The organism is Pantoea hericii (assembly GCF_014155795.1).
Lineage (GTDB): Bacteria > Pseudomonadota > Gammaproteobacteria > Enterobacterales > Enterobacteriaceae > Pantoea > Pantoea eucalypti.
The window spans coordinates 57,261-114,008 of record NZ_SCKV01000009.1 but is presented as its reverse complement, the minus strand read 5'-3'; the positions used below and the strand labels follow the sequence as shown (position 1 = coordinate 114,008).

At 53.7% G+C, this 56,748-nt stretch carries 55 protein-coding genes; 20 read left to right on the top strand and 35 right to left on the bottom strand.

The window, feature by feature from the left end; genetic code table 11:
* Positions 1–99: 99 nt before the first annotated feature.
* Together mobB and mobA are read right to left on the bottom strand one after the other, a co-directional pair.
* Positions 100–606, bottom strand: coding sequence for a molybdopterin-guanine dinucleotide biosynthesis protein MobB (gene mobB / locus H7K52_RS18150; protein ID WP_008926976.1), 507 nt, complete (start codon positions 604–606; stop codon positions 100–102).
* 1 nt (position 607) lies between these two features.
* Entirely contained in the window at positions 608–1,174 is a 567-nt protein-coding gene (mobA, locus tag H7K52_RS18145) for a molybdenum cofactor guanylyltransferase MobA (protein ID WP_003850725.1), read from the bottom strand.
* Between the two features lie 47 nt (positions 1,175–1,221).
* Here mobA and H7K52_RS18140 point away from each other — a divergent pair, with 47 nt between their 5' ends.
* The 5 genes from H7K52_RS18140 (at position 1,222) to spfP (ending at position 6,681) form a co-directional block, all read left to right on the top strand.
* On the top strand, positions 1,222–1,497 hold the full coding sequence (locus H7K52_RS18140; protein ID WP_003850728.1) for a YihD family protein: 276 nt from the start codon (positions 1,222–1,224) through the stop codon (positions 1,495–1,497).
* Positions 1,498–1,542: 45 nt separating this feature from the next.
* Positions 1,543–2,529 (top strand): serine/threonine protein kinase, encoded by a 987-nt coding sequence (locus H7K52_RS18135; protein ID WP_140034302.1) that lies wholly within the window; start codon positions 1,543–1,545, stop codon positions 2,527–2,529.
* Positions 2,530–2,555: 26 nt separating this feature from the next.
* Positions 2,556–3,185 carry a thiol:disulfide interchange protein DsbA gene (gene dsbA, locus H7K52_RS18130; protein ID WP_182630295.1) on the top strand — a complete coding sequence of 210 codons (630 nt, stop codon included), beginning with the start codon at positions 2,556–2,558 and terminating at the stop codon, positions 3,183–3,185.
* Positions 3,186–3,562: 377 nt separating this feature from the next.
* Positions 3,563–6,349: a DNA polymerase I gene (polA, locus tag H7K52_RS18125; RefSeq protein ID WP_182630294.1), complete on the top strand. Its 2,787-nt coding sequence runs from the start codon at positions 3,563–3,565 to the stop codon at positions 6,347–6,349.
* Between the two features lie 284 nt (positions 6,350–6,633).
* On the top strand, positions 6,634–6,681 hold the full coding sequence (gene spfP / locus H7K52_RS19090) for a small protein SpfP (protein WP_071892919.1): 48 nt from the start codon (positions 6,634–6,636) through the stop codon (positions 6,679–6,681).
* Positions 6,682–6,766: 85 nt separating this feature from the next.
* Here the strand turns inward: spfP and yihA are convergent, their stop codons facing one another.
* The gene (gene yihA, locus H7K52_RS18120; RefSeq protein ID WP_003850735.1) at positions 6,767–7,402 is read right to left on the bottom strand and encodes a ribosome biogenesis GTP-binding protein YihA/YsxC; all 636 of its coding nucleotides are present in this window, start codon (positions 7,400–7,402) and stop codon (positions 6,767–6,769) included.
* Positions 7,403–7,952: 550 nt separating this feature from the next.
* Between yihA and yihI the strand changes: the two genes are divergently transcribed.
* Positions 7,953–8,477, top strand: coding sequence for a Der GTPase-activating protein YihI (yihI, locus tag H7K52_RS18115; protein ID WP_039660549.1), 525 nt, complete (start codon positions 7,953–7,955; stop codon positions 8,475–8,477).
* A 233-nt stretch (positions 8,478–8,710) separates the two neighbouring features.
* Positions 8,711–10,084: an oxygen-independent coproporphyrinogen III oxidase gene (gene hemN, locus H7K52_RS18110; protein ID WP_182630293.1), complete on the top strand. Its 1,374-nt coding sequence runs from the start codon at positions 8,711–8,713 to the stop codon at positions 10,082–10,084.
* Positions 10,085–10,125: 41 nt separating this feature from the next.
* On the opposite strand, the gene glnG is transcribed toward hemN, so the two are convergent.
* The 3 genes from glnG to glnA all read right to left on the bottom strand — a co-directional run bounded on the left by glnG (position 10,126) and on the right by glnA (position 14,140).
* Positions 10,126–11,535, bottom strand: a complete 1,410-nt coding sequence (glnG, locus tag H7K52_RS18105; RefSeq protein ID WP_008926972.1) for a nitrogen regulation protein NR(I) — start codon at positions 11,533–11,535, stop codon at positions 10,126–10,128.
* Between the two features lie 7 nt (positions 11,536–11,542).
* The gene (gene glnL, locus H7K52_RS18100; protein WP_008926971.1) at positions 11,543–12,592 is read right to left on the bottom strand and encodes a nitrogen regulation protein NR(II); all 1,050 of its coding nucleotides are present in this window, start codon (positions 12,590–12,592) and stop codon (positions 11,543–11,545) included.
* Positions 12,593–12,730: 138 nt separating this feature from the next.
* Complete coding sequence (gene glnA / locus H7K52_RS18095; protein WP_003850740.1) at positions 12,731–14,140, bottom strand: glutamate--ammonia ligase; 1,410 nt, start codon at positions 14,138–14,140, stop codon at positions 12,731–12,733.
* 438 nt (positions 14,141–14,578) lie between these two features.
* Here glnA and typA point away from each other — a divergent pair, with 438 nt between their 5' ends.
* The 5 genes from typA (at position 14,579) to fabY (ending at position 19,522) form a co-directional block, all read left to right on the top strand.
* A complete protein-coding gene (typA, locus tag H7K52_RS18090) occupies positions 14,579–16,402 on the top strand; it encodes a ribosome-dependent GTPase TypA (RefSeq protein ID WP_182630292.1) in 1,824 nt (607 codons plus the stop codon).
* A gap of 209 nt (positions 16,403–16,611) precedes the next feature.
* Entirely contained in the window at positions 16,612–17,208 is a 597-nt protein-coding gene (yihX, locus tag H7K52_RS18085; RefSeq protein WP_003851357.1) for a glucose-1-phosphatase, read from the top strand.
* 3 nt (positions 17,209–17,211) lie between these two features.
* Positions 17,212–18,084, top strand: a complete 873-nt coding sequence (locus H7K52_RS18080; protein WP_003851355.1) for a virulence factor BrkB family protein — start codon at positions 17,212–17,214, stop codon at positions 18,082–18,084.
* Positions 18,081–18,518, top strand: coding sequence for a D-aminoacyl-tRNA deacylase (gene dtd, locus H7K52_RS18075; protein ID WP_003851353.1), 438 nt, complete (start codon positions 18,081–18,083; stop codon positions 18,516–18,518). Before H7K52_RS18080 ends, dtd begins: the two co-directional genes overlap by 4 nt.
* Positions 18,519–18,574: 56 nt before the next feature.
* Positions 18,575–19,522, top strand: coding sequence for a fatty acid biosynthesis protein FabY (gene fabY, locus H7K52_RS18070; RefSeq protein WP_003851352.1), 948 nt, complete (start codon positions 18,575–18,577; stop codon positions 19,520–19,522).
* 36 nt (positions 19,523–19,558) lie between these two features.
* On the opposite strand, the gene H7K52_RS18065 is transcribed toward fabY, so the two are convergent.
* The 7 genes from H7K52_RS18065 to gmk form a co-directional block, all read right to left on the bottom strand.
* Positions 19,559–21,238, bottom strand: coding sequence for an AsmA family protein (locus tag H7K52_RS18065; protein WP_003851351.1), 1,680 nt, complete (start codon positions 21,236–21,238; stop codon positions 19,559–19,561).
* A gap of 118 nt (positions 21,239–21,356) precedes the next feature.
* Complete coding sequence (locus H7K52_RS18060) at positions 21,357–22,730, bottom strand: nucleobase:cation symporter-2 family protein (protein WP_008926968.1); 1,374 nt, start codon at positions 22,728–22,730, stop codon at positions 21,357–21,359.
* Between the two features lie 104 nt (positions 22,731–22,834).
* On the bottom strand, positions 22,835–24,913 hold the full coding sequence (recG, locus tag H7K52_RS18055; protein WP_003851349.1) for an ATP-dependent DNA helicase RecG: 2,079 nt from the start codon (positions 24,911–24,913) through the stop codon (positions 22,835–22,837).
* Positions 24,910–25,608 (bottom strand): tRNA (guanosine(18)-2'-O)-methyltransferase TrmH, encoded by a 699-nt coding sequence (trmH, locus tag H7K52_RS18050; protein ID WP_003851348.1) that lies wholly within the window; start codon positions 25,606–25,608, stop codon positions 24,910–24,912. Before trmH ends, recG begins: the two co-directional genes overlap by 4 nt.
* Positions 25,609–25,610: 2 nt before the next feature.
* Positions 25,611–27,719 (bottom strand): bifunctional GTP diphosphokinase/guanosine-3',5'-bis pyrophosphate 3'-pyrophosphohydrolase, encoded by a 2,109-nt coding sequence (gene spoT / locus H7K52_RS18045; protein WP_003851347.1) that lies wholly within the window; start codon positions 27,717–27,719, stop codon positions 25,611–25,613.
* Between the two features lie 20 nt (positions 27,720–27,739).
* Positions 27,740–28,015 (bottom strand): DNA-directed RNA polymerase subunit omega, encoded by a 276-nt coding sequence (rpoZ, locus tag H7K52_RS18040; protein ID WP_003851346.1) that lies wholly within the window; start codon positions 28,013–28,015, stop codon positions 27,740–27,742.
* Positions 28,016–28,069: 54 nt separating this feature from the next.
* Positions 28,070–28,693 carry a guanylate kinase gene (gene gmk / locus H7K52_RS18035; protein ID WP_033743562.1) on the bottom strand — a complete coding sequence of 208 codons (624 nt, stop codon included), beginning with the start codon at positions 28,691–28,693 and terminating at the stop codon, positions 28,070–28,072.
* A gap of 240 nt (positions 28,694–28,933) precedes the next feature.
* Between gmk and ligB the strand changes: the two genes are divergently transcribed.
* Positions 28,934–30,685 (top strand): NAD-dependent DNA ligase LigB, encoded by a 1,752-nt coding sequence (gene ligB, locus H7K52_RS18030; protein ID WP_182630291.1) that lies wholly within the window; start codon positions 28,934–28,936, stop codon positions 30,683–30,685.
* Here ligB and H7K52_RS18025 read toward each other — a convergent pair.
* From H7K52_RS18025 to H7K52_RS17995, 7 genes are all read right to left on the bottom strand, one after another.
* The gene (locus tag H7K52_RS18025; protein ID WP_008926964.1) at positions 30,623–31,240 is read right to left on the bottom strand and encodes a trimeric intracellular cation channel family protein; all 618 of its coding nucleotides are present in this window, start codon (positions 31,238–31,240) and stop codon (positions 30,623–30,625) included. The two genes, ligB and H7K52_RS18025, sit on opposite strands and share 63 nt — an antisense overlap.
* Positions 31,241–31,672: 432 nt before the next feature.
* Entirely contained in the window at positions 31,673–32,317 is a 645-nt protein-coding gene (locus H7K52_RS18020) for an oligosaccharide flippase family protein (RefSeq protein ID WP_003851343.1), read from the bottom strand.
* Positions 32,318–32,399: 82 nt separating this feature from the next.
* On the bottom strand, positions 32,400–32,666 hold the full coding sequence (locus H7K52_RS18015) for a hypothetical protein (RefSeq protein ID WP_039660605.1): 267 nt from the start codon (positions 32,664–32,666) through the stop codon (positions 32,400–32,402).
* Between the two features lie 433 nt (positions 32,667–33,099).
* Entirely contained in the window at positions 33,100–33,495 is a 396-nt protein-coding gene (locus H7K52_RS18010; protein ID WP_039660561.1) for a hypothetical protein, read from the bottom strand.
* Positions 33,496–33,631: 136 nt separating this feature from the next.
* Positions 33,632–34,774, bottom strand: a complete 1,143-nt coding sequence (locus H7K52_RS18005) for an alanine racemase (RefSeq protein ID WP_039660562.1) — start codon at positions 34,772–34,774, stop codon at positions 33,632–33,634.
* 234 nt (positions 34,775–35,008) lie between these two features.
* On the bottom strand, positions 35,009–35,932 hold the full coding sequence (gene lpxP / locus H7K52_RS18000) for a kdo(2)-lipid IV(A) palmitoleoyltransferase (protein ID WP_003851339.1): 924 nt from the start codon (positions 35,930–35,932) through the stop codon (positions 35,009–35,011).
* 426 nt (positions 35,933–36,358) lie between these two features.
* Positions 36,359–37,222 (bottom strand): YicC/YloC family endoribonuclease, encoded by an 864-nt coding sequence (locus H7K52_RS17995; RefSeq protein ID WP_003851337.1) that lies wholly within the window; start codon positions 37,220–37,222, stop codon positions 36,359–36,361.
* A gap of 156 nt (positions 37,223–37,378) precedes the next feature.
* Here H7K52_RS17995 and H7K52_RS17990 point away from each other — a divergent pair, with 156 nt between their 5' ends.
* On the top strand, positions 37,379–37,804 hold the full coding sequence (locus H7K52_RS17990) for a DUF3574 domain-containing protein (RefSeq protein WP_078805324.1): 426 nt from the start codon (positions 37,379–37,381) through the stop codon (positions 37,802–37,804).
* A gap of 38 nt (positions 37,805–37,842) precedes the next feature.
* Here H7K52_RS17990 and H7K52_RS17985 read toward each other — a convergent pair whose 3' ends face one another.
* Positions 37,843–39,027, bottom strand: a complete 1,185-nt coding sequence (locus H7K52_RS17985; RefSeq protein ID WP_003851335.1) for a NupC/NupG family nucleoside CNT transporter — start codon at positions 39,025–39,027, stop codon at positions 37,843–37,845.
* A 150-nt stretch (positions 39,028–39,177) separates the two neighbouring features.
* Between H7K52_RS17985 and rph the strand changes: the two genes are divergently transcribed.
* Together rph and pyrE are read left to right on the top strand one after the other, a co-directional pair.
* On the top strand, positions 39,178–39,894 hold the full coding sequence (gene rph, locus H7K52_RS17980; RefSeq protein WP_003851334.1) for a ribonuclease PH: 717 nt from the start codon (positions 39,178–39,180) through the stop codon (positions 39,892–39,894).
* A gap of 49 nt (positions 39,895–39,943) precedes the next feature.
* Positions 39,944–40,585, top strand: coding sequence for an orotate phosphoribosyltransferase (pyrE, locus tag H7K52_RS17975; protein WP_031591887.1), 642 nt, complete (start codon positions 39,944–39,946; stop codon positions 40,583–40,585).
* Positions 40,586–40,620: 35 nt separating this feature from the next.
* On the opposite strand, the gene slmA is transcribed toward pyrE, so the two are convergent.
* From slmA to coaBC, 3 genes are all read right to left on the bottom strand, one after another.
* Positions 40,621–41,217 (bottom strand): nucleoid occlusion factor SlmA, encoded by a 597-nt coding sequence (slmA, locus tag H7K52_RS17970; RefSeq protein ID WP_039660564.1) that lies wholly within the window; start codon positions 41,215–41,217, stop codon positions 40,621–40,623.
* Positions 41,218–41,336: 119 nt separating this feature from the next.
* Positions 41,337–41,795 (bottom strand): dUTP diphosphatase, encoded by a 459-nt coding sequence (gene dut, locus H7K52_RS17965; protein WP_003851329.1) that lies wholly within the window; start codon positions 41,793–41,795, stop codon positions 41,337–41,339.
* Positions 41,773–42,993 carry a bifunctional phosphopantothenoylcysteine decarboxylase/phosphopantothenate--cysteine ligase CoaBC gene (gene coaBC, locus H7K52_RS17960; RefSeq protein ID WP_003851326.1) on the bottom strand — a complete coding sequence of 407 codons (1,221 nt, stop codon included), beginning with the start codon at positions 42,991–42,993 and terminating at the stop codon, positions 41,773–41,775. Before coaBC ends, dut begins: the two co-directional genes overlap by 23 nt.
* Before the next feature lie 180 nt (positions 42,994–43,173).
* On the opposite strand from coaBC, the gene radC reads away from it, so the two are divergent.
* The 4 genes from radC (at position 43,174) to mutM (ending at position 45,374) form a co-directional block, all read left to right on the top strand.
* Complete coding sequence (gene radC, locus H7K52_RS17955; RefSeq protein WP_003851323.1) at positions 43,174–43,830, top strand: RadC family protein; 657 nt, start codon at positions 43,174–43,176, stop codon at positions 43,828–43,830.
* A 241-nt stretch (positions 43,831–44,071) separates the two neighbouring features.
* Entirely contained in the window at positions 44,072–44,308 is a 237-nt protein-coding gene (gene rpmB / locus H7K52_RS17950) for a 50S ribosomal protein L28 (protein ID WP_006121249.1), read from the top strand.
* A 19-nt stretch (positions 44,309–44,327) separates the two neighbouring features.
* Positions 44,328–44,495, top strand: a complete 168-nt coding sequence (gene rpmG, locus H7K52_RS17945) for a 50S ribosomal protein L33 (RefSeq protein WP_003024094.1) — start codon at positions 44,328–44,330, stop codon at positions 44,493–44,495.
* Between the two features lie 69 nt (positions 44,496–44,564).
* Positions 44,565–45,374: a bifunctional DNA-formamidopyrimidine glycosylase/DNA-(apurinic or apyrimidinic site) lyase gene (mutM, locus tag H7K52_RS17940; RefSeq protein WP_003851319.1), complete on the top strand. Its 810-nt coding sequence runs from the start codon at positions 44,565–44,567 to the stop codon at positions 45,372–45,374.
* Here the strand turns inward: mutM and coaD are convergent.
* The 11 genes from coaD to rfaD all read right to left on the bottom strand — a co-directional run bounded on the left by coaD (position 45,371) and on the right by rfaD (position 56,634).
* Complete coding sequence (gene coaD / locus H7K52_RS17935; protein WP_003851317.1) at positions 45,371–45,850, bottom strand: pantetheine-phosphate adenylyltransferase; 480 nt, start codon at positions 45,848–45,850, stop codon at positions 45,371–45,373. The two genes, mutM and coaD, sit on opposite strands and share 4 nt — an antisense overlap.
* On the bottom strand, positions 45,847–46,623 hold the full coding sequence (locus H7K52_RS17930; RefSeq protein ID WP_003851315.1) for a glycosyltransferase family 2 protein: 777 nt from the start codon (positions 46,621–46,623) through the stop codon (positions 45,847–45,849). Before H7K52_RS17930 ends, coaD begins: the two co-directional genes overlap by 4 nt.
* Entirely contained in the window at positions 46,623–47,897 is a 1,275-nt protein-coding gene (gene waaA, locus H7K52_RS17925; RefSeq protein ID WP_003851314.1) for a lipid IV(A) 3-deoxy-D-manno-octulosonic acid transferase, read from the bottom strand. The genes H7K52_RS17930 and waaA overlap by 1 nt, the downstream gene beginning before the upstream one ends.
* Positions 47,898–47,989: 92 nt before the next feature.
* Positions 47,990–49,123: a glycosyltransferase family 4 protein gene (locus H7K52_RS17920; protein ID WP_182630290.1), complete on the bottom strand. Its 1,134-nt coding sequence runs from the start codon at positions 49,121–49,123 to the stop codon at positions 47,990–47,992.
* Positions 49,116–50,192, bottom strand: coding sequence for a putative lipopolysaccharide heptosyltransferase III (gene rfaQ, locus H7K52_RS17915; protein WP_182630289.1), 1,077 nt, complete (start codon positions 50,190–50,192; stop codon positions 49,116–49,118). Before rfaQ ends, H7K52_RS17920 begins: the two co-directional genes overlap by 8 nt.
* 73 nt (positions 50,193–50,265) lie before the next feature.
* Entirely contained in the window at positions 50,266–51,252 is a 987-nt protein-coding gene (locus H7K52_RS17910; RefSeq protein ID WP_225613919.1) for a glycosyltransferase, read from the bottom strand.
* 324 nt (positions 51,253–51,576) lie between these two features.
* A complete protein-coding gene (locus H7K52_RS17905; protein ID WP_140034290.1) occupies positions 51,577–52,581 on the bottom strand; it encodes a glycosyltransferase family 8 protein in 1,005 nt (334 codons plus the stop codon).
* 9 nt (positions 52,582–52,590) lie between these two features.
* A complete protein-coding gene (locus tag H7K52_RS17900) occupies positions 52,591–53,667 on the bottom strand; it encodes a glycosyltransferase family 9 protein (RefSeq protein ID WP_008926949.1) in 1,077 nt (358 codons plus the stop codon).
* Positions 53,664–54,641 (bottom strand): lipopolysaccharide heptosyltransferase RfaC, encoded by a 978-nt coding sequence (gene rfaC / locus H7K52_RS17895; protein WP_003851302.1) that lies wholly within the window; start codon positions 54,639–54,641, stop codon positions 53,664–53,666. The genes H7K52_RS17900 and rfaC overlap by 4 nt, the downstream gene beginning before the upstream one ends.
* Entirely contained in the window at positions 54,629–55,684 is a 1,056-nt protein-coding gene (gene rfaF, locus H7K52_RS17890; RefSeq protein WP_003851300.1) for an ADP-heptose--LPS heptosyltransferase RfaF, read from the bottom strand. Before rfaF ends, rfaC begins: the two co-directional genes overlap by 13 nt.
* A 17-nt stretch (positions 55,685–55,701) precedes the next feature.
* A complete protein-coding gene (gene rfaD, locus H7K52_RS17885; RefSeq protein WP_010258257.1) occupies positions 55,702–56,634 on the bottom strand; it encodes an ADP-glyceromanno-heptose 6-epimerase in 933 nt (310 codons plus the stop codon).
* Positions 56,635–56,748: the final 114 nt, after the last annotated feature.

The window sequence follows — 56,748 nt, the reverse complement described above, 5'->3', positions numbered from 1 at the left end:
GGGAACTGCCAGGCATTATATAAGTGAAGAAGCCCCGCACGAGAGTGCGGGGCTTTTTTACGTATGCAGATCGTGAAAAACACGCTGAATTTACCGGCTTCAGCACTTTCCCATCCAATCCACAATGAAATCTGCAACACTATTTGGGCAATTTATATCCAGAACCGGCACGTGCAGGGCCAGTTTCTGGTCGCTGGCGACAGCGATCACATGCTCATCAAGCAGTTCATCAATTCCGCCCTTGATCCCTGCACGCCATAAAATAATTTTAGGTACGGATTCCTCTTTAAAGCCCTCAACCAGCACGATCTCCAGCGCAGAGTGATCCATACGGCTGAGCAGATAAGGCAGATCAATCGACGGCTTTTCCGGTGTTTCACACATCAATGCCCATCGCTCCGAACTGGCCACCATCACCTGATGGGCACCCGCTTTTCTGAGCAGATAGCTATCTTTACCTGGCGTGTCCACATCCATCTGATGATGTGTGTGCTTAATCAGCCCGGCACGAATCCCTTTACTGCTGAGAATGGGTATCACCTGCTGTAACAGCGTCGTTTTACCGGTTCCACTCCAGCCCGCAATCGCAAGTAAGGGTAAGGACATATCAACCTCTCTCATTGAGATCATCGGGCGTATTAATATTGCGAAAGGCAGACTCATCGTCAGTCAGAAGTACTGCATGACCACCGTGATCGCGCAGGAAGTGCATAAGACGTCGTTCACCAGCCTGCAGATAGGCATAAAGAGGTGCAGCCATATCACGATGAATCAGAGCCAGTGTGGGGTGATCGCGCGACTGTGAGCGAACCCAGACGGCTGGCGCGTCTCCACGTTGCTCAACCAGTTTTTCCACGACGTTAAGCGGCACTGCAGGTGTATCACAGGAGCAAAAAGCGGCCCATTCACCGTCAATGGCGATCAACGCACTGTAGATACCGGCCAGTGGACCCGGATAATCATCAAAAACATCCTGAACAACCCGACACCCGCTTAACTGATAGCGATCAATATTGCGATTGGCATTAATCATGACAATGTCCACTTGTGGCCTGAGCCGTTCAAGCACATGCTGATAAAGTGGCCTGCCATTCAGGTGCACTAATCCTTTGTCCTGACCACCCATGCGGCGGCCCTGACCACCGGCCAGAATGACGCCGGTTAATATTGTCATGAGAGTGTCCTCGCTAATGACGCACTGTGAATACGGGAGAATCCTGAATGAAATGCCATCGTTTAAACGAGCTGATCGCGTTGCTGCAACCCGCCTGGCAAAAAGAACCTGACCTTAATCTGGTCACATTTTTGCAGAAACTGGCTCAGGAATCTGGATTCCGTGGCCCGTTAAGTGAATTAACCGACGATGTATTAATTTACCATCTTAAAATGCGTGACTCTGCCAGCGATGATGAAATTCCCGGCCTTAAAAAAGACTATGAAGTTGATTTCAAAACAGCACTGCTCCGCGCACGGGGTGTCATTAAACAGGACGAGTAGTGTTATCCTTGGCAGTTAAATGTAAGGGTGACTACAGGTAACATGATGAGCGACGCTGCTTTTAACTTCCAGACATTGAATCCCGATGTGCTGCTTGATGCGCTTTGGGAGACAGGAATTCGCGTCGAGTCGGGTCTGACAGCCCTGAACAGCTATGAGAACCGGGTTTATCAGTTCAGCGATGATGAAAAACGACGCTATGTAGCGAAGTTTTATCGTCCACAGCGCTGGCGTGCCGAACAGATTGCTGAAGAGCATCAGTATGCACTCGATCTGCTGGCTGACGAGGTGCCCATCGCAGCACCACTGCGGTTAAAGGGTGAAACACTGCACAGCCACGCTGGCTTCTTCTTTGCCGTCTTTCCCAGCCTGGGCGGACGACAATATGAGACAGACAATGAAGACCAGATGGAATGGGTAGGCCGCTTCCTGGGGCGCATTCATCAGACCGGGCGCAAAACGTTATTCGGCAATCGACCGACCATAGGCCTGGATGAATATCTGCATGAACCCCGTCAGGTTCTGGAACAATCACTCTTAGTGCCTGCATCACTTAAGGCCGCACTGCTGCAGGCGCTTGATAAGCTGGACAATACGCTGCAGCAACGGTGGCACACTACGTGGCAGCCGCTACGATTACATGGCGACTGCCATCCGGGTAATATTCTGTGGCGTGACGGACCGCTGTTTGTCGATCTGGATGATGCCCGTAATGGCCCGGCAGTACAGGATCTGTGGATGCTGATTAGCGGCGATCGACAGGAACAGCGTATTCAGTGGGATATTCTGCTGGAGGCTTACAGTGAATTCAGTGATTTTGATATTAATGAATTGTCACTGATTGAGCCTTTACGCGCTATGCGCATGGTTTATTATCTGGCCTGGGTTGTCCGACGCTGGCAGGATCCCGCTTTTCCTCGCGCTTTCCCCTGGATGACAGATGAAGATTTCTGGCGCAGGCAAATTTCACTCTTTACCGAGCAGGAGAAGCTGTTGCAGGAACCTCCTCTGCAGCTGACACCGCAATATTAATGACGTAGTCAGGAGAATTTTTCACGATGAAAAAAATTTGGTTTGCTCTGATGGGTTTAGTGCTGGCATTCAGCGCGTCCGCTGCCCAGTTCACTGAAGGTAAACAATATGTCAGTCTGCCGAAACCCGTGGCCGGCGAACCTCAGGTGATGGAGTTCTTCTCCTTCTTCTGCCCGCACTGCTATCAGTTTGAACGTATTTATCACGTCAATGACGCGGTGAAAAAGAATCTGCCTGCTGACATTAAACTGGTGAAATACCACGTCGATTTCCTTGGTGGCGATCTGGGACCGGTTGTGACCCAGGCCTGGGCTGTGGCGATGGCGCTGGGCGTTGAAGATAAGGTGACAGTACCGATCTTTGATGGCATCCAGAAAACACAGACCATCACCGATCCTGCCAGTCTGAAAGAGACGTTTGTCAAAGCGGCCGGTATCTCCGCTGCTGACTATGATGCTGCATGGAACAGCTTCGCCGTAAAAGCGCTGGTTGCACAACAGCAGAAAGCGGCTGCGGATGTTGATCTGCGCGGTGTACCAGCGATGTTCGTTCATGGCAAATATATGGTGAACAACGGCGGCCTTGATACCAGCTCTATGGACAATTTCGTTGCTGACTACGCGAACGTGGTTAAATTCCTTGTAAGCCAGAAGTAACAGGCTTTGTCATCTCATTCAACGCCAGCTCAGCTGGCGTTTTTTTATGCTATTGAACAGAGACATAAATTTTGTCCATCTCCAGGGCATAAATTTAATATCCACACAAGGGATCACGTAATTAAAATTGCCGATCGGGTCACGGAAATTAAATAAGTCTATGAAATAGATGGTTTTTATTTGAGGTTTAATCATTTAAGATCCTGAAAAACAGCGTGTTATAATTTTTACGCACAAAGTTATCCACAGAATGATCGTTGCGATCTTATCTCCAGAACCGTCAAAAACGCGACATATCCTACGCCTTAGTTCACCCTTTCTGCCAGGTTGTGGCATCCTTATAGACCAACCCATAGCAACGAAGACAACACAGACTTATGGCGCAAATAGCAGAAAATCCCCTCATTCTGGTTGATGGCTCATCCTATCTTTATCGCGCGTATCACGCGTTTCCGCCGCTGACCAATAGTGCAGGTGAACCCACTGGTGCCATGTACGGTGTGCTCAACATGCTGAAAAGCCTGCTGGCGCAATACAATCCGAGTCATGTTGCTGTGGTGTTTGATGCCAAAGGCAAAACGTTCCGGGACGAGCTGTTTGAACACTACAAGTCTCATCGTCCACCGATGCCTGATGACTTACGTGCGCAAATCGAGCCGTTGCATGAGATGGTACGGGCGATGGGGCTGCCGTTACTGGCGGTGAGCGGCGTTGAAGCTGATGATGTCATCGGTACGCTGGCGCTGGAAGCAGAGAAAAAAGGCCTCTCAGTGCTGATTAGCACCGGCGACAAAGATATGGCGCAACTGGTCACCCCAGCTATCACGCTGATAAATACCATGAGCAACACCATTCTGGGCCCGGAAGAGGTTGAGCAAAAATATGGTGTGCCGCCCGCCTTAATCATCGATTTTCTGGCCATGATGGGCGACAGCTCAGATAACATCCCAGGCGTGCCGGGTGTGGGTGAAAAAACCGCGCAGGCTCTGCTGCAGGGACTGGGCAGCATGCAGACGATCTATGACAATCTGGACAAGGTGGCCGATCTCGGCTTTCGGGGTGCCAAAACCATGGCGACCAAACTTGAGCAGAATCGTGATGTAGCGTTTCTTTCCTATCAGCTGGCGACCATCAAGACGGACGTTGAGCTGGCGCTGCCCTGTGAAGAGCTCAACGTTACTGAACCTGATGTCGAGGCACTGCAGACCCTGTTCAGTCGCTATGAGTTCAAACGCTGGCTGAGTGACCTGCAGGACGGTAAATGGCTGCAGGGCAAGAAGAACAATACTCAGGCGCAAAAAGCGTTGTCTGATGAGCCAGCTGTGGTCGTTGAAACCAGCAGCGTATTGCCGAGCGAAGGTTATGTCACAATCCTGGATCAGGAACACTTTGATAGCTGGCTGGAGAAGCTGAAAAACAGCGAAGTGTTTGCCTTTGATCTGGAGACCGACGCGCTGGATACCCTGAGCGCTAACATCGTGGGTATCAGCTTCGCAGTAGCGCCCGGTGAAGCCGCCTATCTGCCGGTTGCTCATGACTATCTTGATGCGCCTGATCAACTGGATCGTGCAGCCGTTCTGGCACAGCTCAAGCCTCTGCTTGAGGATGAAAACGCCTGGAAAGTGGGCCAGAACCTGAAATACGATCGTGGCGTACTGAAGAACTACGATATTGAACTGGCCGGTATCAAATTCGACACCATGCTTGAGTCCTATATTCTCAACAGCGTGGTGGGTAAACATGACATGGATAGCCTGGCCGCTCGCTGGCTTAACCATAAAACGGTCACCTTCCAGGAGATCGCCGGTAAAGGCAAAAATCAGCTGACGTTCAATCAAATCGCGTTAGAGCAGGCCGCTCATTATGCTGCCGAAGATGCCGATGTGACTCTGCAGTTGCATCTGAAGATGTGGCCAGAGCTGGAGAAAGAAGCGGGCCCGAAAAAAGTGTTCGAACAGATTGAGATGCCGTTACTGACCGTCATCTCCCGGATAGAACGCAATGGCGTGCTAATCGATCAATCGATCCTGGCGCAACACTCCAAAGAGCTGACTGCCCGACTGGCTGAGCTTGAGTTGAAAGCGCATGAGCTGGCGGGAGAGCCTTTTAACCTCTCATCCACTAAGCAGCTTCAGGTGATCCTGTTTGAAAAACAGGGCATTAAACCTACAAAGAAAACACCAGGCGGTGCGCCGTCAACCAGCGAAGAGGTGTTAGCTGAGCTGGCACTCGACTATCCACTTCCAAAAGTGATCCTGGAGCATCGCGGTTTATCCAAACTTAAGTCGACTTATACGGATAAATTACCGCTGATGATTAATCCGATAAGCGGGCGCGTGCATACCTCTTATCATCAGGCTGTTACCGCTACCGGACGCTTATCTTCTGCCGATCCGAATCTGCAAAACATCCCGGTGCGTAATGACGAAGGACGCCGGATCCGCCAGGCATTTGTCGCGGCCAAAGGCCATCGCATTGTGGCGGCAGACTATTCACAAATTGAACTGCGTATCATGGCGCATCTCTCTCAGGATAAAGGATTGCTGGACGCGTTTGCCCAGGGCGAAGATATTCACCGTGCCACGGCATCCGAAGTGTTTGGTGTGGCGCTGGATAAGGTCAGCGGCGAACAGCGTCGCAGTGCTAAAGCGATCAACTTTGGTCTGATTTATGGTATGAGCGCCTTTGGCCTGTCGCGTCAGCTGAATATCGGTGCGGGCGAAGCGAAAAAGTATATGGATCTCTACTTTGAACGTTATCCGGGCGTACTGCGCTATATGGAGAACACCCGTCAGCTGGCGGCGAGTAACGGCTATGTTGAAACGCTGGAAGGTCGTCGGCTGTGGCTGCCAGATATTAAATCCAGCAACGCCATTCGCCGGAAAGCCGCAGAACGCGCCGCGATCAATGCGCCAATGCAGGGAACCGCAGCGGATATTATCAAGCGGGCAATGATTGCGGTGGATGAATGGCTTGAACAGCAAAACGACAATGCCGTCAGAATGATCATGCAGGTTCACGATGAACTGGTATTCGAAGTGAAAACGGAGGCCGTTGAAGAGGCCAGCCAGAAAATCCGTGCGCTAATGGAAGGTAGCGTGCAGCTCGACGTGCCTTTACTGGTTGAAGTCGGAGTGGGTAATAACTGGGATGAAGCCCACTGATTCAGCGTCTGAGGCCGGTTCCGTAAAATGGAATTGGCCTGTCATCAGGCATAAGTAAATCGTTTAGTTAACGGGCTCAGCGCGGTCAATGCTGGTACTGAGATAAAGCGTTTTTCTAACTGCTTATCGGCTAAACACTTTTTCCGTCATTTAACTACATTGCAACGTTGTTTTTGTGACGCACGTGGTAAAAAAAGCCTTGTTTGATGTAAGTAAGCAACAAAAAAGCCTTTGTCACGCACAGAAAATCAGGTAAAGTTCGTCGCGTAGGGTACAGAGGTAAGATGTTCTATCTTTCAGACCTTTTACTTCACGTAATCGGATTTGGCTGAATTTAGCCGCCCCAGTCATTCTGTGACTGGGGCGTTTTTTATTGGGCTTTTTGCACCGCCGGTTTCAGCGGCACAGGGCTGCCACTCACTCTTCCGCGTCCTGATTCACCTCTGCCGGTTCAAACGTTGTGAACCAGCTGTCCAGTTTCTGACGAACCTTATCTACGCCGATTTTCTTTAGCGATGAGAAAAGTTCTACCTGCACATCACCCACAAATTCGAGTGCAGCTTCACGCACAACATTAAGCTGTGCTTTACGCGCACCTGAGGCGAGCTTGTCTGCCTTGGTGAGGAGCAACAGCACCGGAATGCCGCTTTCAACGGACCAGTTAATCATCTGTCGATCGAGATCTTTCAGCGGATGACGGATATCCATCAGGATCACCAGGCCTTTCAGCGCCTGACGTTTTTGCAGGTATTCACCTAACGCACGCTGCCACTTCAGCTTCATCTCTTCCGGGACTTCGGCATAACCGTAACCGGGCAGGTCGACCAGACGCTTACCTTCTTTCACTTCAAACAGGTTAATCAGCTGCGTACGTCCCGGCGTTTTACTGGTACGCGCCAGACCCTTCTGATTGGTTAACGTATTCAGCGCACTCGATTTTCCCGCGTTCGAGCGGCCAGCAAAAGCCACTTCAATTCCGGTATCGGCAGGCAGATGGCGGATATCCGGCGCGCTCATGACAAAGTGGGTAACGTGATAATTCAATTCAGACAAGGTGACACTCCAGAAAACGCATTAAGGCAATGCGGCCGATTATACGCGTTATGGCGCGAAAGTGCTCAACCGCGTCTGATTAGTCAGATTTGTAAGAGATTTGCCATTACCACTGCGAGTTATTTCGCTTTTTACTTTAATTACTAAAAATAAAAAATCTTATTATTTAATATCTTATCTAGAATGGTTCTTTTTTTGAACTAACTATTTGTGGCGCTGACTTGAGGCTTTTACCAGATGGTCTACATTATTGTGCAGTGCACGGCAGCACCCATCAGGATGATGCGCTCAGGGATACCAGGAGGGTAGAGAGCGATGGAGTGGAAATGAGTCAGGGATACGCTCAGACAGGGATAAGGAAAAGCTCAGGAGTTGAGCAGGCGCGGGATTGACCGGGATGTTAGGAGCCGAAAAGGATTTAAAACATGATTCCTTCTTATGAAGGTATGAAATAAGGCGACAGCTTGAGCTGTCGCCTTTTTTCTTTGTCTGGTTTCTGCTAGATTTCGCCGCAATTGTATACTGAATAAAAAAGCCGGGACCGAATACTATGAAGCAACCTGCACGAGCTGTTCACGGCAAACCTGCCGCCAAAGCCAAACGCAAATCGCGTGATGATATCAACAACGAAGCACGCGATCGCAAACGTGATAAAAAGCATCGTGGACATGCTTCTGGCAGCCGTGCTAATCCAGCGGCGTCCGAAAGCAATGGCGGGAGTCAGGCTAATAACGTGAAAGATCCGCGCATCGGCAGTAAAAAGCCGGTGGCCCTGATCGCTGACGGAAAAACCGCAGCCGTTAAGCCAAAGAAAAGCGTGGAAAAACCTGCAGCTGAGAAAAAAGCACGCCTGACGCCAGAAGAAGAGCTGGCGAAGCTGGAAAATGATGAGCGTCTTGATGCGCTGCTGGATCGACTGGAAAATGGCGAAACCCTGTCGGCTGAAGATCAGGGCTGGCTGGATGCCTCGCTGGACCGTATCGACGAACTGATGGAGCAGTTAGGCATTGTGATGGATGATGCTGAAGATGAGCAGGCTGAAGAAGATATGTACCGTCTGCTGAAGGGCAACTAAGCAAATTTGATCGGCATGCGGTTTCCGCATGCCGCGCTTATCAGGTAAACGACAATGTTTTGGCCTGGATCAATTTTCGCGCTGCTGGCGACATGTTATCTGCTGTGGTTATTGTTTAAACTACGACGCCTGTCGCGGCTGAAGCAACGTTTACGTCGGGTCTCAACCCGCTCACCTTTCATCTCCTCTTCTTCGCGACCTTCTCTCAGACGCCGTCACCGGAAGGAGTGAGCATGCCATCGCAGCAGATTGAGTGGGATCAGGCGTTAATTGAAAAGTACAATTACGCTGGCCCGCGTTATACCTCTTATCCCACCGCGCTGGAGTTCAGCGAGCAGTACGCGGAAACTGATTTCCAGCGTGCCGTCGCGCGTTATCCTGATCGTCCGCTGTCGCTCTATGTTCATATTCCCTTCTGCCATCGTCTCTGCTACTTCTGCGGCTGCAATAAGATCGTGACGCGTCAGCGCCACAAAGCGGACCGCTATCTGGACGTGCTTGAGCAGGAAATCATTCAGCGCGCGCCGCTGTTTCGCGAGCGTAAAGTCACGCAGCTTCACTGGGGCGGCGGCACGCCAACCTTTCTCGATAATACGCAGATTTCACGGCTGGTGGGTTTACTGAAGCAGCACTTCAGCGTGGCTGAGGACGCCGAAATGTCGATCGAGGTTGATCCGCGGGAAATTGAGCTGGATGTGATTGATCACCTGCGATCGCTGGGGTTCAATCGTCTGAGCATGGGCGTACAGGATTTTAATAAATCGGTGCAGGAACGGGTTAATCGGGTGCAGGATGAAGAGGTGATTTTCGGCCTGATGGCGCGCGCCCGTGAGCAGGGCTTCAGCTCTGTCAGCATCGATCTGATCTATGGCTTACCCCTGCAAACGCCCGCCAGCTTTGCCTGGACGCTGGAGCGGGTACTGGCACTGAGCCCGGACCGGCTTAGTGTATTTAACTATGCGCATCTGCCAGCGATGTTCGCGGCGCAGCGTAAAATTAAAGAGGATGAACTGCCTTCCGCGCAGCAAAAGCTGGATATCCTGCAACAGACCATTGCGACGCTGACTCAGCAGGGCTACCAGTTTATCGGGATGGATCACTTTGCAAAGCCGCAGGATGAGCTGGCCATCGCGCAGCGTGAAGGGCAGTTGCATCGCAATTTCCAGGGATACACGACGCAGGGCGACAGTGACTTACTGGGGCTTGGCGTCTCAGCCATCAGCATGACTGGCGACAGTTATGCGCAGAATCAGAAAGACCTCAACACCTGGTATGCATGTGTGGAACAGCAGGGAAATGGCCTGTGGCGTGGCATCGCTTTAACCGACGATGATTGCCTGCGGCGTGACGTGATTAAAACGCTGATTTGTAACTTCTCGCTGGATTTTGCCGCGACTGAAGCGCGATGGGGCATTCGCTTTAGGGACTATTTTGCTGAGGACATGGCGCTGCTGAAACCGTTAATTGCTGACGGGCTGGTGGTACAAACTGCTAAAGGGCTTGAGGTGACCGGCATTGGCCGGTTACTGATCCGCAATATCTGCATGTGCTTTGATCGCTATCTGCGTCAGAAAGTGCGTCAGCAGCAATTCTCCCGCGTTATATGACGAAACGGGCTGGCATGACATGCCAGCCCGCACCGAAACGCTTATTCCATGCCAAGCTCTTTCAGCTTGCGTGTCAGCGTGTTTCGTCCCCAGCCCAGCAAACGAGCGGCTTCCTGTTTGTGGCCTTGCGTATGACGCAGCGCAGTGGTGAGCAGCGTTCGCTCCATCTCCGGTTGTGCTTCCGACAGCAGATTCTGATGACCGGAACGCAGTGCGCGGTCGGCCCACTGTGCCAGCAGCGTTGCCCAACTGTCAGGCAGCGACTGCACCGGATTTTCCGGGGTGCTGGACTCAAACAGTTCGCTGGGCAGATCCTGAATCAGCACTTCCTGACCCGCAGCCATGACCGTCAGCCAGCGACAGGTGTTTTCCAGCTGACGTACGTTACCGGACCAGTGCAGCCGGGTTAAGGCTGTTTCGGTTTCCGGGTGCAGAATCTTCGCTTCCACACCCAGCTCACGAGCCGCCACCTGCAGGAAATAACGCGCCAGACGTGGGATATCCTCACGACGCTCACGCAGCGGCGGCAGATGCACACGAATCACATTCAGGCGGTGGAACAGGTCCTCACGGAACTTGCCTTCCTGCACACGCAATTCCAGGTTCTGGTGGGTTGCCGCAATAATACGCACATCCACTTTGACGGGTGCATAACCACCGACGCGATAGAACTGACCATCGGCCAGCACGCGCAGCAGTCGGGTCTGCACATCCAGCGGCATATCACCGATCTCATCCAGAAACAGCGTGCCGCCATCCGCCTGCTCAAAACGGCCCTGACGGATCTGGTTCGCGCCGGTAAAGGCCCCTTTCTCGTGACCAAACAGCTCTGACTCAATCAAATCTTTGGGTATTGCAGCCATGTTCAGTGCGATAAAGGGCGCTTTGGTGCGTGGGCTGTGGCGATGTAGCGCATGGGCCACCAGCTCTTTACCGGTTCCGGACTCACCGTTAATCAGCACGCTTATCGAAGAGCGCGATAAGCGCCCGATGATACGAAACACATCCTGCATCGCAGGCGCTTCACCAATAATATCGGTAGTTGGTCCGCTGACCGGCTGATTACGTGGCTGCTGCTGTTCCTGGTAGTGGCTGATCGCTCGCTCTACCAGTGCAACGGCTTCGTCGATATCAAACGGCTTAGGCAGGTAATCAAATGCGCCCTGCTGATAGGCGCTGACGGCAGCATCCAGATCCGAATGCGCCGTCATTATGATGACCGGAAGCATGGGATGACGCTGTTTAATCTGCTTCAGTAGCGCCAGGCCATCCATACCGGGCATGCGAATGTCTGACAGTAAAACGTCCGGGGTCTTGGTTGAGAGGGCATCCAGCACCTCGCTTGCGCTGTCAAAAGTCGCGCAGCTCAAACCGGCTCCAGTGAGCGCGCGTTCAAGCACCCAGCGGATGGAGCTATCGTCATCGACGATCCAGACTATCCCTCGTTGCATAGAAACCTCACTGGCGAATAGGCAGGTAAACCGAAAATTCGGTGTGTCCCGGCCAACTGTTAAATTCTATTTTTCCTGAATGTTGATCAATCAGGCTACGGGCGATGGAGAGGCCTAAACCGGTTCCGCCTTCACGTCCGCTGACCATCGGATAAAACAGCGTATCCTGCAGCTGGGCCGGAATGCCGGGGCCATCATCTTCAATATCAATACGTGCTACCAGGCGATAACGCGTGCCGTGCAGCGTGAGCTGGAAAGCGGTGCGGGTGCGGATAATGATGGTGCCGCCATCGTCTCCCAGCGCCTGAAGCGCATTGCGCACCACGTTAAGCAGTACCTGTTCAATCTGATCGGGGTCGTGCGGCAGTTCCGGCAGGCTGGGGTCATAATCCCGTACCAGCGAGACATTCTCCGGCAGCTCCATCGAGACCAGATTAACTACGCGTTCAGCCACCTGATGAATGCTCTGCGTGATGTGCATACCCGGCTGCTGCGGCCCTAACAGACGATCCACCAGATTCCGCAACCGGTCGGCCTGTTCAATAATGACTTTGGTGTATTCGTTCAGCGAGGGATCGGGCAGGGCGCGGGATAAAAGCTGTGCCGCGCCGCGCAACCCTCCCAGCGGATTTTTAATCTCATGAGCCAGACCACGAACCAGATCGCGAGCGGCCACCTGCTGAGCGTGCTGTAACTGCTCCTGACTGAGCCGACGCTGATTATCCATCGGCGCCATTTCCATCAGAATTAAGCCATCGGGTAATCGCTGGGCGGTCAGCGACATAATGTGTGCACGACCATCAACGACCAGCGTAACCTCACTGTCAGTGAATCCCTGGCCAGCCTCAAGACTCTCGCGCATCACCTCAATATTCAGCGAAAAGTAGCCGGTTAATTCCGGTAACGGCGTGCCGAACAGCTTGCGTGAGCTTTGCGCCAGTAATTGCTGCGCCGCCGGGTTGGCGTAATGGATAACCAGATCGTTATCCACCAACAAAATACTGTTGATTAAAGCATTGAGAATCTGCCCTGCATCGGGCAGAGAGCCAGTTGCCATAAAACGTACCTCTGCACCAATCAGGTGCATTTTAGTCTTAAAGCCGTAAGGAGGGCGAATGAACGGTAAATTCGCGGAGAAAAAAGCCCATCCGAAGATGGGCTAAAAGTTTCCACGGCAACAAAATCGTTTGACCAGTTAAACGCTGTAGTAAAGCTCGAACTCAACCGGGTGTGGCGTCATGCGAACGCGATCCATCTCTGCTTTACGCAGTTCGATGTAAGCATCGATCGATTCGTCAGTGAATACACCGCCGCGGGTCAGGAACTCGCGATCTTCGTTCAGTGAATTCAGCGCTTCTTCCAGAGAGCCCGCAACTTTTGGAATCTCAGCTTCTTCTTCCGGTGGCAGGTCATACAGGTTCTTGTCCATCGCATCACCAGGATGGATTTTGTTGATGATGCCATCCAGGCCAGCCATCAGCAGTGCGGTGAACGCCAGGTATGGGTTAGCCGCTGGGTCCGGGAAGCGCGCTTCGATACGACGGGCTTTCGGGCTTGCAACCACCGGAATACGGATTGACGCTGAACGGTTACGGGCAGAGTAAGCCAGCATAACCGGTGCTTCATAACCCGGAACCAGACGCTTGTAAGAGTTCGTGGTCGGGTTCGCCAGTGCGTTAATTGCTTTAGCGTGCTTGATGATGCCGCCGATGTAGAACAGCGCCATTTCAGACAGGCCGCCGTACTTATCGCCGGCAAACAGGTTCTGGCCACCTTTAGAGAGTGACATATGGCAGTGCATGCCTGAACCGTTGTCGCCAAACATTGGCTTCGGCATAAAGGTCGCGGTTTTGCCGTAAGCATGAGCAACGTTATGGACGACATATTTGTAGATCTGAATTTCGTCAGCTTTTTTGGTCATGGTATTGAAGCGGGTAGCCACTTCGTTCTGACCCGCAGTCGCCACTTCGTGGTGATGCGCTTCAACAACCAGGCCCATCTGCTCCATGGTCAGACACATGGCAGAACGGATGTCCTGTGATGAGTCGACTGGTGGAACCGGGAAGTAGCCGCCTTTCAGACCTGGACGGTGACCTTTGTTACCGCCTTCGTACTCTTTACCGGTGTTCCATGCCGCTTCGATATCGTCGATAGCCACATGTGAACCGGAAGTCGATGAACCGAAACGGATGTCATCGAACAGGAAGAATTCTGGTTCTGGTCCAAACAGCACGGTATCCGCGATGCCGGAAGAGCGCAGGTAATCTTCAGCGCGTTTTGCGATAGAACGTGGATCGCGGTCGTAGCCCTGCATAGTGCCTGGCTCAAGGATGTCACAACGGATAATGAGCGTAGAATCTTCGAAGAAAGGATCCATGACTGCCGTGGTAGCGTCAGGCATCAGCACCATGTCTGATTCGTTAATGCCTTTCCAGCCGCCAATAGACGAACCATCGAACATTTTGCCTTCTTCGAAGAAGTCAGCGTTAACCTGGTGAGCAGGGATAGTAACGTGCTGTTCTTTACCTTTGGTATCGGTAAAACGCAGGTCAACAAACTTAACTTCATGCTCGTTCATCATCGAGAGAACGTGTTCAGCGGACATACTCAACTCTCCTGGAAATGGTCTTTCATTATCTACATGGCGAGGAAACGTCGTTTCCGGAATTCGCAGCGGGAAAACAACTCCCTGACTACCCGCTTCCGGCACGCTCTTCAACCGACATCTGACTGGCGATTACGCTTGATTTAGATAAAGCGAATTCTGTGCCAACTTTTCTGATGCTGCTTAAATCGCCTTGTGATGCACCTTTTTGTCATAAAGCACCTGCACCAGGATGGTCCTGGCGCACTAAAGTGGTGCTTTATGATGATTTATTAGCACCATTTTGGTGCATAAGACCAACTTAGTGCATTTTCTGCACCGGGAACAGGGCAAATTTGCACCTATCTAATAAACTTTCAGTGAAAAGTGTGATGGTGTTCAGTCTTCCGCTTAATCAGTGTACAATAACGCGCTATTTCTAATGCCTGAGGCAAAGCTGTGATCGAAAATTTGCGTAACATCGCCATCATCGCGCACGTTGACCATGGAAAGACCACCCTGGTTGACAAACTGCTGCAACAATCCGGTACTTTTGATGCCCGTACCGAAGCAACAGAGCGCGTGATGGACTCCAATGATTTGGAGAAAGAGCGTGGGATTACCATCCTCGCAAAAAACACCGCCATTAAGTGGAATGACTACCGTATCAACATCGTTGATACCCCAGGACACGCCGACTTCGGTGGTGAAGTTGAGCGCGTCATGTCCATGGTGGACTCGGTGCTGCTGGTTGTAGATGCGATGGATGGCCCTATGCCGCAAACCCGCTTCGTGACCAAAAAAGCGTTCGCGCATGGTCTGAAGCCGATTGTGGTTATCAACAAAGTAGATCGCCCTGGTGCGCGTCCGGATTGGGTTGTGGATCAGGTATTTGACCTGTTCGTTAACCTGGATGCGACTGACGAGCAGCTCGACTTCCCTATCATTTTCGCCTCTGCGCTGAATGGTATCGCGGGTCTTGAGCACACCGACATGTCTGACGATATGACCCCGCTGTATCAGGCAATCGTTGACCACGTTGCGCCTCCGCAGGTTGAGGCTGATGCGCCACTGCAGATGCAGATCTCTCAGCTGGACTACAACAACTACCTGGGCGTGATCGGCATTGGCCGCATCAAGCGCGGTAAAGTTAAGCCGAACCAGCAAGTCACTATCGTTGATAGCGAAGGCAAAACCCGTAACGGTAAAGTCGGTAAAGTCCTGACTCACCTGGGTCTTGAGCGTATCGACAGCGATCTGGCTGAAGCGGGCGATATCATTGCTATCACCGGTCTGGGCGAGCTGAACATCTCTGACACCATCTGTGATCCACAGAATGTGCAGGCGCTGCCAGCACTGAGCGTTGATGAGCCAACCGTAACCATGTTCTTTAACGTCAACACCTCACCGTTCTGCGGTAAAGAAGGTAAGTACGTGACTTCACGTCAGATCCTTGAGCGTCTGAACAAAGAACTGGTTCACAACGTGGCTCTGCGCGTTGAAGAAACCGAAGATTCTGATGCGTTCCGCGTGTCAGGTCGTGGTGAGCTTCACCTGTCAGTTCTGATCGAAAACATGCGTCGTGAAGGTTTCGAACTGGCGGTATCCCGTCCGAAAGTTATCTTCCGCGAGATCGATGGCCGTAAACAAGAGCCATTCGAGAACGTTACGCTGGATATCGAAGAGACGCATCAGGGTTCCGTTATGCAAGCCATGGGTGAGCGTAAAGGCGATCTGAAAAACATGGATCCGGATGGCAAAGGCCGCGTACGTCTCGACTACGTGATTCCTAGCCGTGGCCTGATTGGCTTCCGTAACGAATTCATGACGATGACTTCCGGTACCGGTCTGCTCTACTCTACCTTCAGCCACTACGACGATATCCGTCCAGGCGAAGTGGGCCAGCGTCAGAACGGCGTTCTGATCTCTAACGGTCAGGGCAAAGCTGTAGCGTTCGCTCTGTTCGGTCTGCAGGATCGCGGTAAGCTGTTCCTGGGTCATGGTGCAGAAGTCTATGAAGGCCAGATCATCGGTATTCACAGCCGTTCTAACGACCTGACCGTAAACTGTCTGACTGGTAAGAAGCTGACCAACATGCGTGCTTCAGGTACTGATGAAGCAACGACACTGGTACCACCGCAGAAAATGACGCTGGAACAGGCGATCGAGTTCATCGATGATGACGAACTGGTCGAAGTGACTCCACTGTCAGTGCGTATCCGTAAGCGTCACCTGACTGAAAACGACCGTAAACGTGCTTCACGTGGTCCTAAAGACGCATAATTGCGCCTTTAAAGAATAAAAAGCCCCGCATGCGGGGCTTTTTTTTGCCTGAAATTCGGATTTACTCAGCCGGACCAGCGAATATTTGTGCGAATGATGTCGCGCTTTACTCACCTTCTGGCGTTTACGCTTTTCTCTCAGCCCGTGCCTGTTCAGCCTGCACTTTTGCCGCTAGAGTGAATACTCCAGGGAACAGAAGGAGACACACCATGCTGTATATCTTTGATTTGGGCAATGTGATTATTGATATCGACTTCAACCGCGTGCTGGGTGTCTGGAGTGACTTTAGTCGTGTACCGCTGGCTTCGCTACAAGGCCATTTCCAGATGGACGAAGCGTTTGAGCAACACGAACGTGGCGAGATCAGTGATGAAGATTTCGCACTGGCGCTGTGCGAAAAGCTGGAGATCGCACTGAGCTATGAGCAGTTTGCGGCTGGCTGGCAGGCGGTCTTCGTTGACGTGCGTCCGGAAACCCTGGCGCTAATGAACCGGCTGCGGCTGGAAGGTCATCGGGTGGTAATCCTCTCTAACACGAACAAGCTACATTGCGAATTCTGGCCAACGCAGTATCCGGACGTGCAGCAGGCAGCGGATAAAATCTACCTGTCACAGGAGATAGGTATGCGCAAACCGGAAGCGCGGATTTATCAGCATGTGCTGGATGCAGAAGGTGTGACTGCCGATCAGGCGGTGTTCTTTGATGATAATCCAGAGAACATTGAGGCGGCCCGTGCCCTGGGTATTGAAAGTGTACTGGTTACTGACAGTAAAACGGTACCCAACTGGTTTGCGGGTCTACAGTAACTCATGATGTCACGTAAATTTCGCCCCAGGCTGCATGCGTTCTGGTTGTGGCTCAGGCTGTTATGGAAACGCATTGATGAGGATGGCATGACGACCCAGGCCGGTAATCTGGCTTATGTCTCATTACTGGCGTTAGTGCCGCTTATTGCAGTGGTCTTTGCCCTGTTTGCGGCGTTTCCGGTTTTCTCTGACATCAGCGTGCAGTTAAAACAGTTTGTCTTCAACAATCTGATGCCTGCTGCAGGTAACACGTTGCAACGCTATCTTGAACAGTTTGTTGCTAACGTAAACCGGATGACGGCGGTCGGGGCAGTCGGTCTTATCGTGACCGCCTTACTGCTGATGCATTCGGTCGATACGGCGTTAAACACCATCTGGCGCAGCAACAAAAAGCGACCGATGGTTTACTCCTTTGCCGTCTACTGGATGATCCTGACGCTCGGTCCGCTGCTGGCCGGTGCCAGCCTGGCAATCAGCTCTTATCTGCTTTCCCTGCGCTGGATTAATGCCACTGGCGTAACCAGTCTGGTCGATCAGATGCTGCGCATTTTCCCGCTTCTGCTGTCGTGGTTCGCCTTCTGGTTACTCTACAGCATTGTTCCCACTCAACGGGTGCCACCGCGTGATGCGCTGATTGGCGCGCTCGTTGCCGGGGCGTTGTTTGAGCTGGGTAAAAAGGGCTTTGCGCTCTATGTTACTATGTTCCCTTCATATCAGTTGATCTACGGCGTACTGGCCGTGATCCCCATTCTGTTTCTCTGGGTCTACTGGACCTGGTGTATTGTGTTGCTGGGCGCTGAAATAACCGTCGCGTTAGCTGACTATCGGCAGTTGAAGCAGCAACACCAACAAGAAGAGCAACGCGAGGAAACATGATTGCATTGATTCAGCGCGTGCAGCGCGCCAGCGTCAGCGTCGATCAGGAAGTGACCGGTGAAATCGGCGCGGGTTTACTGGTTCTGCTGGGCGTAGAAAAAGGCGATGATAACGCGCGAGCGGAACGTCTCGCAGAACGTGTACTGGGCTATCGCATCTTTAGCGATGAGCAGGGCAAGATGAACCTGAGTGTCCGCCAGGCGGGCGGAAGTGTGCTGGTGGTGTCGCAGTTTACGCTGGCCGCGGATACGCAAAAAGGGATGCGCCCCTCGTTTTCGGGTGGCGCTGAACCTGCTGAAGCCGAACGTCTGTATGAATACTTCAGCGACTGCTGTCGCCAGCAGGGGATTACTACGGCGAATGGCCGTTTTGCTGCAGATATGCAGGTCTCGCTGGTGAATGATGGTCCTGTGACGTTCTGGTTGCAGGTGTGAGATCGTCAGCTGAGCGGCAGGGAACAGGCCATACATCCGAGCGGGAGAAACATTACATGTATCACCTTCGCGTGCCACAGACGGCGGAAGAGCTGGATATCTATTATCAGTTCCGCTGGGAGATGTTACGTAAACCTCTGCGTCAACCGCAGGGGTCAGAACGTGACGCCTGGGATGCCCTGGCACATCATCAGATGGTGGTTGATGAACAGGGAAATCCGGTCGCTATCGGCCGTCTCTACATTAATGCCGACAATGAGGCCGCTATCCGCTTCATGGCCGTTCATCCTTCGGTGCAGGGTAAAGGGCTGGGAACGCTAATGGCGATGACGCTGGAGTCGGTAGCGCGTCAGGAAGGAGCTAAACGGGTAACCTGTAGTGCCCGCGAAGATGCTGTCGCATTCTTCGCTAAGCTCGGCTACGTCAACCAGGGCGAGATTACCGCGCCCCAGACGACGCCGGTTCGCCACTTTCTGATGATCAAGCCTGTCGTTACGCTCGATGATATCCTGCATCGTGCCGACTGGTGCGGACAGCTGCAGCAGGCCTGGTATGATCATATTCCGCTCAGCGAGAAGATGGGTGTCCGTATTCTGCAGTTTACCGGGCAGAAATTTATCACCACCATGCCGGAAGCGGGCAATCAGAATCCACATCAGACGTTGTTTGCTGGCAGTCTGTTCTCGCTGGCCACGCTGACCGGCTGGGGATTGATCTGGTTACTGCTGCGCGAGCGCCATCTGGGCGGCACCATTATTCTGGCGGATGCGCACATTCGCTACAGCCACCCGATTAGTGGCCGGCCTGGCGCGATTGCTGACCTCGGCTCATTAAGCGGCGATCTCGACCGTCTGGCGCGCGGACGTAAAGCACGTGTGCAGCTTGAAGTTGAGCTTTTTGGCGACGATGAGTGTGGCGCGGTGTTTGAGGGGGTCTATATTGTTCTGCCTGCCGATCCTGACGGGCCGCTGGAAGAGGGCGGTTCCGGCGCACGTATCAACTAATCATAAGGGCCGCCTCCGCGGCCCTTATTGATCCTGTTAACGCACCTGACCGGCCTGCATTGTCTGCTGTAACTGTTGACTGTCCGTCGTCACCGACAGAGTGCCATTCACGGTCGGGCGCAGTGGCTGGCCTGCGGGTAATGCACCGCTTAGTTGCAGCTGCATATTACTGTCACCGGTTAACGGCAATACGGGCCATCCCCAGTTCTGCAACACATTCACCGGCACTGCCCGACCCGTCAGTTGCAGTGTCAGAGGACGCGCTGGCTGCTGACCTACGGTGGCGGTTCCTTCGAGCAGGCCCTTGTTACTGAACGCACTCAGTTCAGTAACCTGAATCTGCTGCGGGTCAGCACTTAGCGCAATCGACGGATGACGCAGATCGGTGCGGTTAAAGGTCGATTCTGCCGCGTTCAGGCTGAGCTTACCCGACCAGATCCCCCACTGATGCTGCTGAGCCAGCAGCAGGTTTTCGCCAGCGCCATCCAGTGAAGTCAGCTGGAAGGGAAACGCCGGATTAATATCGATAATCAGGTTACGGTTAGAGGTGAAACGCGTTACCTCTACACTCTCCAGCCACGCGGGCAGTGTCGCCTGCCAGCGGTCACGCCAGTCCTGCGGCAGCGTGTATTCCAGTCCGGCAACGGCCAGATTTTTCAGCGTCAGGCGCTTATTGCTGCGCGACCAGTCACCGTCAGCCCGAATCACCCCGTTCGCCCAGCGTGAACTGAATTGTGTCAGCGCCACACCCTGCGGTGAGAAATCCAGGTTAAGGATAGGGTCATTAAGCTCGAATCCACCGTCGATAAAATTGCTGGCATTCAGCGCCAGTGAACCGTCGTTACTCTGCCAGTCATCTCCCTGCCAGTTAACGTTTCTCAGCGTCAGATCCAGATCTGTCACCGCCCAGTCAGGCCCCTGCAGACGGGCATCGGTCATGTCGAGGCGGGTAATGGCAATTGACGGAACAACCTGCAGGGTATGCAGGAAATCTTTCAGGCTGCTGGTAGTCTGCAGACGGATGTCGTTCAGTCGCAGCTGATTAATTTTCCAGTTGCCCTGGGCATCGCGCTCACCGTTACCGGTCATGGAGCCACGCGCCAGGTCGGCACCAATATTGTCAAAGCGCATCCGACCCTGGGAAACACTGCCCTGAATCAGGACGTTTTCACCCGGCACATTATTCAGCGTCATGCTGCCTGCGCTCATCTGGAAGCGGGCATCGCGACCCAGCATATCCAGCCCCGTGGGCTTCCACGGCAGGATGCCGCCATTAACCTGCTGAGCAAACAGCGGTAATGCGCTCTTGGGACTGTCGATACGCATATTATTGAGTTGCAGGCGATCGGCCTGAATCGGCAGCGTGCTGCCCTGCGCCAGATTAGCCAGATTCACTTCCCCATCGCGCAGCTCAAGGCTGCTGAAATGCAGCGGATCGCTGAACTGAATCAGCGCCAGGCCGAGATCAACCCGTTTCGCGACCAGCACCGCAGGCTGACCATCGTGACCAAAGCTGAAGTCATCCAGAATGATATGAGAGGGAGAAGAGAAATTGTGTTCAATTTTACTCAGGGAGAGATGCCATTCGGTTTTGTCGCTCACCCAACGGCTAAACCAGCCTGCACCCCACTGTGTCTGCAGCAGTACATAGATCACGACCAGGGTAAAAAGCAGCAGTAAAAGTAAGGTGAGGAAAAACTTTCCAATAAATTTCATAGCATCCTTCCCGAGTTAAATCCGGTGAGAGGTTGTTATGCCTGAATTACCGTTACAGCTCAACAGCCTGGATGTAAATCCGAATAATTAGCAGGCAGGCCGAAGCCTGCCTGTGGCCTTACTTCTCTGGCGGAAAAATCAGGTTGAGCACGATTGCGGTAATACCGCCTGCGGCAATGCCGGAAGAGAGCAGCGTTTTCAGCCAGTCGGGGGCAAACTGCAGGATCAGTGGCTGCTGAGACACGCCCAGACCCACCGCCAGCGACAGCGCAATAATCATGATGGCGCGACGATTAAGCGGCTCGCGTGACACGATGCGAACACCTGAGGCGGCAATGGTGCCGAACATCACAATGGTTGCGCCGCCGAGTACCGGCTCAGGAATCATCTGCACCAGACCGCTGACCGCCGGGAACAGCCCCAGCACAATCAGCATCAGTGCGACAACAAAGCCCACGTAGCGGCTGGCCACGCCGGTCAACTGAATCACACCGTTGTTCTGACCGAAGCAGGAGTTAGGGAAGGTGTTAAACAGCGCGGAGACAAAGGAGTTGAGGCCATTCGCCAGCACACCGCCTTTCAGGCGTTTCATATAGAGCGGGCCGCTGACCGGCTGTTCCGACACATCCGAGGTGGCAGTGATATCGCCGATGGTCTCCAGGGAGGTCACCATAAATACCAGCATCAGCGGAACGAGCAGGTTCCAGTCGAAGCCCAGCCCGTAATAAAGCGGGGTCGGCACCACGATCAGCGGCTGATCAGCAGGAATACCGGCTGCCGGCAGCATGCCCATCGCCCAGGCCAGCAGATAGCCCACGGCCATCGCAATCACCAGGGAGGCGACGCGCAAATAGGGGTTTTTCTGCCGGTTAAGCAGCACGATCACCAGTAGCACGGCGCCAGCCAGCATCAGATTCTTTGGTGCGCCAAAGGTATGGTCACTCATCGCGCTAAAACCGCCGCCAATCGAGGTCAGTCCTACCTGAATCAGCGACAGCCCAATAATCATCACCACGATACCGGAAACCAGCGGCGTGATAATCCGGCGAGCCAGATGCAATACGCGTGATAGCACCATTTCGGTACAGGAGGCCACCATCAGCGTGCCAAATAGCGCCGCCATCATGGTGGGCACATCAGCGCCGCCATTTTTCAGCGCCATCCCGCCCATGATCAAAGGCGTCACAAAGTTAAAGCTGGTGCCCTGAATCGACAGCAGACCCGAACCCACCGGTCCCCAGGTTTTGATTTGCAGCAGCGATGCCACACCTGAAGCAAACAACGACATGCTGATAACGTGCCGGGTATCTTCTGCGGGCAGGCCCAGCGCCTGACAGATCAGAATGGCGGGCGTGATGACCGCGACAAACATCGCCAGCAGATGCTGACCAGCGGCAAACAGCGTTTGCGGCAGAGGTGGACGATCTTCAAGACGATAAATCAGTTCGCTTTGCGTGGCGGAAGGCTGGTCTGGCTGAGGATTGGTGGACATCTTCTGTTCTTCCCAAAAAATAATGTGGCGATTGTAATCATCCGCCGGGCAAAAGCAATCGTTTGCCCGGCGTGGATATAAAAGCCGACTTGAAGGGGTCTCATTCAGACGTTGGTAAAACGGGTGTTCTCTGGCAGCCAGCGTTCAATCAGGGCGCTGGCCTGCTCGGGATAGTGCTGGTGGATGTGGCGCGCCACACGCTGAACTTCGGGCACCATCGCTGCATCGCGCAGCAGGTCAGCCACTTTAAATTCGGCGTTGCCGGTCTGACGTGTGCCCAGCAGTTCACCCGGTCCGCGAATCTCCAGATCGAACTGGGCAATAACAAAGCCGTCATTACTGTCGCGTAGTACCTGTAAACGCTTCTGCGCCGTCTTGCTCAGCGGCGCTTTATAGAGCAGTACGCAGTGTGATGCCACGGCACCACGACCCACACGGCCTCGCAACTGATGCAGCTGTGCCAGACCTAATCGCTCAGGGTTTTCGATAATCATCAGGCTGGCATTCGGCACGTCCACGCCGACCTCAATGACGGTCGTTGCTACCAGCAGCTGGAGTTCATTCGCTTTAAACGCCTGCATGACTGCCTGTTTTTCAGCGGGTTTCATGCGGCCATGCACCAGTCCGATATTTAAGTCGGGCAGCGCGGTTTTCAGGGATTCCCAGCTGGCTTCTGCCGCCTGTGCTTCCAGCAGCTCTGACTCTTCAACCAGCGTGCAGACCCAGTAGGCCTGACGTCCCTCCCGGCAGGCATGCTCAACCCGTGCCACAATCTCCTCGCGTCGCGTATCGGGGATGGCCACGGTGGTCACCGGAGTACGTCCCGGTGGCAGTTCGTCGATGGTTGAGGTATCGAGATCGGCATACGCGGTCATCGCCAGGGTGCGCGGAATCGGTGTGGCGGTCATGATCAGCTGATGCGGATGGAAACCCTGCTCCTCACCTTTTTCCCACAAGGCCAGACGCTGGTGGACGCCGAAGCGGTGCTGCTCATCAATAATGACCAGCGCCAGACCATTGAACTGCACCTGCTCCTGAAACAGAGCGTGTGTGCCCACGACCATAGCTACCTGACCGCTGGCTATCGCCTCCTGCTGTGCCTGGCGGGCTTTGCCTTTCTGTTTTCCGGCCAGCCAGCCGACTTCAATCCCCAGCGGCGCAAACCACTGGCGGAAGTTACTGGCGTGCTGTTCAGCCAGCAGTTCGGTCGGTGCCATCAGCGCAACCTGCTTGCCATGGGCGATAACGTTCAGCGCAGAGAGCGCAGCCACCAGTGTCTTACCCGAGCCGACGTCGCCCTGCACCAGCCGCATCATCGGGAAATCATTGGCCAGATCTTTCTCTATCTCCGCCACCACGCGCTTCTGCGCATTGGTCGGCGAGAAAGGCAGCGCGGCCAGCAGCTGGTCACTGAGATTGTGTCGCGGCGGCATCGGTAACGCATAATAGCGCTGAGCGCCGGCGCGCACTGCCAGCATGCTGAGATTATGCGCCAGCAGCTCTTCCAGAATTAATCTGCGTTGTGCCGGATGACGGCCACTTTCCAGCTCGCTGAGCCGGAGATCGGGTGGCGGACGATGCAGTGTGCGCAGCGCATCTGGCAGGCTGATTAAGCCGCCGCTTAACTCTTTCGGCAACAGCTCGGCAATCGGGCAGCTTTCCAGCAGCGTCAGTGCCTGGTCAGTGAGATTACGCAGCGTGGCCTGTCGAATGCCTTCGGTCGTGGGATAAACCGGTGTTAAGGTCTCTTCCAGCGTCACATTGCTCTGCTCGCCCTGGATGCGGTACTCGGGATGAATAATCTCAGCGCCGCGCTGACCGCGCTTAATTTCACCATAAGCGGTAACACGCCGTCCCGGCGACAGATTGTTCTTCATCCCGGCATTAAAATTGAAGAAGCGCATTGTCAGCACGCCACTGCCATCGCTGATCTGACACACCATCATCCGGCGACGACCAAAAGTGATATCTGTGTGCAGCACTTCGCCTTCTACTGTGGCCCAGATACCGGGAAGCAGATCATTGATAGCATAGAGTTGGGTGCGGTCTTCGTAGCGCAGCGGAAGATGAAGCAGGAGATCCTGAACGGTGTGTAGGTCAATTTTGGCCAGTTTTGCTGCCTGGCTGGCACCGACGCCGGTCAGTGTACTGAGCGGAATGGCATCCAGCAGACGGCCTTTCATCGTCTTTTACCGGTCGACTGCATGGTTGCCCACCAGCTGGGATCGGCGTCGACTTCGCCCTGCGCATTGATGCGCGGATAGGGTAGACCTTTCTGCTTTGCGACCCGCGCGAGCACCGGGAATCCGCCTTCGAACAGCAGGCGTTGCTGCTCATCCTCGTCCAGCAGGCTGTAATCGCGCAGGTAAAGACCGGCGTTCTGCCGCTGTCGCTGGGCTTCATAGAGGATAAGCGCGCAGGCGACCGAGACATTCAGCGACTGCACCATACCCACCATGGGGATCACGATCTGACGATCAGCCAGCGCCAGCGCTTCTTCGGTGATGCCGGTTTTTTCCTGCCCCATCAGAATGCAGGTGGGAAGGGTATAATCGATCTCACGAAAATCCACCGCATCGGCGGAGAGATGGGTCGCTAAAACCTGCATCTTCTGCTGTTTGAGCTGTTTTACGGCATCGCCGATGGTGGGATGGGTGACCACTTTCACCCAGCTGTTGCTGCCGGCAGACGCGGAAGCCTGCGTGCGCATCCGCTGGCTTGGCCAGACGGCATGCACTTCGTGGATGCCAACGGCGTCGGCCGTGCGGATTACCGCTGAAACATTGTGTGGTTTATGCACCTGCTCCATGCAGACCGTCAGGTCGTGCTGGCGCAGTGCCAGCATCGCCTGAATCCGGGCAAAACGTTGATCGTTCATGCCTAATTACGGTTACGGTGGACTTTGATCACATCCGGCATCACGCGAATTTTACGCATGATATTCGCCAGATGAACGCGGTCACGTGCGGTGAGGCGGATAAAGGCGCTATAGACGCGACCATCACGCTCTTCGGTATTCAGGCTCTGAATATTCGAACCCGCCGTGTTGATGGCCGCCGTCAGGTTAGCCAGCGCGCCCTGATGGTTAAACATGTCGACTTTAATTTCTGCTACAAACTCCTGCTCGGTGACTTTATCCCACTCAACCGGCATAAATTTTTCCGGCTCTTTCTGGTAGCCACGAATGTTCCGGCAGGATTCATGATGCACCACCAGCCCTTTGCCAGGACTGACATGGGCAACAATCGGGTCACCAGGAATTGGTCGGCAGCATTTGGCGAAGGTAATCAACACGCCATCTGCGCCTTTAATCGGCAGTTTACCGCGCTTGCTGGTGCTGGTGATAGCCTTGCTGTCAGCCTGCAGCAGGTTCTTCGCCACGACCACGCTCATCGCATTGCCGAGGCCAATTTCCGCCAGCAGATCATCAAGCGAAGTCAGCTTCATGCGGTCCAGTTCCTGTCTGATATTCTCAGCCGGGATTTCAGCCAGTTTACGGCTACCGCCCAGCGCATGGCTGAGCAGGCGGCGACCCAGATTAACCGAGTCTTCGCGCTTGAGGTTTTTCAGGAGCTGACGAATTTTGGCGCGGGCTTTGGAGCTGACGACAAAATTGAGCCAGGCGGCGTTTGGACGGGCGCCTGGCGCGGTGATGATCTCAATCGTCTGACCGCTGGTCAGGGTTTGCGACAGCGGATAAGGCTGGCGGTCAACGCGTGCGCCGACGCAGGCATGGCCGATATCGGTGTGCACCGCATAGGCGAAATCTACCGGCGTCGCGCCGGTTGGCAACTCAACAATGCGACCTTCAGGCGTAAAGACGTAGATCTCATCAGGGAAAAGATCGGACTTCACGCTTTCAATAAATTCAAATGAACTGCCCGCACTCTGCTGCAGCTCGAGCAGGCTTTGCAACCAGCGCTGCGCGCGAATCTGTGCAGTGGTGCCACTTTCGCCCGCCTGTTTATAAGCCCAGTGCGCAGCGACCCCCATTTCTGCCATCTGATCCATATCCTCGGTGCGAATCTGCACTTCAACCGGCACGCCGTGCGGGCCGATCATGGAGGTATGGAGCGACTGATAGCCGTTGGCTTTGGGGATGGCGATATAATCTTTAACGCGGCCCGGACGCGGCTTATATAAGCTGTGCATCTGGCCCAGAACGCGATAGCAGGTATCCAGATCTTTCACGATGACGCGAAAGGCATAGATATCCATGATCGAGTGAAAACGCTGCTCTTTCAGCGTCATTTTGCGGTAAATCGAGTAAAGATGCTTTTCGCGACCGCTGACGCGGCAGGGAATGCCCGCTTCCTGTAAACGGCCATCAATCTCAGAAAGAATCTTCTGGATCATCTCTTTACGATTACCACGCGCAGCTTTCACCACCTCTTTAATCACCCGATAACGGTTCGGGTAAAGTGCTTCAAAACCGAGCTCTTCCAGCTCTGTTTTAAGGTGATGAATACCCAGGCGGTGTGCCAGCGGACTATAAATCTCTAACGTTTCCAGCGCGATGCGGCGACGTTTGTCCGGGCGTAAAGACCCAAGGGTGCGCATATTATGGGTGCGGTCAGCCAGCTTGATGAGAATGACGCGGATATCCTGCACCATCGCCATAATCATCTTGCGGAAGTTCTCAGCCTGCGCTTCTTTCTTATCGCGGAATTTCAGCTTATCCAGCTTTGAAACGCCTTCGACCAGCTCCGCCACGCTTTTACCGAACAGCTGTTCCATATCCTGGTAAGTGGCGGGCGTATCTTCGATCACGTCATGCAGCAGCGCGGCCATGAGCGTTTCATGGTCGAGCTTCATTTCCGCCAGAATACAGGCCACGGCAACCGGATGGGTGATATAAGGCTCACCACTGGAGCGTGTCTGTCCCTCGTGGGCATCACGTGCGACAAGGTAGGCTTGCTGGAGGCGCTTGATCTGCTCCTCTGGCAAGTATTTTTCAATCAGTTGATTGAGACTTTCAAACAGATACAAGGGCGACCTGCAGGTGGCTGTTAACGACGACCTTCAGCGATAGCGGTAACGGCCTGTAACTCAGCGGCTTCCTGCTCTTGCTGTTCCTGACGATCACGCACATCTAAAATCTGATTGGTGACCAAACCTTCTTCGATTTCGCGCAGGGCGATAACGGTAGGTTTATCGTTCTCTTCCGGAACCAGCGGATCTTTGCCGCCAACCTGCATCTGACGTGCACGACGTGCAGCGACCAACACCAGGTCAAAACGATTACCAACTTTTTCTACTGCGTCCTGAACGGTTACGCGTGCCATAGGTGTGCTACTCCACAGATGAAGAAATGACTGCGCATCATACTGAAACTGTATTCAGACTGCCAACAGTTTGCTGATTAAAGCATCGTGACGCGCCTTCTGACGCGCCATACGCAGACGTTCTGCGCGAATAATGGTTTTCAGATCGGACAGCGCCAGATCAAAATCATCATTCACAATTAAATAGTCATACTCGGCGTAGTGGCTCATTTCCGCTACTGCCTGAGCCATGCGACGTGTGATCACCTCTTCGCTGTCCTGACCACGACCGCGCAGACGGCGATCGAGCTCTTCTTTCGAAGGCGGCAAAACAAAGATGCTGCGTGCGCCAGGCATTTTAGCGCGGATTTGCTGCGCGCCCTGCCAGTCGATGTCGAGGAACACGTCAACGCCGGTTGCCAGCACCTGCTCAATGGCATGGCGTGACGTACCGTAGTAGTTGTCAAAAACCCGGGCATGTTCGAGGAAAGCATCTTCCGCGATCATCTGCTCAAATTCATGTTTCTCAACAAAAAAGTAATGTTCGCCATGGGTTTCACCCGGACGCATACCGCGCGTCGTGTGCGAAACAGAGACCTGCGTGTCATACAACGGCTGGGTCTTTAACAGTGCCTGAATCAGGCTGGATTTCCCTGCACCGCTGGGAGCAGAAACAATATAGAGCGTGCCTTGAGCCATGGTTTTCTTGAATTGATTAAAAGCGGAGTCGATTTCCTGCACAGTATACACAGCTTCCCGTTGCCACGCAGCGTTTGCGCAGCGACAACACTCAATCTTTTGCGCCTCTGCGCGCAAATCTCTGTCGGGCAGCTGTAATGGTTCACGGATTACCCTGGCATCTCTTCCGGAACGAAACCTCGCCTCTGGCTGACGCTAATGCATTGCTGTTGAATGCCAAAAAATGTCAGAGGAAAGAGTATGAAAGGATTCGGCTGGCCGCTATCTGCGATTATTCTGTGGTTCGCCCTATGGCCTGCGCACAGTGCCGTGTGTCCGGTCTGGACACCCGTACGGGCGACTGAAGAGATCGGCCGTTTGCAACAGCAACTGCAACACTGGGATGACGCTTATTATCGCCAGGGGCAGAGTCCGGTGACTGACACGGATTACGATGCGCTGCAGCAGCGGCTTGTTACCTGGCAACACTGCTTTAGCGCTTCTCAGCCCACTTATTCCCCGCAACTGCCTGGCAAGGGTGAGCACCTGCATCCAATCGCCCATACTGGCGTAAAAAAGATGCGCGACAAGCTGGCACTGGCTTACTGGATGCAGGGGCGACGCGATCTCTGGGTGCAGCCAAAAGTTGATGGCATCGCCGTTTCACTGGTGTATCGCCATGGCAGGCTGGTCTCGTTGTTAAGTCGTGGCGATGGATTGCGCGGTGAAGAGTGGCTGGCTAAAGCCGCCTGGATCCCGGCAATTCCGCTGCATATCGAGACCCCTCTCGACGAGGTTGTACTGCAGGGCGAGCTGTTTTTGTTGATGAACGGTCATCAGCAGGCGATTGATGGCGGCAAAAATGCGCGCTCACTGGTGGCCGGCGCGATGATGAGCAGGCAGCGGACTCCGCTGCTGGATTCGCTCGGTGTTTTCATCTGGGCATGGCCAGATGGTCCCGCCACAATGACGGAGCGCCATGAGCAACTCAGCCGCTGGGGGCTGGGCATTGCAGCAGAATGGAGCCACAACGTTAAAGATGAAGAGGACGTAGCCATCTGGCGTGAGCGCTGGTTTCATGCTGCGCTGCCTTTTGTCACAGACGGCGTGGTGGTTCATCAGAGTCGGCGGCCTGCAGGCAAAAACTGGCTGCCAGGCGAGGGTATATGGGCGGTTGCCTGGAAATATCAGCCTCCTGAAGTCAGTGCTGAAGTGCTCTCCGTCGATTTCCCCATTGGCCGAACCGGAAAAATAGCGGCGGTACTTAATCTTCAGCCAGTGCAACTGGATGATAAAACGGTCAGGCGGGTTAATGTCGGATCGCTACGTCGCTGGCAGGAGAGCGATATCGTCGCGGGCGATGTGGTCACGCTGAGTCTGGCGGGTCAGGGAATACCCCGGCTGGAGCGGGTAATCTGGCGCGTGGCAGAGCGACATTATCCTCAGCCTCCCGAGGCGTCGCGTTATACGCCGTTGAGTTGTTATACCTTCAGCGCTGAGTGCCAGAAGCAGTTACTGGCGAAATTACGCTGGCTCAGCCAGAAAACGGAGCTGAATATTCCTGGGGTTGAGCGCAGCACCTGGCTGCGCTTACTGGAAAGCGGCAGTATGACGCATCTGTTCGGCTGGCTGACATTAACACCGGAACAGATTGCCGCCGCGACGAGTCTCTCTCCGGAGCGTGCGGAGCAGCTCTGGCACCGTTTTAATCTCACTCGTCAGCAACCGTTTCGTCGATGGGTGAAGGCCCTTGGCGTTTCATTGCCGCAAAAAGCCCTGAATGCGCTGCCCGATCAGCAGTGGGAGAGCGTAATGCGGCGGGATGTTATGGCCTGGCAAACTCTGCCGGGCGTTGGTGCGGGGCTGGCAACGCGCCTGGCTGAGCAGTTTCAGGATGCCCGTCTGCAGGCCCTCATCGCGTTCCTGCAACAGCAGGGTATTCCTGCGTCCTCAATGCTCGGGGTGGGGATAGTTGAAAATCGGCAAACCGAGACGGAAGCGCAGCGCCAGTAAACGGGCAAAAAAGCCGAACAGCAGGGTAATGATAATCACCGCTTCATGCGCCAGCGTGGTTTTCAGCAGCAGGATATACATCCAGCCCGAGGCGAAAGCGATACCGGCGTACAGCTCTTTCTGAAACACCAGCGGAATGCGATTACAGAACATGTCACGCAGTACGCCGCCAAAGACACCTGTAATCACTGCGCTTATCGCGGCAATAATCATGGCGTGTCCGGAATCAAGTGCAACCTGCGCGCCGATAATGGAAAAGACCACCAGACCCAATGCATCCAGCACCAGAAAAACTTTGCGCAGGTGGGTCATCAGGGGCGCCAGGAATGTGGTGACGACCGCCGCTGCCGCCACAATCATGATGTATTCGGGATTTTTCACCCAACCCAGCGGATAGTGACCCAACAGGATATCGCGCACCGAGCCACCACCGATTGCGGTCACTGACGCAATAATAATGACCCCGAACAGATCCATTTTGCGGCGACCCGCCGCCAGCGCACCTGTCATGGCTTCAGCAGTAATACCAATAATGTAGAGAACGGTCAGTAACATAGCAGACTCCAGTAAGACGGCGGCAAGGCTACAGCATTGCTTAACAGGCGGCGACAGAGATTTCAGGTGGTCGGCGTCCGGGATTTGCGCAGTGTATACCAGTCCGGCCCGGCATCAGCATAGAAAGACTTTTCAGTGCAAAACCGATGATGAATGCTGGTGAAGGTTAAGATGAGACGATGTGCAGAGGAGTCGCGCGGGCCTGGCTGGTGTTAACTGACTCAGAACCAGGGGGAGATTTACAGCCCATGACGGCCAGAAATTTGCAGGTCAGACATTGGTCTGTAAAGGAGATAGAAAGAACGGGATGCTGCAGCTAAAGAAAGGAGTAAAAATATATCGACAGGATTAACAAAAAGAAAGGCGTGCTGGTTAACAGCACGCCAACGCATCGTTTCGGATGCTCAGAGCCCACCATACAGACTTATTTTATTATTTGTTTCTTGCGCGAATTTTAGCAAAAGCATTCAGACTAAAGTGATATTCCGGCTGGAACCATGAACGACCATAGTAGCAGTAAATCAGCATGCGAATGGAAGCCATCGCAAGGTAACCCCAGATCGCACATAATACAGAAGGTGTCAGCCAGACGGTAAATAAGGTGACTGCAAGTCCGGCTAATACTGAGGACGTTTCAGCAAAAGCAATGCGTGTATATTGCTTTTCACGCTGTAATACCGCACGGTAATGCTGACCCTGAGGGATGATAATAAACACCACTGAGACCATCTGCAGCATGAGAGCCAGTTCGGGCTGATTAAACAGGCTGTTCAGCAGGTGACTGCCCGTAAATAAAAGACCAAACACCGCGACACCCATCAACATATTACCCCAGTAAATGGTTGAGAGGTCATTGATTGAGAGCATACAGCGACGGATCAGTGTATTTGAGAAGCCGCGATCGGCCAGAGTATCAATAAACAGTAAGGCAATTATGGCAATCGCCAGCAGGTTAAGCTCATTCGCCTGCAGAATCTGCGCCAGCAACGAGAGTTGCAACACGCCAATGCCAATAATTTTGATTGAAGAGAGCAGAGACCATTTTGCGCTATTAAGACTGCTTTCACGTATTGCCATAATATACTCGTTAGAGTTCATCAACTCTGTGAGAATTAAATAATTGTGTAACGGCAAGAAGAGGTTGCTGTGACACCGTTAGTTAGTGCAATTTTTCCGGCCGAAGTCCTGAAATACCTCTCCAGGCTTGCCATGTTATTATTGATTCAATCAAATGATGCTCAGATAAAAAATAGATATCCCTGGTAAATTCCCTGTTTCGTGTCATGGCGGAATCCCCTGCAGCTAACAGAAATTCCGCCAGATCACGAATAAATCCTTTTGTATTTTTATATTCTCCTGCCAGCATCCTTGCGGCAATCTCAACGAATTCTTTTTCTGATAACAAAGGATAGGTTGAGCGGTCCATGACTTTTTCCTGCTTTATCATTATGGGTATTGCTGTGTGTGGAATGATTTATACATTGTTTTATTTAATTTAACACCATAAGAAAAGTCTGATTACACGACCGCAGAAATAAATGGTTTCACTTTATGCATGATAAATATTAAATCTTCAGGAGAGCAGTGATAAACAACTGTTGATGATTAATGTATGTCTCTAAGGCAGAACGTTATCAGGGGAGACAGAGAAGCCTGAAATCCGGGAAGATCAGCTATCTGATAGCGGGTTAAGCCAGGAATTTTCCTGGCGGAGATGCTTAAGCAGGGTTGGTGGTAAATGTGTATCGGGGATGAGTAATCAGATAAGCGCTTTATGCTTTAATGTCAGAAGTTTTTCTATTTTTTTTCGTTAGCGACCAGCAATAAGTACAGAGAAAAACGGACTCTAAGTCCTTGATTTACTGTGTCAGAAGCTGATTGAGTTTCTCCAGATCATTGCTAACCCATTCAATATCCTGCTTAAATCTCTCATCTGAAGTAAATGGCTGGCGATAAACCGTAACCATTACCTCGGCACCCTGTTCATTAGCGATCACGCGCATCGGCACATAGATCTCCTTTCCTGAGCCGTTATCAATCCAGTGATCCATTACGCCAAACGGATTGTGTGGTGAGAACCTGAGCTTCACATTGCCCAGGGGCCCTTTAGCACGCCAGCGATGTCCATCGGGTTCTAATGCACTGTGCGTTAACCCGGATGCCCACTTTGCGAAAAATTCCGGCTTCCAGATAGTTTCATAAAGATCTAACCAGTGACGTGGGATCGTCAGGCTCAGCGTGCGAGAGGAGAGCATGTAACCTCCAATGGATAAGCGAAAAAGGCATTAAAGCATGGGGCCAGACTTGTTAAAACGGTGTAACAGTAGAAGTGTGGTGTTGACAGGGTTTCGTACAAAAGGCAGACAACGGATGAGGCTGTCTGCCGCAGAATCAGATGAAGTTGCCACGCGCAGAAACGGCATGATCTTCGCTATGACCACTGGCGTGACGCAGAACAAAGCCATCCGACTGCGCCATCACTGCGCAACTGTGATTCGGGAAGATACGCAGCAGCGTGCCGACTTCAGGGCGGCGATCCTGAAACAGCAGAAAACCGTGCTCCTCGGATAACTTCGTCACTTCATAGGTATTGCCCGCTTCGTCTGCTGCAACACCAAAGCCGCTGGCATTGGTGCCGTGCGGCCCTTTATCCGAACTCAGCATTTTTGATCCGGCGTCAACAATGGCGAAATGATCGTTTACCGCCACAACGCGGGTAATGACGCTCATTGCCAGTTGATCGACGTGGCTTAACCCAAGGCGGCAGGCAGTAAGATCCAACAGTGCATAGTTACCGGGCCGGATTTCATTAATGCAGGGCGCAATCTCTGCTGCCAGCGCAGTTGGGGTTGACCCCACTGAGAGAGGGCAGTCGGTAAAACCCGCAGCCTGCAGTTTTGCCTGAACGCGCTGCATCAATGCCGTTTCCTGGCGGGCGACCTCCGCAATGGCTGCGGCATGACCCGCACCATAAGCGTGACCGGCATGTGACACTAATCCGGCAAAGCGTAATCCCTTGTCCTGTAATGCCCGGGCAATCAGCACGGCGTCATCTGTATCGGGATTGACGCCAATGCGATGTAACCCAACATCCACTTTAATCGCCACCGCCAGTTCGCACCCTGGCTGATGCTGGCAGGCCTCAGCGATCGCCGCCACGCCCTGCAGGCTGTCCGCAATCAGGGTGAGTCTGACCTGATGAAGCACGGCGAGGCGCAGTAATTCAGCCACGCTTTGCGGATGTACAACCGGATAGGCTAACAACAGATCGCGTATACCACCCTGAATAAAACTGATGCCTTCGCTGGGTTTTGAGACGGTGATCCCCTGCGCGCCAGACTCAATCTGTCGCCGGGCAATCCAGACGCTTTTATGCGTTTTGATATGCGGACGCAACGCGACGCCAGCCGCACGGGCTTTGCGCTGCATATGCTGCAGGTTGCATTCCAGGCGTGCTGCATCCACTTCAATGTAAGGTGTGAGGCGATCGTCAATCAGCGGACGCTGCCACTGCTGTGTGTCATTGATATCCATAAGGTGTCCGTTAATAACGAGATAAGAAGATTCATCATTCCCTAATAATCTCTCTGATACCAGCCTGCTTACCGCAGAACAGGCATGTTGAGCAGCAGAAACAAGAGCCATTGCTATAACGCGAGAGGCATGATGAGGAGAGGGGGATCGGGAAAGAGGAAAGGGAGGAACAAAAGGAGTGAACCCGGATATTAAAACAAAAAAGCAGGCACGCGGCCTGCTTTATCAGTTTACTCAGATATAGAGTGACTGTTCACCCGGCGGACGGGTTTTGAATCGGCGATGTAGCCAGAGGTACTGTTCGGGTGCACGCAGGATCTGATTTTCGATCACTTTATTCATGTAAGCGGCAGCAGCAGCCTCATCGGTATGAGGATAATTTTCCAGCATCGGTTCGATGATTAAATGGTAGCCATCATTTCCTGGATTACGAATCAGCATAATCGGTACCATCGCTGGCTTCGCCAGACGCGACAGAACAAAAGTCCCGTTGGTAGTGGCAGCTTTTTCCACCGCAAACAGTGGCGCAAAGGTGCTGCCTTTAGGGCCGTAATCCTGGTCTGGTGCAAACCAGACCGATTCACCCTGTTTCAGAGCATGAACCATACCGCGCAGATCACGACGGTCAATCATCGCTTTATTAGAACGCATGCGGCCTTTGGTCTGCACATACTCCATCGCCTGATTATTGTGCGGGCGATACATCGCCATCATCGGCTGACAGAGTCCACTGATGCGTCCGCCCAGCTCCAGCGACATGAAATGTACGCCAATCAGCATCACACCGCGCTTTTCGTTCTGCGCAGCGTGAAGATTATCCATACCTGAAACGTTAAACAGGCGTTTTACTGCCCGGTCAGACCAGAACCAGGCAATACCGGTTTCAGCCAGGGCCATGCCTAGCGATGCGAAGTTACCAGCGATCATGTGTTCGATTTTTTCTTCACTGATACCCGGGAAGCAGAGTTCGATGTTACGACGGGTAATACGCTCGCGGCGCTGCAGGAAATGGCGAGAGATTTTGCCGGCACCGGCACCGAGACGCATGAGAACAGGATAAGGAAGCTGGACCAGCAGCCAGAGTACGCCAAGGCCAAACCAGGTAAACCAATAACGCGGATGCAGCAGCGAACTGCTAAATTTTCCGGTGTTTTTCATTAACAACCTTCATGGAAGTTGAGGGGGGTATCGCATAAAGAGCACTTCCATGAGTCTTAAAGCGGTACGGCTGTATTGAATTCGACCGATACTTTATCAAAAAGTGCCTTCAAAAAAAGGGAAACTCCGTGATTCACAGGATTGATCTGTTTCATGGAGACAGTGCGTCGGGAACGTAAAAAGAGTTAAATCCAGAAAAATTATTTTAAAATCAGCAATTTAAAAAGAAATCATCCTAAATGCAAAGCATGATTAAAGTGTGTTCCGGAAGTGTCTGGAAATGAACGTTTATCAATCTTTACGTGATAATGAAGCCGCAGGTGGGAGTCAAAAGCCACATAGGGAGGTGAAACCCGAAAGATAATGCCTGAAAAATGAACAAAGCGCCATTGCTGACGCTTTATAACTGACCTGCCGGGCGGGAACTTACTCGATGTTCTGAATCTGCTCGCGCATCTGTTCAATCAGCACTTTCAGTTCGATCGCGGAAGTGGTGATCTCGGCGTTGATCGACTTTGATGCCAGCGTATTCGATTCCCGATTGAACTCCTGCATCATGAAATCGAGACGGCGGCCTACAGCCTCTTTCTTTTTCAGGATGTTGTAGGTCTCTTTAACGTGTGCATCCAGACGATCCAGCTCTTCGGACACATCAACACGCTGCGCCATCATCACCAGCTCCTGCTCAAGGCGATTGTTTTCCAGCTGGACTTCAGCATCTTCCAGTTTGGCGACCAGGCGTTCACGCTGCCATTTAATCACGTCAGGCATCTGCGCGCGCACTTTGCTGACTTCCTGCGAAACGCCTTCCAGACGCTGTTCAATCATCGCTTTCAGCGCGGTGCCTTCGCTTTCGCGCGCCGCAATGAAATCGTCCAGCGCGCCATCCAGTGCCTGTAACAATTGTGTGTTGATGGCATCCAGATCCTGCTCCTGCGCAGACATCACGCCCGGCCAGCGAAGAATATCCAGCGGATTAATCGCGCCTTCGTCGCTCTGCATTTTTACCCAGTTAGCAGCCTGCACCAGCTGTTTCGCCAGCGTTTCATTCAGCATCAGTTCGCCCTGAGCGCTGGGATCGGCATCATAACGCAGGTTGCACTCAATTTTACCGCGCGTCAGACGCTGGCGAATGCGCTCGCGGATAACCGGCTCCAGCCCACGAAACTGTTCAGGCAAACGGATGTAAGTTTCCAGATAACGCTGGTTAACAGAACGCAGCTCCCAGGCTGCGCTGCCCCATTCGCCTTTGGCTTCGCTGCGGGCATAAGCGGTCATACTGCGGATCATAAGCGGTACTCAATTTACGGAAAGATGGGTGAAGTATAGCGAGGCGAACCACGCCATAACAGGCATAAGCGTCTTACAGGAAAATAACGAACTATTTCCGCTTTCAGCGGCAGCCACATATGATGACCACTGGTCACCTATGAGGATAACTGATTTATGTCCCGCGTTATTGCATTCCCTGTTGTAATGGCTCTGCTGCTGGTGGGTTGCCAGACGCGCCACGCGCCGCCGACTAAACCGCACCCCATCTGTGCCGGTGGCGACATGATGATGCAGACCACGTTGTGGTTCGGACTCAGCAAGCCAGATGGCGGCAGTGTGAGTTCACTCGACTGGATGAACTTCGTGGATAATGAAGTCACGCCACGTTTCAAAGCGGGATTGTCGGTCTATGACGCTAAAGGTCAATGGCTGGGCGAGAACGGTCAACTGGCAAGAGAGAACAGTAAAGCGTTGATGCTGATCCACGGTATCGATCCCGCGACCAATCAGGATATTGAGGCGTTACGTACCCTCTATAAAAAACGGTTTGGTCAGGAGTCGGTTATGCGGGTAGATGCACCCGTCTGTGTCGGGTTCTAGGGCGAAAGCGGGCGGCGAAGCTGCCGCCCGCTAAATAGTCAGATAAACAGACCGGCAAAGGCCGCAGAGAGCAGGCTGACCAGTGTGGAGCCATAGACCAGCTTCCAGCCAAAGCGGGAAACCACATTTCCCTGTTTCTCGTTCAGGCCTTTTATTGCGCCCGCCACAATGCCGATCGAGGCAAAGTTAGCAAAAGAGACCAGGAACACCGACAGAATACCCAGCCCGCGCGCACTCATGCCCGCCGCGACTTTCTGCAGTTCAATCATCGCCACAAACTCATTCGCGACCAGCTTAGTCGCCATGATGCCTGCCGCCTGCAGGGCATCGGCTTTCGGAATCCCAATCAGCCAGGCCAGAGGATAGAACAGATAGCCGAGCAGCTGCTGGAAGCTGTAGCCAAACACCGCCGCAAACAGCGCGTTAACGGCAGCAATCAGAGCAATAAAGCCAATCAGCATCGCCAGAATAATCATCGCCACTTTGAAGCCTGCCAGGATGTACTCACCCAGCATCTCGAAGAAGCTCTGCTCTTCATGCAGCTTTTCCAGCGCGATAGGCTGCTCATCCCGGCTTTCCATCGGGTTGATGATCGACAGGATAATAAAGGTGCTGAACATGTTAAGCAGCAGTGCAGCAACCACATACTTCGGTTCAATCATCGACATATAAGCACCGACAATCGACAGTGAAACGGTGGACATCGCGGTCGCTGCCATGGTGTAGAGCCGGCGCGGTGGGATATCACCCAGAATCCCTTTATAGGCGATAAAGTTTTCTGACTGACCGAGGATCAGTGTGCTGACGGCGTTGAATGACTCCAGCTTGCCCATGCCGTTAATCTTCGACAGCAGCGTTCCGAAAACACGAATCAGTAGCGGCAGGATGCGCCAGTGCTGCAATATGCCGATGAGTGCCGAAATAAAGACAATCGGACAGAGCACACCAAGGAAGATAAACGCCAGCCCCTGTTTGCTCATTCCGCCAAAAACGAACTCCGTGCCCTGCGCCGCAAACCCCAGCAACGTCTCAAAGAAACCGGCAAACGATCCGACCAGTGCCAGCCCTCCGGCGGAGTGAAGGAAGAACCAACCCAGCGCGGCTTCCACCACAATCAGTTGAATAATAAAGCGCAGACGAATCTGTTTACGGTCATGACTGACCAGCAGCGCAAGGGCGAAAATCACCACCAGCGCCAGCAGGAAATGAAGAATGGCGGCCATATGTCTTTTTTATCAGAGAGAAAGGAAAGCGCATTTAGCCACAGCTGGCCGGAAATTTCATCTGATGCCTGCTTCAGGCAGGCGCAAGAGACAGCGGGCAAGGAAGTCCGTATAATGCGCAGCCAATCATTAGCAAGCCGGAGAATACCCATGCGTCCAGCAGGCCGTAGCGCACAACAGGTGCGTCCAGTCACATTGACCCGCAATTACACCAAACACGCAGAGGGTTCCGTTCTGGTGGAATTCGGCGAAACGAAAGTGCTTTGCACTGCCTCCGTAGACGAAGGGGTTCCGCGTTTCCTTAAAGGCCAGGGCCAGGGTTGGGTCACAGCCGAATATGGCATGCTGCCGCGTTCGACCCACAGCCGTATGGCGCGTGAAGCCGCAAAAGGTAAACAGGGTGGCCGTACGCTGGAGATTCAGCGTCTGATTGCCCGTTCACTGCGCGCCGCGGTTGATCTTAAAGCGCTGGGTGAATTTACCATTACGCTCGATTGTGACGTAATCCAGGCCGATGGCGGCACCCGCACCGCATCAATCACTGGCGCCTGTGTGGCTCTGGCTGATGCGCTGAACAAGCTGGTAGCCAGCGGCAAACTGAAAGCAAACCCGATGAAGGGTATGGTCGCCGCGATTTCAGTGGGCATCGTCAAAGGCGAAGCCCTGTGCGATCTGGAGTATGTTGAAGACTCAGCCGCAGAAACTGACATGAATGTCGTGATGATGGAAGATGGCCGCATGATCGAGGTGCAGGGCACCGCCGAGGGCGAACCCTTCAGCCATGAAGAGCTGCTGACGCTACTGGCGCTGGCGCGCGGCGGAATTGAGGAACTGATTCAGGCGCAGAAAGCAGCGCTGGAAAATTGATGTAACAGGCGACCTCAGAGTCGCCTTTTCTTTATTTGAGGAGTGAGAGATGAAAGCCTGGCAGCGTCAGTTTATTGAATTCGCCCTGAACAAGCAGGTGCTGAAGTTCGGTGAGTTCACTTTGAAGTCCGGGCGTAAAAGCCCCTATTTCTTTAATGCCGGTCTGTTTAACAGCGGACGGGATTTAGCGCTGCTGGGACGCTTCTACGCGCAGGCGCTGGTGGATGGCGCTGTTGATTTCGATCTGCTGTTTGGTCCGGCCTATAAAGGCATTCCGATTGCTACCACCACGGCAGTGGCGCTGGCTGATCATCATGACCGCGATGTGCCTTACTGCTTTAACCGTAAAGAAGCCAAAGATCACGGTGAAGGTGGCCTGCTGGTAGGCAGTCCGCTGCAGGGCAAAGTGATGCTGGTGGACGACGTGATCACAGCGGGCACGGCGATTCGTGAGTCGATGGATATTATCGGCGCGCACAACGCCACCCTGGCAGGTGTGCTGGTTTCGCTAGATCGTCAGGAGCGTGGACGCGGAGAGATGTCGGCAATCCAGGAAGTGGAACGTGATTACGGCTGTAAAGTGACCGCGATTATTACCCTGGCAGACCTGATTGCCTGGCTGGAGGAGAAGCCTGAGATGGCCGATCACCTGGCTCAGGTCCGTGCTTATCAGAAAGCGTACGGGATTTAACAGAGGCGGGCGCAATGCCCGCCTTCTTTGACGCTTTACGTTAGCTGAGCAGCCATGAGTGGCCAGCGGGCCTCAAAGTCTGCGGTAGGACTGAAACGAAACTCAGAACGGACATACCGCGACAGCAAACCTTCACAGAAAGCCAGCAACTGACTTGCCAGCAATGCTTCATCAGCCTGAAAAGCCTCGCCCTCACGCATTTTCCGCTCACGCATGACCTGTCGCAGTTGCACTTCAATCCGCTCAAACAGTTGATTGATACGTCCCTGCAGTCGGTCCTGCTCAAACATCAGAGCATGGCCGGTCAGTATGCGCGTCAGTCCCGGATTACGCTCACCAAATCCCAGAATCAATTGCACGATCAGACGCAGACGCGTCATGGTCTCTTTTTCATCCTTGAGGATCAGATTGATGCGGGTAATCAGACTGTCTTCGATAAACTCAATCAGACTATCGAACATGCGTGTCTTGCTGGGGAAGTGACGATACAGCGCCGCTTCGGAAACACCCACTGTGGCTGCCAGTTTGGCTGTGGTGATACGCTGACTGCCATCGCCCGACTCCAGCATCTGCGCCAGCGCCTGCAAAATCTCTTCGCGACGATTCCGCTTCGCGACTTTTTTTTCTGCCATGACCTTAAAGACCCCTGAAATTCACCTAAATACAGGCAACACCTACGCATCTGCCACAGGAACGCGTCCTGCAGCGATGAGGAAAAATAACGGGCGTAAGTGAAAGTCGGTAATGCGGGTTACTGGCGACCGGAGTGACCGAAGCCGCCTTCGCCGCGCTGGCTGGCGTCGAAATCTTCAACCAGATTAAATTCAGCCTGGACTACCGGTACAAACACCAGTTGTGCCATGCGATCGCCGGGCTGCAGCGAGAAACTTTCCTGACCACGATTCCACACCGATACCATCAGCTGTCCCTGATAGTCCGAATCAATCAGACCCACCAGGTTGCCCAGCACGATGCCATGCTTATGGCCAAGGCCCGAGCGCGGCAGGATTACAGCGGCCAGATCGGGATCAGCGATATGAATCGCCAGGCCGGTCGGAACCAGCGTCGTGGTGCCTGGTGCGATGTCGAGAACATCATCAATGCAGGCGCGTAAATCTAACCCAGCGGAACCTGAAGTGGCATAGGTCGGCAGCGGAAACGCTTTGCCGACGCGCGCATCCAGAATTTTAACGTCTATTTTTTTCATCATAACGGCTGACAATCTCGTCTATTAATTGTTGGCCAAGGAGAGACTTATCGCTGAGCGGTAAGCGTTTTTCTCCATCCTGCCAAAAAAGGTGAAGAGCATTGGTGTCGCTATTAAACCCTTGTCCGGCTTTAGCGACATCGTTAGCGCAGATCAGATCCAGATTCTTGCGCACCCGTTTTTGCCGGGCGTATTCTTCCACATTCTGTGTTTCAGCAGCAAATCCAACGACGAATGGCCGGTTTTCCTGAAGTGCAGCGACGCCGGCAACAATATCGGGATTCTTTACCAGGTTCAGCGTGACGTTATCATCGCCGCCCTGTTTCTTGATTTTATCGGCCGCAATATCGGCTGCCCGGTAGTCTGCCACGGCTGCGCTTGCAATGAAAATATGTTGTTTATCTATCTCACTCATCACAGCGGCCTGCATCTCCAGCGCGCTGGTAACATCAACGCGTCGCACACCCGCAGGTGCAGGCAGGCTGACCGGGCCGCTGACCAGCGTGACCTGAGCACCACGTCGGGCAGCCGCAGCGGCAATCGCAAAGCCCATTTTACCGGAGCTGTGATTCGTGATGTAGCGCACCGGATCCAGCGCCTCTCGGGTCGGGCCGGCGGTAATCATAATGTTGAGATGTTGCAGATCGTTGACGGGCGTAGCCCACAGCAGCGCATGGTCAACAATCGCCAGCGGGTCCAGCATCCGGCCCGGCCCGACGTCGCCACAGGCCTGGCTGCCGCTGTCCGGCCCCCAAATCAGCACGCCCCGCGCGTGGAGCGTCTGAAGGTTTTGCTGGGTCACCGCTGCGCGATACATCTGCTGATTCATGGCTGGCACGACCGCCACGGGTGAGGCCGTGGCCAACACGGCAGTGGTCACCAGATCGTTTGCCATGCCAGCAGTCACACGGGCAATCAGATCGGCAGTGGCCGGAGCCAGCACAATCAGGTCGGCCCATTTTGCCAGTTCAATATGACCCATCGCCGCTTCTGCAGCGGGATCAAGCAGATCGTCAAACACCGGATAGCCGGAGACGGCTTGCAGGCTGAGCGGAGTGATAAACGCTTTGGCACCTTCCGTCATCATCACGCGCACATCAGCGCCGCGATCGCGCAGGCGCCGCACCAGCTCAGGTGCTTTATACGCTGCGATACCGCCGCTCACGCCAAGAAGAATTTTTTTACCGGCTAATCCCATCATGATGTTGGCCTCACTAAGCTCTCTGCCGCTCGCGGCGGCGAATGCACGGACTTTATCACAAAAGCGTGGATGCGCCTTTTCACCGACTGCGTTTGCGAGCCGTCTCGTAGATTGCCGTTCCATTGATAGCCGCACTCTGCAGGATGAGCCATTCTGAGGCGCATCTCAGGGAGAGCGAAAATGAAAATCAAGGGACCACGGGAAAAACTCCAGAAACTGGGCGCAAACTCGCTCACCGATACCGAATTGCTGGCCATTTTTCTCCGCACCGGATCGCCAGGGCAGAACGTCCTTGAACTGGCCGGAGAGATGCTGGAGGGGTTTGGCTCGCTTTATCTGCTCATGACATCAGACAAAGCGGCATTCGGTGAAGTCAAAGGTATCGGCGATGCCAAGCTGGCGCAACTTCACGCGGTTGCCGAACTGGCGAAGCGATTTTTCGCCAGCAAACTGGTTCGCGAAAGCGCCATGGAGAACCCACAAATCACGCGCCAGTATCTGCAAAGTTTGCTGGCTCATCAGGAGCGTGAGATCTTTATGGCCCTGTTTCTGGATAACCAGCATCGGGTGCTACGGGCACAAAATATGTTCTCGGGTTCTATTAATAGTGTGGAAGTTCATCCTCGTGAGATCGTTCGGGAGGCGCTGAAACTCAACGCAGCTGCTCTGATACTGGCGCATAATCACCCGTCGGGCATGGCCGAACCGAGTCGCGCAGACCGCGAAGTGACCCACAAAGTCAGTGAGGCCTGCCAGCTATTCGATATACGCTTGCTCGATCATCTGGTGATTGGGCATGGCGAATATGTCTCCTTTGCCGAGCGGGGATGGCTCTGATAGCGGGAAATTTCGCGCCAGGTGGCGGCTTTTTGCCCGATCATTCGGGATCTTTATCTGTTCGGGACTTGAGCACTTGGGCTGAGCGGCGTATACTACGCCACCTTTGAGAATCTCGGGTTTGGCGGTTAGGCCAGCTTAGCGGGTTCCATGGAATTCGCCTGGCGGGCTGCAAGCCTGACGAGGCGGCCCAAACCTAATTTTTAAAGCTCGAGCTGATTTGATTTTTGGAGATATTGACATGTCACGAGTCTGCCAGGTAACTGGAAAGCGTCCGGTGACGGGTAACAACCGTTCCCACGCAATGAACGCGACGAAACGCCGTTTCCTTCCGAACCTGCACTCACACCGTTTTTGGGTTGAGAGCGAGAAGCGCTTCGTTACTCTGCGTGTATCTGTTAAAGGTATGCGTATTATTGATAAAAAGGGCATTGATACGGTGTTAGCCGATATGCGTGCCCGTGGTGAGAAGTACTAAGGTACTAAGGAACTGAATCATGGCTAAAGGTATTCGTGAGAAGATCAAGCTGGTTTCCTCTGCTGGTACAGGTCACTTCTATACCACCACGAAGAACAAACGTACTAAACCAGAGAAGCTGGAACTGAAAAAGTTCGATCCGGTTGTACGTCAGCATGTGCTCTACAAAGAAGCTAAAATTAAGTAATTTTAGTGTTCTGCTAAAAACCCGGCTCCGGCCGGGTTTTTTGTTTGTGTAAAACGCTGAGGAGAGGCTATGCCAGAGTTGCCAGAGGTTGAAACCAGCCGCCGCGGTATCGAACCGCATTTGGTCGGTGAAACCATCCTTCACGCCGTGGTGCGTAATTCACGTTTGCGCTGGCCCGTTTCGCAGGAGATCCTGGCGCTGAGCGATCAGCCGGTTCTCAGCGTGCAGCGCCGGGCGAAATATCTGCTGCTGGAGCTGCCGCATGGCTGGATTATTATCCACCTTGGCATGTCCGGCAGTCTGCGCGTACTGTCAGAAGAGTTGCCAGCAGCGAAGCATGATCATGTTGATTTAGTGATGAGCAACGGCAAAGTGCTGCGCTACACCGACCCGCGCCGCTTTGGTGCCTGGCTCTGGAGCAGCGATCTGGCGGGCAGTAGTGTGCTGGCCCATCTCGGGCCGGAGCCACTCAGCGAGCAGTTTGATGGGGCTTACCTGTTTGATAAGTCACGCGGCAAGCGGACGCTCATTAAGCAGTGGCTGATGGATAACAAAGTGGTGGTGGGCGTGGGCAACATTTATGCCAGTGAGTCACTGTTTACCGCCGGGATCGTTCCCGATCGTGCTGCCGGAAGCCTGTCTCAGGCCGAATCAGAACTGCTGGTGAATACCATCAAAGCGGTGCTGCTTCGTTCGATTGAGCAGGGCGGAACCACGCTGCGTGACTTCTTACAGACAGACGGTAAGCCGGGCTACTTTGCACAGCAGTTGCAGGTCTATGGCCGGGCGGGTGAACCCTGTCGGGCATGCGGTACGCCGATTGTCAGCGGCAGGCATGGGCAACGCAGCACTTACTGGTGCCCGAACTGTCAGCATTAAGCCAGTTTAGCCAGCAATGCCTGATGCACTGGCGCGGGCAGAAAGGCGCTAACATCGCCTTTGTGACGCGCCACCTCTTTGACCAGTGAAGACGAGATAAACGAGAAGCCTTCAGACGGCATCAGGAAAACGCTCTCCAGTGTTGGCAGCAGGTGACGATTCATCTGCGCCAGCTGCATTTCATATTCAAAATCTGACACCGCTCGCAATCCACGAACCAGCACGTTCGCCTGCTGGTCACGGGCGAAATTCGCCATCAGGTCGCTGAACCCGACCACCTCAACGTTAGGCAGATGGGCCACCACTTCACCGGCCAGCGCCACGCGTTCATCCAGACTAAACATCGGTTTTTTGCTGGGGCTAGCGGCAACAGCCAGAATAACCTCGTCAAACATCTGTGCTGCCCGCGTCACGATGTCGACATGGCCAAGCGTCACAGGATCAAATGTACCGGGATAGATGGCTTTCGTGGTCATACTCGCCCTTTTGCCGAAGCGTGATTCAGCGCCCAGAGGGCTGAATATTTATTGAAGGTATATTGCGCGTTGACCACCGCCAGAATCCAGCCCTGCCTGCCGTCGAGAAAACCGGCACGCAGCAGCAGCGTTTTTACAAATGCGCCCAGCGTGTGGCTGAATACAGAAAAGAGGCCGCAGCGCTTACCGCGCTGATGGCGTTCTGTGGCCCAGGCTTCAGCATAGGCCAGTTGCTTGCGCTGAAAGGCGATTAAATCGCGGCAGGTCAGATGTTCCAGATCGCCAGGCAATGCCACTACCGGCGCGCCGTCACTCTGCAGGGATTCATGCACCAGATTGTCATTGTAGCGGAAGGTGCGGGGATAGAGGCGCATCACGCGATCGGGATACCAGCCACTGTGGCGCATAAAGCGACCGAGAAACAGGTTGCTGCGGCCCAGGCTATAAACCGTGCGGCTGGGTGGGGCAACCAGCACCTGCTCAATTGCAGCACGCAGTTCGGGTGAAACGCGCTCATCTGCATCGATCATCAAAATCATGTCGCCGGTAGCATAGCCCTGCGCGCGCTGGCGCTGGATACCATAACCCTGCCAGTCATCATTCTGATAGACCTGCGCACCGGCCTGGGTGGCGATGTTGACGGTGTCATCCCTGCTGCCAGAGTCCAGCACGATAATTTCATCGGCCCAGCTGACCGAGGCCAGGCAATCAGGCAGCAGTTCCGCTTCATTTTTGGCGATCATCACTACGGAAAGACGTTGGCGTACTGACATTAGTGAGTCCGGGGTGGCAGATGCGGTTCGAGTAACTGTAGCAAACGCTGGAGCGCACCCTGGTTCTGGTGCAACACGTCTACCGCATGGCGTCCGTAATAACGGCGGTAATCATCATCCTGCAAAAGATTAGTGACTTCTTTTTCCAGCGAAATCACGTCGGTGACCGTAATCAATCCCTGGCCTTCCTGCAGCTTGCTGCAGATATCTTTGAAGTTCCAGATATGGGGCCCCATCAGAACCGGAAGTGCATGGGCAGCAGGTTCGAGCGGATTGTGTCCGCCCCGTTCAACCAGGCTGCCACCGACCAGAGCCAGATCGGCAATGCCGTAGAGCAGCATCAGTTCGCCCATGGAGTCGCCGATGACCACCTGCGTTGAGCCGGAAGGGATCTCGCCGCTGCTGCGCAGGATAAAACTAAAGCCGCGTTCCTGCGTCAGTTCGCGGGCATCGTTGAAGCGCTCGGGATGGCGGGGAACCAGAATCAGCAGCAGATCCGGAAAGGTCTGCAGCAGGCGGCGATGAGCATCCAGCACAATGGCCTCTTCGCCTTCGTGTGTGCTGGTGGCTATCCACACCGGTCTGCGCGGCGCCCACTGACGACGAAGCGTCACCGCTCTGGCGGCCAGTTCTGGCGTGACGGAAATATCAAACTTCAGACTGCCGGTAATGGCCAGTTGTGAACGTTTCAGGCCCAGGCTCAGGAAGCGGTCGCCATCTTCAGTGTTCTGCGCGGCGATTAGCGTAATGCTCTGCAACAGGCGTCGCATAAACTTACCCAGCTTGCGGTAGCCTTTGGCGGATCGGGCCGAGAGGCGGGCATTGGCAATCACCAGCGGAATATTACGCTGGTGCAGAATGCGGATAATGTTCGGCCATAGCTCGGTTTCCATGATGATCACCAGCCGTGGATTGACCGTATCAAGAAAACGATTAATTGAACCCGGCAGATCATAAGGCAGATAGACGTGATGTACATCTTTACCGAAAGCAGATTGCGCTCGTTCAGAGCCGGTCGGCGTCATCGTGGTAACGGTAATCGGCAGAGTCGGGTAACGATGACGAAGTGCGCGCACCAGCGGGATCGCGGCAAGGGTTTCCCCCACAGAGACCGAGTGCAGCACAATGCCGTCAGGCTTCACTTTGCCGACACAATAGCCATAGCGTTCTGCCCAACGTTTGCGATAGGCAGGCGCTTTACGACCGCGCAGCCACAGGCGCAGCCAAATGAGTGGCTGAATTAAGTAGAGCAAGGCGGTGTAAATGGTCGTCATAGTTACCGTTACAGCAGGTTCGCGTCTAAAAACAGATTAAAATCAGATGACGGCATGTTATCAGAAACCCCGCATGCACTCATCCCACATTGTCAGTTGCTACCCAGTACCTGCTGATAAAGCGAAGTCAGTGACTGCGCCAGTCGTTGTGGGCCATAAGGTTCAATTTTACGCCGTGCTGCCTCACCCATTCGTGAATCCAGGGAAAGTGGCGGTATTGTGTTAACAGCCTGATTTAACCCCTTGATATCCAATGCATCGCAGACGAAGCCTTCCTGACCAGCGGTAATAAATTCTGCGCCACCACAGCCGGTGCTGGTAATCACGGGCAAGCCGCAGGCCATCGCCTCGAGCACCACATTCGGGAACGGGTCGTAGAGCGTAGGCAGCAGAAGGCCATCCGCCGCGTGATAATAGGGTTGTACATCCTGCTGTACGCCGACAAAGCGCAGTCGGTCCAGACAGTTAAGCTGATTTGCCAGCTGCTGATAACGTTGCAGCTGCTTATCCTGACCCACCACAATCAGATAGCGATCGCTGGCGGCCAGCGCCTGTATGGCCGCTTTCAGCCCTTTACGCTCAAAGCCGGAGCCGACATAAATCAGTACGGTAGCGGCATCGGGCAGCCCCAGTTGCTGACGGGTCGCGCGACGAGCTGTTTCCGTGGCGGGCTGGAAACGGCTGGCGTCGATAGCGTTATGAATAACGTGGATTTTTCCGGCGTCGAGCGGGAAACAGCGCAGAATATCGCGCTTTACCATTTCTGAATTACAGATCACCGCTTTTAGCGTCGGAGAGGTAAACATTTCGGCTTCCGCCTGCAGCACATAGCGATGATAGGGACTAAGCGTTGCACTCAGCCGTTGCCATGATGAGACGATGCGGGCGCGCTGTTCCAGCCAGACGCGATGCACACCATCACCCGCGCGGAAAATGTCACAGCCTGCGATACGCTCATGGCTTTGCACAATATCGAACTTTTCCCGCTCCCAGCAGGCGCGGGCTGCACGGGCAAAACCGCGCTCACGGGATACCCGTCCCAGCTTTGAAGGATTACAGATATGCAGATGCCAGTCAGGATTGGGCGTGCCTTGCCAGCTGCGGGTAATGATATTGAGATCGAGCTGTTCGCTGCCCAGCGCTTCCAGCGCGCGTGAGATAAAGCGCTCAGCACCGCCATCCGGGCGATATTTCTGCCGGACAATCGCCAGCCGTAACTTACTCATTCAGGTAGCTCCTCGCTGCCACGACCACATCCTTTACCGGAATGGCCGAGAGATAACGCTTGTCAGTTTTGGTGTCGATAGAATCGGGCGAGGGCAGCGGGCCATAATCGCCCGCCCAGATAACATGATTGTTGTCGCCCCATGGCCGCCAGTGCTGCAGCTTGGTCGGACCAAACAGCGCAATACAGGGGGTTTCAAGTGCAGCAGCCATGTGCATCGGTGCGGAGTCGACACCAATAAACAGCCGGGCGTGATCGATTAGCGCCGCCAGTTGCGGCAGCGTGAACTGACCCGCCAGCGAAACCACATCCTGCGATACACAGAGCGCCCTGATACGGTTAATCATCGCCAGCTCCTGCTTATCCGGCCCGGCGGTAAGCACCACTTTGCGGCCCGGCTGCGCCAGTTGATCAAGCGTGGCGGCAACGCTCTCCTCTTCCCAGCATTTAAAGCCCCAGCGTGAGGTCGGCTGCACCACAATATAGGGTGCGGTGACATGATGTTCCGCCAGTCTGGCCTGCACAATTTGCTGGTCAGCGTCGCTGTAGTGCATTGAGACGCGTGCGTTATCACTGCTAATGCCGAGAGGTGCCAGTGCAGACATATTCTGCTCAACGGTATGCAGTTTGCTGTGATTATGTGTCGGGACCAGCCGGTTATGACACCATCGCCACAGCACGTTATCACGTTTTTTATAGGCGAAACCGATGCGAACGGGTGCCGCAGAGAGCCGCGTCATCTGGGCTGCGCGCCACTGATCGGCCAGATTTATCACCAGATCATAATGGGCGGCACGCACGGCGCGAATTAATGCACGCTCATGGCCCAGCTTACGCCAGGTGCCCTCCTGCTTCCATTTGCGATCGATGACGTGCAAATGGCGGATAGCCGGATGCGCTTCCAGCATCGGACGCGTCTCTTTATAGAGCAACACGTCAATGCTGGCCTGCGGATAACGCTCATGAAGCGCATTGATGGCGGGCGTTGTGAGCAGCATGTCACCATGATGGCGCAGCTTAATCAGTAATATATTTTTTGGAGAGAAGTTTGCTGGAATCAGGCTGGCCATAAACAAGAGTTCTCAGAATTCAGTGAGCCGATTGTAGGGCAAACCCTTTTTAGGATAAAGCCAGCCTCAAAGGTTATTTATTACGCCAGCGATAGAGTCGTGCCAGCCATAACAGCAACTGATACCACTGCTTAATGCCTCTGGCATTACGTAACATGCGCAGGTGTGTCCGGGTTGTGAACAGGTCGGCAATGATCGCCTGGCGTGCGCGGGGGTCAGGCTCGCGTCTCACACTGTGACAAACGCTGAGCGCTTCATGGGTCACCTGATAGTGAAATGACGGGTAGATCTTCACGCGGTCACGATAACGATGATTAAGCTCTTCCAGCAGTCGCGCAATCTTCAGGTAGTGACGCTGATATTCAACGTTGCGCTCGCCAGTGCGTTTGCGATTGCTGATGGAGGCGTCATGCATATAGTAGCGATAGAGTACGGCTTCGGTATATCGCACGCGTTTTGCCAGCAACATAAACTCGGTGGTCCAGGGAATATCCTGATGATGCAGGCCCGGTTCGAACTGCAACTGATGCTGCTCAATCAGTTCCCGGCGATAGATCCCCAGCCAGACCACATGCATATACCGATGGGTTTTCAGCGCGGTGTTGAGCCAGTCGGCCCCACTCAGCACCGGTGTGCTGCGCAAACGATCCAGCGGAATCAGCGGTTTTACTCGCTGGCTATGTTTGAAAAACCACTCGGCGTTGCACTGTGCCGCATCCAGATTGTCCGCTTCCGCCAGCGTCACCAGCGTCTGATACATATCGGGCTGCATGGTGTCATCCGCATCAGGAAAAGTGACATATTTCCCACGGGCTATCGCCAGCCCGGCGTTGCGGGCACGCGATACACCGCCATTTTCCTGATGAATCACACGAATATGAGCATGCTGCTGTGCATACTGGTCGGCACGCTCGCCAGAGCCGTCGGTGGAACCGTCATCGACAATTATGATTTCCAGCGCAGTCAGCGTCTGCGCCAGTAGCGCCTGCATGAACTCATCAAACATGCTGCCCGCGTTATACATCGGGGTAATGATACTCAGCAGAGGAGACGTACTCATGACAATATCTGCACCGGCGTTGTATTCACTGCGAAAGGGCGTTGCCTCGTCATAAATCATTTCCAAATCAGCAGAATGAAATCAGGGAATGCATGATTATAAAACGGTGTGGCTTCCCTGCTTTACGAAAAACCACGCCCGACAACAATAATGCGCTATATGCGCTTTTTTTACGCAATGAGACCTTAAAGGTAAACAGATTATTATGCCGGTGTTCATTTGGCTTTTTATAAATGGTCGTGGCAAACAGCAGGTGGGATAAATGACGGGAAAGTCAGGCGCTGAAATAACAGCGCCCGAATCAATCTGATAAACCTGAGTGCGCTACTGTTCGCTCTGCTTAAAGAACTTGAGACTGACATACTTCATCATCCAGCTGATGCTTTCAGCATACTGTTTCTGATGCCACTTAATGCGGGCGAATCGCTTCATCTCTTTGTAATGTTTTGGCGTATCAAGCGGTTGTACAGCCCAGGGTGAGCGCTGGTAATAGCCGTGGTAGCGCCGGGCAAGGTCGCTGCCTGCCCAGGCATGCCAGGGTTTGCATTTACCGGTGTAGTGAATCATTACCGTGTCAGTGGGCACAGTAGAGTGGTCCCAGACTTTATTGGCGATGATGTCGTAAATCTGGTTATAACGGTCCGGCAGGATCAGAATCTCATCCTGAAGCACGATATTCAGCGCATCCTGATCGGGAAAGCCAAATTCAGCGCCCCGTTTTACCAGCACGTCGGTAATACGCGCGGTGGTCTGCCTTTCGAGCCAGCGCGGAATATTGATCAGCATGAAGCCGGAGTTGAAATAGTGATGATGCTTCAGCCCGAGCTTTGCGCACTGATTCTGTCGCGCTCGCGGCGTGTCGTTACAGGCCGCCAGCGTGTAGTCCGTGAGATCCAGGGTGAACAGGGGAGAGTAATCGCCCACCACCAGGGTATCTGCATCAATATAGATCACCCGATCGCTGTAGCTCGCCACTGTTTCAGGGATCAGGAAGCGGTAGTGAATACTTTTGGGATAACGTCCGACGGAAGGCAGCTGCTCAACCCAGGCACTGCTAAAAATATGCAGTGTGATCGCCAGACGGTGGCCCGCGGCCAGCGAGCGCAGTTTTTCCACATCCTCATCGCGAAGCGAGTCTGAGAAAACATGGGCATGGAAAGCCGTATCGGGATGATGGCTGAGAAGTGAAAACAACGTAATGCCCAGGCCGCGCGCGTAGGCATGGTTAATGCCAAACGCAACGTGAACCGGATTATCATCCGTGTCAGCAAGCGTGTTAACCAGCAGCTGACTTTGCTGAACGGCCTCAGTAAGAGGGGTAATTGCCATTACGCTTCACTATTCCAGATTATGAGTAATAAACGTTTGTATTCTAGTCAGTTTATCATCATCCAGCCCGAATAATTTTTCAGCCGGCTGATCAAACTTAAAACGTGTGGAAAAAACGAACGTTGATGCAGCAATATTATCCGGTCCGATGAACAACACGTTATTGACCGGACGCTGTTCCCTGACTTCACACGGTCCGTAAAGCATGATCACCGGGATCTGCTGCGCATCCGCAATATAGGCATTGCCAGAGTCAGAGCAGATGTAGAAATCCATTTGAGAAATGGCCCAGGGAACCTCTTCCAGCTTTAGCTCACCAATCAGACTGACAATATTCTCTTTTGGGCCGGTCAGGCTCAGTAACTCATCCAGCCATGGCTGCTCGGCTGGCGGGCCAAACACATAAAAGGTGCAGGGCAGGTCAGACAGCGACGTCATCAGCTGCTGCCAGATGCTGGCAGGAATCGTCTTGGCCTTGTTACCGGCAGAAATACTGATGCCTATTTTAATGCCACTGCGTGGATTCAGCAGCGCAGCGGGCGGCGCAGGCGGCTGCCAGAGTGGCGAGGTCGCATGTTTGGGAAAATCGGTATAGCGATAGTCGCGGTTAATCAGCTTCAGGTAACTATCGAGCGTTAAATCTGTCTTCGCGTGGTCGACAATGCCGCTGGCGCTGCGATAGAAGGTTTTATGGTAGGACTTACGCACATAGGTGCGCAGAAACTGCTTGTTCGGTGCGTTGCATAACGCGGCAAAGAACAGGTTTACGCTATTTGGCTGCACCAGATAAACGTTGTCATAGCGGTTCATCAGGGTGAACGCGAGCTTCAGTTTGGTAAAAAAGCTGCGCTTTGCGTCTTCAATCAGAAAATAGCGGCTGACTGTGTCATCGTGACGCGCCAGCGGCTCCACCGCTTTGCTGATCAACAGCTCAGACTGACCCAGCGCGCGCAGCATCGGGGTGATATTGATAAAATCACCGATCTTCGCCGTCTGGATGATTAAGCTGCGACCCGTTGGCCGGTAGAACAGCCGCATAATCGCCCGGAAAGGCAGCAGCAGCAGGTAGATCAACACATAGTTCATGGCGTGTTTTCCGTAATAACGGCCTGCAGTTTTTCTGCCACCGAGTCAGCGGTCAGCTCCGCCAGACGATGATTCGGGGCGCTCAGAGCCTGTTGGTTCTGCCCGTAACCGCCAATCAGGCCGGGATCGGTCGGGCCATACAGCGTCAGATTGGGACGATCCAGTGCCGCCGTCAGATGGCTCAATCCGGTATCTACCGAGACCACCGCCCGCGCGCCTGCCAGCTGCTGGGCTATCGCGTCCAGCGTCAGCTTAGGCAGCACATCGACATGTCCGAATCCTTCTGCAAGCCGCAGTGCACGTTGATGCTCATGCTCAGCACCCCAGGGCAGTTTCACCCGCAGACCGCTCGGCTGCATCAGTTCAATCAGCTGTCGCCAGTGTGATTCCGGCCAGTGCTTGTTGTCACGGGTTGTAGCATGCAGAAAGACCAGGTAATGCTGTGCGTCAGCGGGCAGATGATGCAGGAAGTGCCCGGCAATTGCGTAGTCACCCTGGTGTTGCGGCTTTTCATAGCCCAGGCTTTTGGCGAAGAGTTCGCGCGTTCGCTCAACCGCGTGCTGCCGTTTACTCACCTCATGGCGGACGTCATACCACCAGCTGGCAAACGGCTCACGCGCGCTGCGGCTGTCCTGTCCATGCTTCACCCCTTTCGATAAACGGGTGACCAGTGCGGCACTCTTGATCAGCCCCTGCGCATCAATCACGACATCATACTCACGTGACTGTAACTCGCGCTTAAACTGCACGCGCTCTTCACGCTGCTGACTGCCAAACCAGTGTTTGCGCCAGCGGCGAATCGCGACTGGTAACACCTTATCGACGGCGGGATGCCAGCCAGGGATCTGCGCAAAATTCTCTTCCACCACCCAGTCGAAACGGATGCCGGGAATAGCATGCATTGCATCGGTCAGAGCAGGGAGCGAATGCAGAACATCGCCCATGGAAGAGGTTTTAACAATCAGGACGTGCATGGCACCTCCTGTGGCACGAGCAGTTCGCTCAGCGTCTGATGTACGCGCTCAGGCTGGATATCGATCAGGCTCTGGTGATAACCCTGTTCGGCATCGCCTTTGCGCACTTTGTGATAGCCAGTAATCAGGCGAATAATGCGCGCCTGACGTGCCAGCGGCGGCGTGAAGTCAGGGCTGCTGGGGCCATAGAGCGCGACGAGTGGACGATCCAGCGCCGCGGCAATATGCATCAGTCCGGAGTCGTTGCTGACCACAGCACGGCATTGCGCCAGCAGAATGACCGCCTGTTCCAGCTGGGTTTCGCCTGCCAGATTACGGCAATGGCCGCGCGCCGCTTCAGGCAGCGCAGCGATAATCTCTTCACCTGTCGGGCGATCTTTAGCAGAGCCGAACAGCACGATCTGGAAGCCGTCAGCAATCAACTGGCTCGCCAGCGTGGCGTAATGATAGTGTGGCCAGCGTTTGGCCGGACCAAATTCAGCGCCCGGACAAAAACCGATAATCGGACGGGTCGCCGCAAGCTGAAACTGTGCAGCCGTTTCAATCTTTTCCTGCTCTTCAACCTGCAATTTCGGCCATAACAGCGGCTGTGGCAGTTGCGCCGCCGAGGCAACAGGCGTGTCGTAGCCCAGCGCAACGTAGCGCTCAACCATCAGCGGAAAGGCGGCTTTATCCAGCACCCGCAAATCGTTCAGCAGGCCATAACGCATTTCACCGCGCCAGCCGACGCGGCGTTTTATTCCGGCGAAGAAGGGGACCAGCGCCGACTTAAAGGAGTTAGGCAGCACATAAGCACGGTCGTAGTGACTGGCGCGCAGCACTTTTCCCAGACGGCGACGCTCACCAATTTCCAGTGCGCCATGCCCTAGCGGCATCGCCAGCGCCTGATTCACCTCCGGCATGCGTGAAAGCAACGGACGGCACCACGCAGGTGCCATCACGTCGATCACTGCATCCGGATGTTCGGCCTTGAGTGTGCGATAGAGACTTTGCGACATCATCATATCGCCGACCCATGACGGGCCGATTACCAGAATTTTCATCGCCGGAGCAGCTTCCTTTATGCGTTGCGGTTCAGCCAGACCATATAGTCAGCAACGCCCTGGGCCACTGTTTTAAATGGCTTGTCGTAACCCGCGGCGCGTAGCTTAGTGAGATCGGCCTGGGTATAAGCCTGATAACGTCCTTTGAGTTTTTCCGGGAACGGAATGTACTCAATCTGGCCTTTCTGATGGAATTTCAGGACCGCATCAGCCACTTCCTGGAAGGATTCGGCGCGGCCTGTGCCACAGTTGTAAATTCCGGAGACGCCATTTTCCCAGCACCACAGGTTCACTTCCGCCACATCATCAACGTGAATGAAGTCACGTTTAAAGCCGTCACTGCCTTCAAACAGTTTTGGATTTTCATCGTTGCTGATCTGCGTGTTCAGATGGAAAGCCACACTTGCCATGCTGCCTTTATGGCCTTCACGCGGTCCGTAGACGTTGAAATAGCGGAAGCCGCACACCGGCGAATTCGCTTCCGGCAGCATCTGGCGGACATAGTGGTCGAACAGCATTTTGGAGTAGCCATAGACATTCAGTGGCTGCTCATACTGGCGCTCTTCAATGAAATTCTCGTTGCGTCCGCCGTAGGTCGCTGCAGAAGAGGCGTAGAGGAACGGGATCTCGCGCTCAAGACAGAAGTGAAGCAACTCTTTAGAGTACTGATAGTTGTTTTCCATCATGTACTTGCCATCCCACTCAGTGGTGGAGGAGCAGGCACCCTGATGGAATACCGCTTCGATCGGGCCTAAATCATCGCCCGCCATTACGCTCATCAGGAACTCTTCTTTGTCCATGTAATCGACGATATCCAGGTCGACTAAATTGGCAAACTTGGTGCCATCCTTCAGATTATCCACCACCAGAATGTCGGTGTGACCGCGATCGTTCAGCGCTTTGACGATGTTGCTGCCAATCATTCCTGCGCCGCCAGTTACGATAATCATGTTGTTACCTTCAACGTTGTGGGGTGAAACAGGAGGTTTCACACACGAATACCTCACATCATAACATTTCATCAGGGTGCAGACAGCCAGATGACTCTGTAACGCTTTGTGTGT

Coding starts and splice junctions, on each gene's coding strand:
- pyrE (WP_031591887.1), top strand. CDS start 39,944: ATGAAAGCCTGGCAGCGTCAGTTTATTGAATTCGCCCTGAACAAGCAG.
- H7K52_RS18080 (WP_003851355.1), top strand. CDS start 17,212: ATGATGTCACGTAAATTTCGCCCCAGGCTGCATGCGTTCTGGTTGTGG.
- yihI (WP_039660549.1), top strand. CDS start 7,953: ATGAAGCAACCTGCACGAGCTGTTCACGGCAAACCTGCCGCCAAAGCC.
- H7K52_RS18020 (WP_003851343.1), bottom strand. CDS start 32,317: ATGGCAATACGTGAAAGCAGTCTTAATAGCGCAAAATGGTCTCTGCTC.
- mutM (WP_003851319.1), top strand. CDS start 44,565: ATGCCAGAGTTGCCAGAGGTTGAAACCAGCCGCCGCGGTATCGAACCG.
- H7K52_RS18060 (WP_008926968.1), bottom strand. CDS start 22,730: ATGTCCACCAATCCTCAGCCAGACCAGCCTTCCGCCACGCAAAGCGAA.
- H7K52_RS17985 (WP_003851335.1), bottom strand. CDS start 39,027: ATGGCCGCCATTCTTCATTTCCTGCTGGCGCTGGTGGTGATTTTCGCC.
- glnG (WP_008926972.1), bottom strand. CDS start 11,535: ATGCAACGAGGGATAGTCTGGATCGTCGATGACGATAGCTCCATCCGC.
- slmA (WP_039660564.1), bottom strand. CDS start 41,217: ATGGCAGAAAAAAAAGTCGCGAAGCGGAATCGTCGCGAAGAGATTTTG.
- H7K52_RS18065 (WP_003851351.1), bottom strand. CDS start 21,238: ATGAAATTTATTGGAAAGTTTTTCCTCACCTTACTTTTACTGCTGCTT.
- polA (WP_182630294.1), top strand. CDS start 3,563: ATGGCGCAAATAGCAGAAAATCCCCTCATTCTGGTTGATGGCTCATCC.
- rfaQ (WP_182630289.1), bottom strand. CDS start 50,192: ATGGCCAGCCTGATTCCAGCAAACTTCTCTCCAAAAAATATATTACTG.
- H7K52_RS17990 (WP_078805324.1), top strand. CDS start 37,379: ATGTCCCGCGTTATTGCATTCCCTGTTGTAATGGCTCTGCTGCTGGTG.
- coaD (WP_003851317.1), bottom strand. CDS start 45,850: ATGACCACGAAAGCCATCTATCCCGGTACATTTGATCCTGTGACGCTT.
- H7K52_RS17910 (WP_225613919.1), bottom strand. CDS start 51,252: ATGAGTACGTCTCCTCTGCTGAGTATCATTACCCCGATGTATAACGCG.
- H7K52_RS18140 (WP_003850728.1), top strand. CDS start 1,222: ATGAAATGCCATCGTTTAAACGAGCTGATCGCGTTGCTGCAACCCGCC.
- recG (WP_003851349.1), bottom strand. CDS start 24,913: ATGAAAGGCCGTCTGCTGGATGCCATTCCGCTCAGTACACTGACCGGC.
- gmk (WP_033743562.1), bottom strand. CDS start 28,693: ATGGCTCAAGGCACGCTCTATATTGTTTCTGCTCCCAGCGGTGCAGGG.
- rfaC (WP_003851302.1), bottom strand. CDS start 54,641: ATGCACGTCCTGATTGTTAAAACCTCTTCCATGGGCGATGTTCTGCAT.
- rpoZ (WP_003851346.1), bottom strand. CDS start 28,015: ATGGCACGCGTAACCGTTCAGGACGCAGTAGAAAAAGTTGGTAATCGT.
- H7K52_RS17920 (WP_182630290.1), bottom strand. CDS start 49,123: ATGAGTAAGTTACGGCTGGCGATTGTCCGGCAGAAATATCGCCCGGAT.
- dut (WP_003851329.1), bottom strand. CDS start 41,795: ATGATGAAAAAAATAGACGTTAAAATTCTGGATGCGCGCGTCGGCAAA.
- rfaD (WP_010258257.1), bottom strand. CDS start 56,634: ATGATTATCGTAACTGGCGGCGCAGGAATGATTGGCAGCAACATCGTC.
- H7K52_RS18025 (WP_008926964.1), bottom strand. CDS start 31,240: ATGTTACTGACCGTTCTCTACATTATTGGTATTACTGCTGAAGCCATG.
- H7K52_RS17995 (WP_003851337.1), bottom strand. CDS start 37,222: ATGATCCGCAGTATGACCGCTTATGCCCGCAGCGAAGCCAAAGGCGAA.
- coaBC (WP_003851326.1), bottom strand. CDS start 42,993: ATGATGGGATTAGCCGGTAAAAAAATTCTTCTTGGCGTGAGCGGCGGT.
- ligB (WP_182630291.1), top strand. CDS start 28,934: ATGAAAGGATTCGGCTGGCCGCTATCTGCGATTATTCTGTGGTTCGCC.
- H7K52_RS17930 (WP_003851315.1), bottom strand. CDS start 46,623: ATGTCAGTACGCCAACGTCTTTCCGTAGTGATGATCGCCAAAAATGAA.
- waaA (WP_003851314.1), bottom strand. CDS start 47,897: ATGACGACCATTTACACCGCCTTGCTCTACTTAATTCAGCCACTCATT.
- H7K52_RS17905 (WP_140034290.1), bottom strand. CDS start 52,581: ATGGCAATTACCCCTCTTACTGAGGCCGTTCAGCAAAGTCAGCTGCTG.
- radC (WP_003851323.1), top strand. CDS start 43,174: ATGAAAATCAAGGGACCACGGGAAAAACTCCAGAAACTGGGCGCAAAC.
- glnA (WP_003850740.1), bottom strand. CDS start 14,140: ATGTCCGCTGAACACGTTCTCTCGATGATGAACGAGCATGAAGTTAAG.
- rfaF (WP_003851300.1), bottom strand. CDS start 55,684: ATGAAAATTCTGGTAATCGGCCCGTCATGGGTCGGCGATATGATGATG.
- mobA (WP_003850725.1), bottom strand. CDS start 1,174: ATGACAATATTAACCGGCGTCATTCTGGCCGGTGGTCAGGGCCGCCGC.
- rpmG (WP_003024094.1), top strand. CDS start 44,328: ATGGCTAAAGGTATTCGTGAGAAGATCAAGCTGGTTTCCTCTGCTGGT.
- yihX (WP_003851357.1), top strand. CDS start 16,612: ATGCTGTATATCTTTGATTTGGGCAATGTGATTATTGATATCGACTTC.
- fabY (WP_003851352.1), top strand. CDS start 18,575: ATGTATCACCTTCGCGTGCCACAGACGGCGGAAGAGCTGGATATCTAT.
- dtd (WP_003851353.1), top strand. CDS start 18,081: ATGATTGCATTGATTCAGCGCGTGCAGCGCGCCAGCGTCAGCGTCGAT.
- H7K52_RS18005 (WP_039660562.1), bottom strand. CDS start 34,774: ATGGATATCAATGACACACAGCAGTGGCAGCGTCCGCTGATTGACGAT.
- hemN (WP_182630293.1), top strand. CDS start 8,711: ATGCCATCGCAGCAGATTGAGTGGGATCAGGCGTTAATTGAAAAGTAC.
- H7K52_RS18135 (WP_140034302.1), top strand. CDS start 1,543: ATGAGCGACGCTGCTTTTAACTTCCAGACATTGAATCCCGATGTGCTG.
- glnL (WP_008926971.1), bottom strand. CDS start 12,592: ATGGCAACTGGCTCTCTGCCCGATGCAGGGCAGATTCTCAATGCTTTA.
- H7K52_RS18015 (WP_039660605.1), bottom strand. CDS start 32,666: ATGGACCGCTCAACCTATCCTTTGTTATCAGAAAAAGAATTCGTTGAG.
- trmH (WP_003851348.1), bottom strand. CDS start 25,608: ATGAACGATCAACGTTTTGCCCGGATTCAGGCGATGCTGGCACTGCGC.
- H7K52_RS17900 (WP_008926949.1), bottom strand. CDS start 53,667: ATGAACTATGTGTTGATCTACCTGCTGCTGCTGCCTTTCCGGGCGATT.
- rph (WP_003851334.1), top strand. CDS start 39,178: ATGCGTCCAGCAGGCCGTAGCGCACAACAGGTGCGTCCAGTCACATTG.
- rpmB (WP_006121249.1), top strand. CDS start 44,072: ATGTCACGAGTCTGCCAGGTAACTGGAAAGCGTCCGGTGACGGGTAAC.
- mobB (WP_008926976.1), bottom strand. CDS start 606: ATGTCCTTACCCTTACTTGCGATTGCGGGCTGGAGTGGAACCGGTAAA.
- lpxP (WP_003851339.1), bottom strand. CDS start 35,932: ATGAAAAACACCGGAAAATTTAGCAGTTCGCTGCTGCATCCGCGTTAT.
- H7K52_RS18010 (WP_039660561.1), bottom strand. CDS start 33,495: ATGCTCTCCTCTCGCACGCTGAGCCTGACGATCCCACGTCACTGGTTA.
- dsbA (WP_182630295.1), top strand. CDS start 2,556: ATGAAAAAAATTTGGTTTGCTCTGATGGGTTTAGTGCTGGCATTCAGC.